Annotated in this window: 39 protein-coding genes, 1 tRNA gene, 1 other RNA gene and 4 pseudogenes; 27 read left to right on the top strand and 18 right to left on the bottom strand. The window is 63.7% G+C overall.

What is annotated here, in order from left to right; all coding sequences use genetic code 11:
* The coding region (sucB, locus tag JF66_RS01945; RefSeq protein WP_035874474.1) for a 2-oxoglutarate dehydrogenase, E2 component, dihydrolipoamide succinyltransferase at positions 1–1,020 on the top strand (1,020 nt) is incomplete at its 5' end.
* 26 nt (positions 1,021–1,046) lie between these two features.
* Here the strand turns inward: sucB and JF66_RS22815 are convergent.
* Positions 1,047–2,258, bottom strand: a complete 1,212-nt coding sequence (locus JF66_RS22815; protein WP_197059290.1) for a hypothetical protein — start codon at positions 2,256–2,258, stop codon at positions 1,047–1,049.
* Between the two features lie 3 nt (positions 2,259–2,261).
* Here JF66_RS22815 and JF66_RS23460 point away from each other — a divergent pair, with 3 nt between their 5' ends.
* The 4 genes and pseudogenes from JF66_RS23460 (at position 2,262) to JF66_RS01970 (ending at position 5,330) form a co-directional block, all read left to right on the top strand.
* On the top strand, positions 2,262–2,486 hold the full coding sequence (locus JF66_RS23460; RefSeq protein WP_197059291.1) for a hypothetical protein: 225 nt from the start codon (positions 2,262–2,264) through the stop codon (positions 2,484–2,486).
* A gap of 408 nt (positions 2,487–2,894) precedes the next feature.
* A pseudogene (lipB, locus tag JF66_RS01960) lies at positions 2,895–3,589 on the top strand (lipoyl(octanoyl) transferase LipB).
* Positions 3,586–4,575 (top strand): lipoyl synthase, encoded by a 990-nt coding sequence (lipA, locus tag JF66_RS01965; RefSeq protein ID WP_035874397.1) that lies wholly within the window; start codon positions 3,586–3,588, stop codon positions 4,573–4,575. The pseudogene lipB and the gene lipA overlap by 4 nt, the downstream one beginning before the upstream one ends.
* A 47-nt stretch (positions 4,576–4,622) precedes the next feature.
* Positions 4,623–5,330, top strand: coding sequence for a DUF4191 domain-containing protein (locus JF66_RS01970; RefSeq protein WP_035874476.1), 708 nt, complete (start codon positions 4,623–4,625; stop codon positions 5,328–5,330).
* 87 nt (positions 5,331–5,417) lie between these two features.
* On the opposite strand, the gene JF66_RS01975 is transcribed toward JF66_RS01970, so the two are convergent.
* Positions 5,418–5,846: an RDD family protein gene (locus JF66_RS01975; RefSeq protein ID WP_035874400.1), complete on the bottom strand. Its 429-nt coding sequence runs from the start codon at positions 5,844–5,846 to the stop codon at positions 5,418–5,420.
* Positions 5,847–5,989: 143 nt separating this feature from the next.
* On the opposite strand from JF66_RS01975, the gene glnA reads away from it, so the two are divergent.
* The gene (gene glnA, locus JF66_RS01980; RefSeq protein WP_035874403.1) at positions 5,990–7,414 is read left to right on the top strand and encodes a type I glutamate--ammonia ligase; all 1,425 of its coding nucleotides are present in this window, start codon (positions 5,990–5,992) and stop codon (positions 7,412–7,414) included.
* A gap of 74 nt (positions 7,415–7,488) precedes the next feature.
* On the opposite strand, the gene JF66_RS01985 is transcribed toward glnA, so the two are convergent.
* The 3 genes and pseudogenes from JF66_RS01985 to JF66_RS24930 all read right to left on the bottom strand — a co-directional run bounded on the left by JF66_RS01985 (position 7,489) and on the right by JF66_RS24930 (position 11,898).
* A complete protein-coding gene (locus JF66_RS01985) occupies positions 7,489–10,539 on the bottom strand; it encodes a bifunctional [glutamine synthetase] adenylyltransferase/[glutamine synthetase]-adenylyl-L-tyrosine phosphorylase (RefSeq protein ID WP_035874406.1) in 3,051 nt (1,016 codons plus the stop codon).
* A 21-nt stretch (positions 10,540–10,560) separates the two neighbouring features.
* A pseudogene (locus JF66_RS24925) lies at positions 10,561–11,627 on the bottom strand (glutamine synthetase family protein).
* Positions 11,602–11,898, bottom strand: coding sequence for a glutamine synthetase beta-grasp domain-containing protein (locus JF66_RS24930; protein WP_255351499.1), 297 nt, complete (start codon positions 11,896–11,898; stop codon positions 11,602–11,604). The pseudogene JF66_RS24925 and the gene JF66_RS24930 overlap by 26 nt, the downstream one beginning before the upstream one ends.
* A gap of 71 nt (positions 11,899–11,969) precedes the next feature.
* On the opposite strand from JF66_RS24930, the gene panB reads away from it, so the two are divergent.
* Complete coding sequence (panB, locus tag JF66_RS01995; protein ID WP_035874409.1) at positions 11,970–12,857, top strand: 3-methyl-2-oxobutanoate hydroxymethyltransferase; 888 nt, start codon at positions 11,970–11,972, stop codon at positions 12,855–12,857.
* Between the two features lie 18 nt (positions 12,858–12,875).
* On the opposite strand, the gene JF66_RS02000 is transcribed toward panB, so the two are convergent.
* Positions 12,876–13,064, bottom strand: coding sequence for a hypothetical protein (locus JF66_RS02000; RefSeq protein ID WP_051973018.1), 189 nt, complete (start codon positions 13,062–13,064; stop codon positions 12,876–12,878).
* Between the two features lie 12 nt (positions 13,065–13,076).
* Between JF66_RS02000 and map the strand changes: the two genes are divergently transcribed.
* From map to JF66_RS02020, 4 genes are all read left to right on the top strand, one after another.
* On the top strand, positions 13,077–13,943 hold the full coding sequence (gene map, locus JF66_RS02005; protein WP_035874415.1) for a type I methionyl aminopeptidase: 867 nt from the start codon (positions 13,077–13,079) through the stop codon (positions 13,941–13,943).
* A 15-nt stretch (positions 13,944–13,958) separates the two neighbouring features.
* Positions 13,959–14,717 carry a polyphosphate--glucose phosphotransferase gene (gene ppgK, locus JF66_RS02010; RefSeq protein WP_035874418.1) on the top strand — a complete coding sequence of 253 codons (759 nt, stop codon included), beginning with the start codon at positions 13,959–13,961 and terminating at the stop codon, positions 14,715–14,717.
* Between the two features lie 3 nt (positions 14,718–14,720).
* Entirely contained in the window at positions 14,721–16,148 is a 1,428-nt protein-coding gene (locus tag JF66_RS02015) for a serine hydrolase (protein WP_051973015.1), read from the top strand.
* Between the two features lie 262 nt (positions 16,149–16,410).
* Positions 16,411–17,802: a reverse transcriptase family protein gene (locus JF66_RS02020; RefSeq protein ID WP_156109619.1), complete on the top strand. Its 1,392-nt coding sequence runs from the start codon at positions 16,411–16,413 to the stop codon at positions 17,800–17,802.
* Between the two features lies 1 nt (position 17,803).
* On the opposite strand, the gene rnpB is transcribed toward JF66_RS02020, so the two are convergent.
* The 8 genes from rnpB to JF66_RS02055 all read right to left on the bottom strand — a co-directional run bounded on the left by rnpB (position 17,804) and on the right by JF66_RS02055 (position 22,584).
* An RNA gene (gene rnpB, locus JF66_RS21535) (RNase P RNA component class A) lies at positions 17,804–18,193 on the bottom strand.
* Between the two features lie 34 nt (positions 18,194–18,227).
* Positions 18,228–18,965: a zinc ribbon domain-containing protein gene (locus JF66_RS02025; protein ID WP_035874421.1), complete on the bottom strand. Its 738-nt coding sequence runs from the start codon at positions 18,963–18,965 to the stop codon at positions 18,228–18,230.
* A gap of 57 nt (positions 18,966–19,022) precedes the next feature.
* A complete protein-coding gene (locus JF66_RS02030) occupies positions 19,023–19,847 on the bottom strand; it encodes a Nif3-like dinuclear metal center hexameric protein (RefSeq protein WP_035874424.1) in 825 nt (274 codons plus the stop codon).
* Positions 19,848–19,903: 56 nt separating this feature from the next.
* The gene (locus JF66_RS02035) at positions 19,904–20,239 is read right to left on the bottom strand and encodes a hypothetical protein (RefSeq protein ID WP_035874428.1); all 336 of its coding nucleotides are present in this window, start codon (positions 20,237–20,239) and stop codon (positions 19,904–19,906) included.
* A 133-nt stretch (positions 20,240–20,372) separates the two neighbouring features.
* The gene (locus JF66_RS02040) at positions 20,373–21,086 is read right to left on the bottom strand and encodes a GAF and ANTAR domain-containing protein (RefSeq protein WP_035874432.1); all 714 of its coding nucleotides are present in this window, start codon (positions 21,084–21,086) and stop codon (positions 20,373–20,375) included.
* A gap of 121 nt (positions 21,087–21,207) precedes the next feature.
* Entirely contained in the window at positions 21,208–21,798 is a 591-nt protein-coding gene (locus JF66_RS02045; protein WP_051973016.1) for a GAF domain-containing protein, read from the bottom strand.
* A 176-nt stretch (positions 21,799–21,974) separates the two neighbouring features.
* A tRNA-Val gene (locus JF66_RS02050) sits at positions 21,975–22,047 on the bottom strand.
* A gap of 69 nt (positions 22,048–22,116) precedes the next feature.
* A complete protein-coding gene (locus tag JF66_RS02055; protein ID WP_035874487.1) occupies positions 22,117–22,584 on the bottom strand; it encodes a peroxiredoxin in 468 nt (155 codons plus the stop codon).
* A gap of 234 nt (positions 22,585–22,818) precedes the next feature.
* On the opposite strand from JF66_RS02055, the gene aceE reads away from it, so the two are divergent.
* The 6 genes and pseudogenes from aceE to JF66_RS02085 all read left to right on the top strand — a co-directional run bounded on the left by aceE (position 22,819) and on the right by JF66_RS02085 (position 30,542).
* Positions 22,819–25,545 (top strand): pyruvate dehydrogenase (acetyl-transferring), homodimeric type, encoded by a 2,727-nt coding sequence (gene aceE, locus JF66_RS02060; protein ID WP_035874435.1) that lies wholly within the window; start codon positions 22,819–22,821, stop codon positions 25,543–25,545.
* Between the two features lie 6 nt (positions 25,546–25,551).
* On the top strand, positions 25,552–26,757 hold the full coding sequence (locus tag JF66_RS02065) for a CdaR family transcriptional regulator (RefSeq protein WP_035874439.1): 1,206 nt from the start codon (positions 25,552–25,554) through the stop codon (positions 26,755–26,757).
* A 93-nt stretch (positions 26,758–26,850) separates the two neighbouring features.
* Positions 26,851–27,771, top strand: a complete 921-nt coding sequence (locus JF66_RS02070) for an ACP S-malonyltransferase (protein ID WP_035874442.1) — start codon at positions 26,851–26,853, stop codon at positions 27,769–27,771.
* A 37-nt stretch (positions 27,772–27,808) separates the two neighbouring features.
* A pseudogene (locus JF66_RS02075) lies at positions 27,809–28,812 on the top strand (beta-ketoacyl-ACP synthase III).
* A gap of 99 nt (positions 28,813–28,911) precedes the next feature.
* Positions 28,912–29,160: an acyl carrier protein gene (locus JF66_RS02080; protein ID WP_035836506.1), complete on the top strand. Its 249-nt coding sequence runs from the start codon at positions 28,912–28,914 to the stop codon at positions 29,158–29,160.
* 146 nt (positions 29,161–29,306) lie between these two features.
* Positions 29,307–30,542 carry a beta-ketoacyl synthase gene (locus JF66_RS02085; protein ID WP_035874445.1) on the top strand — a complete coding sequence of 412 codons (1,236 nt, stop codon included), beginning with the start codon at positions 29,307–29,309 and terminating at the stop codon, positions 30,540–30,542.
* A 73-nt stretch (positions 30,543–30,615) separates the two neighbouring features.
* On the opposite strand, the gene JF66_RS02090 is transcribed toward JF66_RS02085, so the two are convergent.
* The 3 genes from JF66_RS02090 to JF66_RS02100 form a co-directional block, all read right to left on the bottom strand.
* On the bottom strand, positions 30,616–31,137 hold the full coding sequence (locus JF66_RS02090) for a DUF3145 domain-containing protein (RefSeq protein ID WP_051973020.1): 522 nt from the start codon (positions 31,135–31,137) through the stop codon (positions 30,616–30,618).
* Positions 31,138–31,570: 433 nt separating this feature from the next.
* On the bottom strand, positions 31,571–33,259 hold the full coding sequence (locus tag JF66_RS02095) for a bifunctional 3'-5' exonuclease/DNA polymerase (protein WP_035874450.1): 1,689 nt from the start codon (positions 33,257–33,259) through the stop codon (positions 31,571–31,573).
* A gap of 34 nt (positions 33,260–33,293) precedes the next feature.
* The gene (locus tag JF66_RS02100) at positions 33,294–33,941 is read right to left on the bottom strand and encodes a phosphoribosyltransferase (protein WP_035874489.1); all 648 of its coding nucleotides are present in this window, start codon (positions 33,939–33,941) and stop codon (positions 33,294–33,296) included.
* Positions 33,942–34,175: 234 nt separating this feature from the next.
* On the opposite strand from JF66_RS02100, the gene JF66_RS22820 reads away from it, so the two are divergent.
* The 10 genes and pseudogenes from JF66_RS22820 (at position 34,176) to JF66_RS02140 (ending at position 50,259) form a co-directional block, all read left to right on the top strand.
* Positions 34,176–34,262 (top strand): potassium-transporting ATPase subunit F, encoded by an 87-nt coding sequence (locus JF66_RS22820; RefSeq protein WP_156109620.1) that lies wholly within the window; start codon positions 34,176–34,178, stop codon positions 34,260–34,262.
* The gene (kdpA, locus tag JF66_RS02105; protein ID WP_035874452.1) at positions 34,262–35,929 is read left to right on the top strand and encodes a potassium-transporting ATPase subunit KdpA; all 1,668 of its coding nucleotides are present in this window, start codon (positions 34,262–34,264) and stop codon (positions 35,927–35,929) included. Before JF66_RS22820 ends, kdpA begins: the two co-directional genes overlap by 1 nt.
* A gap of 2 nt (positions 35,930–35,931) precedes the next feature.
* On the top strand, positions 35,932–38,115 hold the full coding sequence (gene kdpB, locus JF66_RS02110) for a potassium-transporting ATPase subunit KdpB (RefSeq protein ID WP_035874455.1): 2,184 nt from the start codon (positions 35,932–35,934) through the stop codon (positions 38,113–38,115).
* 18 nt (positions 38,116–38,133) lie between these two features.
* Complete coding sequence (gene kdpC / locus JF66_RS02115) at positions 38,134–38,736, top strand: potassium-transporting ATPase subunit KdpC (protein WP_035874457.1); 603 nt, start codon at positions 38,134–38,136, stop codon at positions 38,734–38,736.
* 2 nt (positions 38,737–38,738) lie between these two features.
* Positions 38,739–41,270: a DUF4118 domain-containing protein gene (locus tag JF66_RS02120; protein ID WP_035874460.1), complete on the top strand. Its 2,532-nt coding sequence runs from the start codon at positions 38,739–38,741 to the stop codon at positions 41,268–41,270.
* Positions 41,267–41,986: a winged helix-turn-helix domain-containing protein gene (locus JF66_RS02125; RefSeq protein WP_035874463.1), complete on the top strand. Its 720-nt coding sequence runs from the start codon at positions 41,267–41,269 to the stop codon at positions 41,984–41,986. The genes JF66_RS02120 and JF66_RS02125 overlap by 4 nt, the downstream gene beginning before the upstream one ends.
* Positions 41,987–42,092: 106 nt before the next feature.
* Positions 42,093–47,324, top strand: a complete 5,232-nt coding sequence (pulA, locus tag JF66_RS02130) for a pullulanase-type alpha-1,6-glucosidase (protein ID WP_369797937.1) — start codon at positions 42,093–42,095, stop codon at positions 47,322–47,324.
* 18 nt (positions 47,325–47,342) lie between these two features.
* Positions 47,343–48,317: pseudogene (locus JF66_RS25200) on the top strand (alpha-1,6-glucosidase domain-containing protein); the annotation flags it as partial.
* A 100-nt stretch (positions 48,318–48,417) separates the two neighbouring features.
* Positions 48,418–49,200 (top strand): SDR family oxidoreductase, encoded by a 783-nt coding sequence (locus tag JF66_RS02135; RefSeq protein ID WP_035874466.1) that lies wholly within the window; start codon positions 48,418–48,420, stop codon positions 49,198–49,200.
* Between the two features lie 183 nt (positions 49,201–49,383).
* On the top strand, positions 49,384–50,259 hold the full coding sequence (locus JF66_RS02140) for a GDSL-type esterase/lipase family protein (RefSeq protein ID WP_035874468.1): 876 nt from the start codon (positions 49,384–49,386) through the stop codon (positions 50,257–50,259).
* Between the two features lie 94 nt (positions 50,260–50,353).
* Here JF66_RS02140 and katG read toward each other — a convergent pair whose 3' ends face one another.
* The gene (katG, locus tag JF66_RS02145) at positions 50,354–52,588 is read right to left on the bottom strand and encodes a catalase/peroxidase HPI (RefSeq protein ID WP_035874471.1); all 2,235 of its coding nucleotides are present in this window, start codon (positions 52,586–52,588) and stop codon (positions 50,354–50,356) included.
* Positions 52,589–53,068: the final 480 nt, after the last annotated feature.

A 53,068-nucleotide genomic window follows, 5' to 3' on the forward strand; every position in this document is an offset into this window, starting at 1 on the left:
GCACCGGTTGCTGCGCCCGTCGCCGCACCGGCACCGGTTGCTGCGCCCGTCGCCGCACCGGCGCCGGTTGCTGCACCCGCACCGGTTGCTGCACCCGCAGCAGCAGTACCGGCCGCGCGTGGATCGCACGCCGGAACAAGCGGCTATGTGACCCCGATCGTTCGCAAGCTGGCCAACGAGGCCGGAGTCGACCTTTCCACGATCAGTGGAACGGGCGTTGGCGGCCGTATCCGCAAACAGGACATCGAAGCGGCTTCTGCGGTCGCCCCGGCGTCGGCCGCTTCCCCGGCCGTCGTGGTCTCGACCCTGCGCGGGACCACTCAGCCGATGTCCCGGCTGCGCAAGGTCATCGCCGAGCGCGCGGTCATCTCAATGCAGTCGTCAGCTCAGCTCACGACCGTTATCGAGGTGGACGTCACTCGCGTGGCCATGCTGCGAGACCGCGTGAAGGTTGCTTTCCAGGCCAAAACCGGCAACAAGCTCTCGTTCCTCCCGTTCTTCGCACTGGCTGCGGCAGAGGCGCTTCAGGCCGTCCCGATCGTCAACGCGACGATCGAGGGCGACACGATCGTCTACCCCGCCCAGGAGAACATGAGCATCGCGGTTGACACCGAGCGTGGTTTGCTCACCCCGGTCGTTCGCAACGCCGGGGACCTCGACCTCGCCGGGTTCGCCGATCAGATCGCTGACCTCGCGGCACGCACGCGCGACAACAAGCTCAAGCCTGACGAGCTGTCCGGAGGAACGTTCACGCTGACCAATACGGGTTCGCGTGGTGCGCTCTTCGACACCCCCGTGGTGTTCCTGCCGCAGAGTGCCATTCTCGGAACCGGAATCGTCTACAAGAAGCCTCTCGTTGTCACCAACGATGGCCTCGACTCGATCGCCATCCGGTCAAGCGTGTACTTGGCGCTCTCGTACGACCACAGGATCATCGACGGTGCCAACGCGGCGCTCTTCCTCACCACGATGAAGGCTCGCCTTGAAGCCGGCGCTTTCGAAGGCAATCTCGGAATCTGAGTTACATGAGCTAAATGTTCCCCTGTTCACAGGGTGAAAATCTCCCTCAACCGCCAGCCGGCCTCGCCCTTGACCACAAGGACCGAGGCCGGTTTGCTGTCGCCGGTCGGTTCGGCCGGAAGCACGGAGAGCAAGGCCATGTTTCCCGTTCGCTCCACGAGGGCGGCGTCTCCCCATCCACGCGTCTCCGCGGACTCCGTTTGTTCCCCCTGTTTGATGTGCATCAACAGGGCACGATCCGTTGCCATGGCTGGCGACCCGGCCTGATCGACGCTGTCGAGACACATCACGGACGCAGAATCGAGGCACACGGACCGCTGGATGAGCAACTCCGTGACGGCCCGCACCGGGTCATCACCCGTGACGGCTGTCGCGGCGTCGGAGAACTCTGTAAGGGGCGCCTCTGTGGCGGCGGAGCTGGTTATTTCGCTGCCGCCGTCAGCGGGGGCAGCGTCTGCTCCCTCGCCACGGCGTGCGTCACCACCGGTCGGCAGAAAGGTCAGCGCCAGGACCAGCGTCGAGCTCGCGACAAGCCCCATGATCAGAAGGGGACGTCGGCGAGTCTGTAACCCCTTCACCAGTTGTCGGCGAAGGGCGGGAAGGCGATGTTCCTCCAGCAGCGCCACCACCCACAGGTTCAGCCGACTACTCGCCGCCTGTCCACGCCGGACTGGACCGGTCGTCATTCGTTCTGGCCGGCTGAATGTCGAGGCGTCAGACTGCAGTTCACCCTGCTCGGGGTGAGGCTGGAGGTTCCAGTCCCAGGACTCATCCGTGGCTGGGTCCGAATGCAGAACCGGTTCCGGCGTCAACAGGCTATGCCGACCCGACTGGGTGGCCGAGAACGGCGCTGTCCGAGCGGGTCGAACGACCGACTCCCCCGGCCTGTCCGCTTCCACCACGGTCTCCTCTGCAGAATAGAGCCTGACCGGTTCGGCACGATGCCATTGGAACAGGGCTCTTTCGAGTTCACCGAGACAGGGCCGAAAGGGAGCCGACCGGGCCGCCAAGGTGAAATCAGCGACGAGCCGTTTCGCCCCCGACCCGGCAGCGGATGTCTCCAGGCAGTCGAGGACATCATGGACGAGGACCGCCAGGCGGCCATAGTCCTCGCGAAGCAGACTCATTCTGGCCGTCGCCAGGGCCGGGAGGTCGCGCAGCGATCCGAGGCCCGCGACGACGGGGCGACCCGAGGAGTGCAGGAGAACGGTCGCCGGACCCAGAGACGCATGTGCCAAATCATGCGCGTGCAGGTCAGCAAGGGTCGCTACGACGGGCGCAAGGATCGTGACGGCCTCTCCCGGCGCAATACACGCTCGATCCTGAAGGAAGCGTGCAAGCGATCGAGGATCGAGGCGTTCGAGCACGAGACAGACACGACCATCGGACAGCGTCGCCACATCAATCAGATGGGCGAATCGCCCGGCCGGCCCGATTCCCAAAGTATGGATCTCGCGCTCAATTGACTCAGCGTCCGTCTCAGGGCGGAAGACCTTGAGCGCAACAGGTGCCGCACCGGCAGTGGGCGAATGCCCCAGATAGACATCTGCCCGGGAACCGGACGAGAGCCGTCGCACGACACGGTATCCCGCGATCCGGACATCGTCGCGTGGCGAATCCCGTCGTGCGGCCCACGAGGCATGCATGCTCGGGTTGAACCCCTGAGGTGGCGTGGATACGGGCCCCACTACATCTGGTGACTGGCCTCTTCTCATGGTTTCCCTATCCCTCGTTGGCGGCGCTACTCACAGTGGCCCACGTCGACCAGCCCGTTCACTGCTCGCCGGGGATCTGTGGAATGCCGTCCACACCGGCTGCCGGTAGAGGAGAGCCTCGCGGCAAAACCACCCGGTGGCAGCGCGTAGACTTCACGCATGCTCGACTTTGTCGTCGCGGGGCTAAGCGCCAACTCCGTGCCGTATGTTGAGGGCCTTGAGCTCCAACGCGCAGTCCACCAATCCGTCGTCTCAGGAGAGAAAGCGGACACCGTTCTGCTCCTTGAGCACCCCGCCGTGTATACGGCGGGCAAACGCACCCTGCCCGAGGAACGCCCGCTGGATGACACCCCGGTGATCGACGTCGATCGCGGCGGCAAGATCACCTGGCACGGTCCAGGGCAGCTTGTCGGCTACCCAATCCTCCGTCTCGCCGAGCCGGTTGACGTGGTCGSTACGTGCGCCAACTGGAGGAAATCTTGATCGGCGTTCTGTCCGACTTCGACATCGTCGGCGGACGCGTTGAGGGTCGATCCGGAGTCTGGGTCGGAGTCGCCGGAAGTGAAGAGAAGATCGCCGCCATCGGCATCCGTGTCGCCAGCGGTGTAACGATGCACGGGTTCGCCCTCAACTGCAGCAACTCTCTGGAGCCGTACACCCATATCATCGCCTGCGGCATTCGGGACGCTGGGGTGACGACAATCTCCCGAGTGCTGGGTCGGTCTGTCGATCCGTCCGACGTCATCGCGTCCGTCACGTCACATTTTCTTCGATCCGGCCTGCAATCCTCCGGGCTTCCCAACGCTGTCGTTTCCCCGACAGCCCTCGCCAACACAGTGAAGGTGTCCGCATGAGTGCCGTTCCCGAAGGCCGCAAGCTGCTGCGGCTCGAGATTCGCAACGCCGAAACACCGATCGAGCGCAAGCCCGAATGGATCAAAACCGTTGCCAAAATGGGCCCGGAATATCGAAAGCTCCAGACTCTCGTCAAGAGCGAAGGCCTGCACACGGTCTGCCAGGAGGCCGGTTGCCCGAACATCTTTGAGTGCTGGGAAGACCGCGAGGCGACTTTCCTGATCGGTGGTTCTCAATGCACGCGCCGCTGTGACTTCTGCCAGATCGACACCGGGAAGCCAGCGGACTACGACACCGATGAACCCAGACGCGTGGGGGAATCGGTCGTTTCAATGAACCTCCGCTACGCCACCGTAACGGGTGTGGCACGGGATGACCTGCCGGACGAGGGTGCGTGGCTGTATGCCGAAACGATTCGGCAGATTCACCAGCAGAGCCCGGGAACGGGTGTCGAAATCCTGGTGCCGGACTTCTCGGGCAATCCCGACCACCTTGGCCAGGTTTTCGATGCCAAGCCGGAAGTCTTTGCCCACAACGTGGAGACGGTGCCGCGCATTTTCAAGCGCATTCGCCCCGCCTTCCGCTACGACCGGTCCCTTGACGTGCTCACACAGGGGCGGGCTGCCGGCATGATCACCAAGTCCAACCTGATTCTGGGCATGGGCGAGGAACGAGCCGAGGTCAGTCAGGCGCTTCAGGATCTTCACGATGCCGGTACCGACATCATCACAATCACCCAGTACCTGCGCCCGAGCGCTCGGCATCTTCCGGTCGCCCGATGGGTTCGGCCGGAGGAATTCATCGAGCTGAAGGAAGAGGCCGAGGCCATTGGTTTCATCGGAGTACTCTCGGGCCCGCTCGTCCGATCGTCCTACCGTGCCGGTCGACTGTGGGCCCAGTCGATGCAGGCCACGGGCCGCGACGTGCCCGAAGCGCTGCGCAGCCTGGCGGACTCCTCGTTGGGTTTCGCTCAGGCAGTTTCGTAACCGAAATCGGTCACGAAGCATTGGGCCGACTGGGTAGTCTTATGTTCATGGCACGCAGTAAGAATAAGTCCCCCAAAGCCCCGAAGAAGCCCGGCCGCATGAAACAAATGTGGCAGGTCTTCCAGATGACGCGGCGTTACGACTCCAACATTGTCTGGATGCTGATTCTGGGATTTCTCCTCCCGGTGCTCATCAGTGTGGCGCTGGCGCTGCTCCTGTCGTCGGGCAGCGTCCTCACGATTATTCTGTGGGCGGTCGCCGGAGTTCTGGCGGGCATCCTCGTCATGTTGATCATTCTGGGGCGGAGGGCAGAAAAGGCCGCCTACTCCCAGATTGAAGGTCAGCCCGGGGCCGTCGGAGCGGTTCTGCGCAGTTCTCTGAAGCGTGGCTGGGTCGGGAGCGAGATGCCCGTAGCAGTCAACGGAAAGACGCAGGACGCTGTTTATCGCGCCGTTGGGCGGGGCGGCGTTGTGCTCATCAGCGAGGGTCCCAAGACCCGCACGACACGGATGCTCGATGACGAACGACGCAGAGTCGCCAAGGTCGGGGGAAACGTCACGGTCACGGTCATTTCCGTTGGACCTGACGCCGACGCGGTACCACTGCACAAGCTTGCTCGACGCCTCACGCGCATCAAGCCCACCTTGACCAAGGCCGAAGTGCTGGCGGTCAATAACCGATTGTCGTCCATGACGACCAAGCTGCCTATCCCCAAGGGCGTGGACCCCATGAAGGCTCGCCCGCAGCGCGGCTAAACGACAGCGCGGCGCGGCCGCAGACACGAATCGGGCACCTGCTGGGCAGGTGCCCGATTCGTGTATCCGGGCGGTTGTCAGAACCGCTTAGGCCCGGATCAGTACCGTACCGGCGACCTTGTCATGAAAACCTCGCTGGTCGGAATCCCAGACCAGGGCCGGCAGCACGATGCCGAGAAGCACCGAACGCACAATCCCACGCCAAGGACCGATCCATCCGCCAGTGAGCGGGACGACCCTCAGGCCAACGAGCCTGTGCCCGATGCTCCCGCCGATCGTGGGGATGAAGACGAGTTGCAGGAGCACGAAAATTACCGAGGTCGCCAGCGCGTCGTATTGGAAGAAGATGATGGACACCAGCACGGCGAGTGCCCAGTCGATCGCCACCCCCGCGATTCGTCGCCCAGGGCGGGCCACCGAACCGACTCCGTAACGCGGCAGGCCCAGGCGTTCGCCTGGCCAGTCGCTCGGCGCTGGTGGTCCGGTCGGGCTGGGGGTGGGGGCGGAATCGGGCACTGAATGAGTCTATCGAGCGACCCGCCTGTAACATGTGTGAAACATAAGCGTCACGGACGGGTAATGCCGTCACACTAATCTCAAGGGAGCCGCAGTGTGCAACACTGCGAGATCCACGCCCACGTCGTTTGGAGTAAACCCGCATGTTCCGCGATTCGTCAGAAGTGCTCAAGTTCATTAAAGATACGGACGTCAAGTTCCTTGACATCCGCTTCACCGATCTGCCCGGTGTGCAGCAGCACTTCAACATCCCGGCTTCAACCGTTGATGAGGAATTCTTCACTGTCGGCCAGATGTTTGATGGTTCGTCGATCCGCGGTTTCGCGTCGATCCACGAATCAGACATGCAGCTCATCCCCGATGTGTCCACCGCCTATATCGACGCCTTCCGAGCAGAGCGCACGCTCATCATGCTGTTCGACATCTACAACCCGCGCAACGGCGAGATCTACTCCAAGGACCCTCGCCAGGTAGCGAAGAAGGCCGAGAAGTACCTCGCCTCCACCGGTATCGGTGACACGGCCTTCTTCGGCTCCGAAGCGGAGTTCTACATCTTCGATGACGTTCGCTACGAGGTGAACCAGCACACGAGCTTTTACAGTGTCGACTCGAGCGAGGGCGCATGGAATTCCGGCAAGAAGGAAGAAGGCGGAAACCTCGCCAACAAGACGCCGTTTAAGGGCGGCTACTTCCCGGTCAGCCCTGTTGACCAGCACGTCGACATGCGTGACGACATCTGCTTGAAGCTCATCGACGCCGGCCTCATCCTCGAGCGCAGCCACCACGAAGTGGGAACCGGAGGACAGGGCGAGATCAATTACAAGTTCGATACGATGGTTCACGCCGCGGACGACCTTCTCAAGTTCAAGTACATCGTCAAGAACACGGCGCACGACTGGGGCAAGACCGCCACGTTCATGCCCAAGCCATTGTTCGGTGACAACGGCTCCGGAATGCACACACACCAGTCACTCTGGGCCGATGGCAAGCCCCTGTTCTACGACGAGGCCGGCTATGGCGGGCTCTCGGATGTTGCCCGCTGGTACATCGGAGGCCTGCTCAAGCACGCTCCCGCCGTGCTTGCGTTCACGAACCCCACGGTCAACTCGTACCACCGTCTGGTCCCCGGCTTCGAAGCACCGGTCAACCTGGTCTATTCGGCCGGTAACCGCTCTGCATCCATTCGCATCCCGATCACCGGAACCAACCCGAAGGCCAAACGCCTCGAATTCCGCGCCCCCGATGCATCCGGAAACCCCTACCTGGCCTTCGCCGCCCAGCTGATGGCCGGCCTTGACGGCATCAAGAACCGTATCGAGCCGCACGAGCCCGTCGACAAGGACCTGTACGAGCTGCCTCCCGAGGAAGCCAAGAACATCCCGCAGGTTCCCGCATCCCTCGAGGAAGCCCTCCAGGCTCTGGAAGGCGACCACGACTTCCTGCTCGCGGGCAACGTGTTCACCCCCGAGCTCATCGAGACCTGGATCGAGTACAAGCGCGAGAACGAGATCAAGCCCCTCGCGCAGCGCCCGCACCCGTTCGAGTTTGAGCTCTACTACGGCGTCTAACCGGCACCGGTAACAGTGCAGGGACCGCACCTTCGGGTGCGGTCCCTGTGTGCCGTCGATGCCGGGATCAGAAGTCAGCCGACGTTCGGACCCGGCCGCTCGACGGGCCCATAGAAGAGGCGTTCAAACACGGCGCGGGCGCGCCGTGTCACCGACAGATAGTCGTCCTGAAGCTGGGTTGCGGAACCCGGCGGGTATTCGAGAACGCGGGCAATACCCTCAAGTTGTGCTCGGTCGACGGGAAGCACGTCCGACGTCTTGTTGGTCCACAGGGTGATCGCCGAGCGCGCCCGCGATGCGAAGAGCCAGGCCGCTCGCAGCGTCTCGGCGTCCTCTGCACTCACCAGCCGCGCGTCCGCGGCTGCAGTGAGCGCCGTCAGGGTCGAGGTGGTGCGGAGCGTCGGCGTCGCCGCGGCGTGCTGTAACTGCATGAGCTGCACGAACCATTCGACATCGCTCAGCGACCCGCGCCCAAGCTTGAGGTGCCGATTCGGGTCCGCACCCTGCGGAAGTCGTTCCTTTTCGACTCGAGCCTTGATGCGTTTGACTTCCCGCACCGCGCTCTCGGCAATAGCCGTCGGGTAACGCACCTCGTCCGCGAGACGCTCAAAGTCTCGCTGGAGCACCACGTCACCCGCGACGCCGCGGCCACGCAACAGTGCCTGTGCTTCCCAGGTGAGGGACCAGCGCGCGTAGTATGCGGCGTACGAGTCCAGAGACCGCACAATGGCTCCGTTGCTTCCCTCAGGACGCAACCCGATGTCCAGGTCCAGCGGGAGTCGGTCATCGTCTGTGAGGCGATTCAGCTCCCGAACAATGAAGCTTGCACGCTCGTGGGCGGCGACCCCTTCGAGGGAACCGCTTCGGAAGACATACATGACATCGGCATCAGAACCGAAACCCAGTTCTGAGCCGCCGAACCTGCCCATGGCGATCACGGCGAACTCGATGCCATCCGGAGTCTGCGGCCCTAGCGGCCTCGACACGCCCGGTTCATTGAGCTCACGTCCGCGGATGGCGGCAATCACGCCGCGGATGAAATTGGACGTCACGTCGGTGAGACCGGTGGCCAGTTCGTCAATGGAGATCCGACCCAGAATCGAGGCGAAGGCGAGCCTCAGCATCTCGCGGCGACGCGCCGTACGCAGGATCGAGGCGGCAGCATCCGCGCTCTCGTGCCGGGCCAGCACTGCCCTGGTCTCATCCAGCAGCGCCGACAGTGGTCGCGGACGCAGATCCTCCTCATTTTCCAGCCAGGCGACAGCCTCGGGGATCTTCTCCAACAACTCGCCGACATACCGCGATCCGGACAGCACCCGCGTGAGACGCTCGGCAGCACCCGAGGAATCGCGCAGCATCCGGAGGAACCAGTAGGTCGAGCCGAGGTTGTCGCTCAGCCGGCGAAAGGCCAGGAGCCCGTAGTCAGGATCGGCGCCCTGTGAAAACCACTGCAGCATCACCGGAAGCAGATGCCGCTGAATCGTGGCGCGTCGGGACACTCCCCCGGACAGCGCGGCGATGTGACCCAACGCACCCGGAGTGTTGATGAAGCCGATAGCGGCGAGGCGTGCCTCCGCTTGCGCGCTCGTCAGGTTCAGGCCGTCCGCGGGCAATGCTGCGACGGCGCTGAGGAGGGGGCGATAGAACAGCCGCTCATGCAATCCGCGCACGCGCTGCTTGGTCTCCGCCCACAGAGACGACAGACCAGCCGCGCTGGTGGCGAGCCCCGTGGCCCTGGCGAGTACTCGGAGGCTTGCTTCGTCTTGGGGGACGAGATGGGTCCTGCGCAATTTCTCAAGCTGCAGGCGATGCTCCATCAGCCGCAGCATTCGGTAGTCCTGTGCGAACTCGGCCGCCTCTGCGCGACCGACGTAACCGCCCTGCGCAAGCGCTGTCAGAGCCGGAAGTGTTCCGCTCTGTCGTACATCGGGGTCGGACTGACCGTGTACAAGTTGCAAGAGCTGAACAGTGAATTCAATATCTCTCAGACCGCCGGGCCCGAGCTTGAGCTGGAAGTCCACCTCATCGTCCGGAATGTTGTGGGTCACCCTCTCTCTCATCCGCTGCACGGATTCGACGAAATTCTCGCGGCTCGCACTGCTCCAGACCTTCGGAGCGACCGCCTCGACGTATCGCGCACCGAGTTCCCTATCGCCGGCGATCGTCCGGGCCTTGAGAAGCGCCTGGAATTCCCAGCTCTTGGCCCACCGATCGTAGTAGGCGACGTGAGATTCGATCGAGCGCACCAGGGCGCCGCTCTTTCCTTCCGGCCGGAGGTTCGGGTCGACCTCCCAGAGTTCGGGTTCCACCGACGCCTCATTCATGCCGCGCATCATCAGGACAGCCAGCCTGATACCGATTTCGACCGCTCGGGTCGAATCCAGTTCTACGTCGGGGGCGCCGTCGGCGACGAAGATCACATCGACATCGCTGACGTAGTTGAGTTCGCTGGCCCCGGCCTTTCCCATGCCGATCACGGCGAGACGAGTCGCCCGTACCTGGTCGCGAGGGAATACTCCGCGTGCGGCAACCTCGCCGCTCGTCATGCTGCGCGCCACCGCCAGGGCTGCCTCAAGCGCTGCGGTGGCCATGTCGGCCAACGTGCCTGCGATGGCGCCGACACCCGCCAAGGGGTCGGCCTGCTCCAGGTCGAAGGCGGCGACGGCCGCCAGCCGGCGACGATATCGCACACGCAACGCGACCCATGCGTCATCATCGACGAGGTTCGAGAACCCGTCGCGCGCACCGACGGAGTCGAGGAGGTCTTCCGTGAGCTCCTCGACCGTCGGCAACACGAGTGTGGGACGTTCGAGCACGTCGAGTTCCTCGGGATGCCGGAGGAAGAAATCGGCGAGTCCGCTCGACGCCCCCACAACTCGCACCAGGCGCAGTGCCGCGTCCAGGCTCGTGAGGAATGGGCGAATCTGCGCCGAGTTCTGGCGAAGCATCTCGACGAGCGCTCCCAGGGCAGCATCGGGATTAGCAGCCTTGGCCAGGAGTGGCAGCAGATCGGCCGTATCGGGTCCGTTCAACTCACTGACCTCGGCAAGGCGCAGGCGCACCTCACCGAGATCAACAAAGCCCACTCTGGCCAGCTCGGTCAGAGTCAGAGGTTCGCGCGCCATGGCCCGTCTCCCGGCTTTCTTCTACAACATTTCCAGATTCTTGCGAAGCTCGAAGGGCGTGACCTGGGACCGATAGTCCCGCCACTCTTTTCTCTTGTTGAGCAGCACGAAGTTGAAGACCTGCTCCCCCAGCGTCTCGGCCACCAGCTCGGAGTCCTCCATGTACTGAATGGCATGATCGAGGCTGGCGGGAAGCTGCGTGTAACCCAGTGCACGACGTTCCGTGTCGCTGAGACTCCAGACGTTGTCTTCTGCCTCGGCGGGCAGCTCGTACTCCTCCTCGATACCCTTCAGCCCGGCCGCGAGCATGAGGGAATAGGCGAGGTACGGATTCGCGGCAGAATCGATCGCTCGGTATTCGACACGAGCGCTCTGGCCCTTGTTGGGCTTGTAGAGCGGCACGCGCACCAGGCTGAACGGTTATTGTGGCCCCAGCACACGAAGCTTGGGGCCTCATCGCCGCCCCAGAGCCGCTTGTACGAGTTTACGAACTGGTTCGTGACGGCTGTTATTTCTGGGGCATGCTTCAGAAGACCGGCGATGAAGTGCCGACCGATCTTGGAGAGCTGATACTGCGCCCCGGCCTCGAAAAAGGCATTGACGTCGCCCTCGAACAAGGACATATGCGTGTGCATGCCCGATCCAGGGTGCTCGGACATGGGCTTGGGCATAAACGTCGCATAAACGCCCTGCTCAATCGCCACCTCTTTGACTACCGTGCGGAAGGTCATGATGTTGTCGGCGGTCGTCAGGGCGTCAGCATAGCGAAGGTCGATCTCGTTCTGGCCAGGGCCTGCTTCGTGGTGGCTGAACTCCACGGAGATTCCGAGGTCTTCAAGCATACGAACCGAGCGGCGCCGGAAGTCATGCGCCGTGCCTCCGGGTACGTTGTCGAAGTATCCGGCCGAGTCAACGGGTACGGGGCCGTTCTTGCCGAACTTCGAGGACTTGAGCAGGTAGAACTCTATTTCGGGGTGTGTGTAGAACGTGAAGCCTCGTTCAGCCGCCTTCGCCAGGGTGCGCTTGAGCACATTGCGGGGGTCGGCGACGGCGGGCTGCCCATCAGGGGTGGTGATGTCGCAGAACATGCGTGCGGTCGGATCGACTTCGCCACGCCAGGGCAGAATCTGGAAGGTTGTGGGGTCCGGGTGGTGCCAAGACGTCGGCCTCAAAGGACCGCGTCAATCCTTCGATCGCGGAGCCGTCAAAGCCGAGGCCTTCATTGAACGCACCTTCGACCTCAGCCGGCGCGATCGCGACGGACTTGAGCGTGCCCACCACATCGGTGAACCACAGTCGAACGAACTTGATTCCTCGCTCCTCGATGGTACGAAGAACGAAATCGCGCTGCTTGTCCATTCAGCCCCTTCTGGTTCATGTCTAGGGTACTGTCTTGGCGTGCGTAATGCCGGTTTGACTACACTTGTGGCATGTCAGAATCGACCGCGCCAGTCCCCACTGCGCCAGACTCTCCAGAGCCAGCGCCTGAGCAGCACCCCTACGGTCACGCCCCCGACGGCCCCAAACGGGTTCGAACTCGACACTTCCACAATGCGAAAAAGCAGGGAATCCCGATCACGGGTCTCACGAGCTACGACATGCTCACCGCGCAGATCTTCGATCAGGCCGGAATCGACTTCCTGCTCGTGGGCGATTCGGCCGGAAACAACGTCTTTGGTTACGAGACCACCTTGCCGGTCACCGTCGACGAGCTCATTCCCCTGACGCGCGCAGTCGCCCGTGCGGTGACGCGGGCGCTGGTCGTGGCAGACATGCCCTTCGGATCGTATGAGAGCGGCGCGGACCAAGCGCTCTCGACCGCCGTCCGCTTTATGAAGGAAGCACAGGCCCACGCCGTGAAACTTGAGGGCGGTGTTCGAAGTCACAAGCAGATCAGGCGCATCGTCTCGGCCGGTATCCCTGTGATGGGTCACATCGGTTTCACCCCGCAGAGTGAACACGGACTCGGCGGTCACATCATTCAGGGACGAGGCGATGCCGCCCAGAACCTGATCGATGATGCGCTGGCCGTGCAGGAGGCCGGAGCCTTTGCGGTGGTACTCGAGATGGTGCCCGGATCAGTGGCCAAGCGGGTCACCGACGCACTCGACATCCCCACGATCGGGGTGGGAGCCGGTCCGTCTGTCAATGGGCAGCTGTTGGTCTGGACGGACTTCGCTGGCATGACGGACGGCCGTGTTCCGCGTTTCGTTCGGCAGTACGCCAACGTTCGTCAGGTCCTGACAGATGCCGTGCACAACTTTCGGGACGACGTCAATTCGGGCGTTTATCCGGCCCCGGAGCACAACTACGAGTAGGTGCCCGTCACGCTCGGCTCAGCGCGCCTCACGGGCGTCGTCTTCAGACCATTTGGCGCTGTTTGAGCGCAGCTTCTCCAGCGCGTGAGTAGCTTCATCGTGGCTGGCAAACGGACCGACCCGATCGGCGGAGGGTGACTGGAACCCCTTCTCGACCGCACCGGTGCGCATGTTGTACCAGAACTGGTTTTCTTTGTCCTCGGCCATAGAGTTGATCATATGCCTAAGGATTCAGCCGGTCACCTCATCCCAGGACGCGTGTCGTCGATGCGCTCCGTTCCATCCCATATCGTTCGCCCCGAATACGTAGGCAAGAAAGGCCCGACGCCCTACAGCGGCTCGGACGTGTATTCCTCCGATCGGATTGCCCTGATTCGCGAGTCGGGGCTGATTGCCGCCCAGGCCATTGAGGCCGTGGGACAGGCCATCCGCCCGGGCATCACCACCGAGGAACTGGACGTGATCGGGCATGAGTTCATCATCGCCCATGATGCCTACCCGTCGACTCTCGGATACCGGGGGTACCCCAAGTCCCTGTGTAGCTCGGTGAACGAAGTGATCTGCCACGGCATCCCCGACGACACGGCGCTCGAGGACGGCGACATCGTGAACATCGACATCACCGCTTTCAAGAACGGTGTTCATGGCGACACGAACGTCACGTTCGTAGTCGGAGAAGCCTCCGAAGACGTCACGCTGCTCGTGGATCGCACCCGGGAAGCGCTGAACCGCGGAATCAAGGCCGTGGCTCCAGGACGGCAGGTCAACGTGATCGGCCGCGCGATCGAGTCCTATGCGAAGCGATTCAACTACGGCGTCGTCCGGGACTACACCGGCCACGGTGTCGGCGCCGCATTCCACTCAGGCCTGATCATTCCCCACTACGACGCACCGCAGTACAACACCGTGATGGAGGTGGGCATGGTGTTCACCATCGAACCCATGCTCACTCTCGGCGGCTCGGCCGATTGGGATATGTGGAACGACGATTGGACGGTTCTGACGAAGGATCGCAGCGTGACAGCGCAGTTCGAGCACACCTTGGTGGTCACGGAACGCGGCGCTGAAATTCTGACGCTCCCGTAACGGTAGGTTTTAACAATGAGCGCAACGACGGCTATCGGCATTGACATCGGCGGCACCGGAATCAAAGGAGCGGTTGTCGATCTCTCCACCGGAGCCCTCCTCTCGGATCGGGTCAAGTTGCCCACCCCCAAGGGGGGACGTCCGCAGGACATCATCGAGACGGCGCAGCAGCTGCTGGGTCAGGTGGCGGCAGGAACCGAAGACCTCGCCGTGGGAGTGTGTTTCCCCGCCGTGGTGAAACACGGCCACACGATGAGCGCCGCCAACGTCTCCGACAAGTGGATCGGCCTCGGTGCCGAAGCCCTCTTTGAGAAGGCGCTGAAGGTTCCGATTCACTTCGTGAACGACGCGGATGCCGCAGGTTACGCTGAATCCCAGTTCGGAGCCGCCAAGAACGTTCGGGGTGTCGTCATCCTGACAACGCTCGGCACGGGAATTGGAACCGCCCTGCTGAATGACGGCGTGCTTGTTCCCAACACCGAGCTCGGTCACCTGCAGATCGAGGGAAAAGACTACGAGACGAAGGCCGCGTATTCCGCGAAGGAACGCGAAGACCTCAGCTGGGAGAAGTGGGCGGGGCGCTTGCAGAAGTACTACGCCACCCTTGAGCAGCTCTTCTCCCCCGACCTCTTCATCGTGGGTGGCGGAGTGTCCAAGCACCACGAGGAGTTCCTCCCGCTGCTGAGCCTGAAAACACGAATCATTCCTGCCGTGCACCGCAACAACGCAGGCATCCTCGGCGCCGCCGCCCTCGCGGTCAAATTTCGGGACTAGGTCGTGACCGCCGTGCTGGATGGCGTCGATGACGTCTTCGCCGAGCACCACTCCCGAGGTTCTGCGCCGAGCCTCGCCTGGGGCGTGTTCGACCGGGGCGGACTCGTGCGCTTCGGATCGGCAGGCACCGGCCCGAATGATCAGAGTCCTGGGCGGGATACGGCGTATCGCATAGCGTCCTGCACCAAAAGTTTTACCGCGGCCGCAGTGTTGGTGCTGCGGGACCGGGGGGCACTCCAATTGGACGATCCGGTGACCCGGTTCGTCCCGGCTTTCGACTCTGTGTGTGTGCCCCACGCGGATGCCCCGGTACCGACCGTTCGCATGCTGCTGACTATGTCGGCCGGTTTGCCCACTGATGATCCGTGGGCCGATCGCCAGGAGTCGTTGAGCACTACCGACTTCGACGATCTGCTTCGCCGCGGCGTGACCTTCGAGTCACTGCCCGGCACTCGTTTTGCTTATTCGAACCTGGGCTTCGCGCTGCTCGGCCGCGTCATCGAGCAGGCCGGGGGCCGTCCCTACCGCGATCTCATCACGGAACTCTTCCTCCAGCCGTTAGGTCTGAGCGGAACGGGTTTTGACGCGTCGGTGCCCGCCGCCGGGGGCGTTTCTGTGGGAACCCGCTGGCTCGACGACGAATGGCAGACGCTGCCGTTCTCCACGCCCGGCACATTTTCCCCTATCGGCGGGCTCTTCAGCACCGTCACCGATCTCAGTCGCTGGGCAGGCTGGCTGGCGGAAGCTTTCGACGGGTCGACCGAGGACGACTCGATTTCGCCCCTCTCCCGGGCCAGCCGACGTGAGATGCAGCAACAGTACAGATTTGTTCCCACCCTTCCGGAGCATCCGACCGGGTACGGCTTCGGGCTCTTTGTCGAGCAGTACCCGCACGGTCCTGTCATCTCACATTCGGGCGGCTACCCCGGGTTCTCCGCCCACATGCGCTGGTCGGCCGCTGGCGGTCACGGCATTGTCGCCTTCGGCAACGCCACGCACTCACGGTTGTCGGTCGCGACAACGCGCGCCTTCGACCTACTGGACGCCGGCATGCACCACTCGCCCGTCCCGGTGCTTGACGCCACGCGCTCGGCCGCAACGATCGTGACCGGCCTCATTCACGCCTGGGACGATGAAACCGCCCGTCACCTCTTCGCCGGCAACGTCCCCCTCGACGAGAGCTTCGAGCGCCGACGGGCGGCCCTGTCTCGGGCCATTGACTCCATAGGCGGCCTTGCGCCGAGGGAAACACCCATGGCGGAAACGCGCGCGATGGTCGCCGGGGAGGAACGGTCACACAGTCCGGCGCATCTCCTGTGGCACGTTCCCGGAAATGCGGGTCGCCTCCGGGTGGAGATCCGTCTGACTCCCGAGTACCCGGCGCGAGTGCAAACGTTTACGGTGTCCACCGATCTCGTCCAGCCACGCTAGCCCGACACCGGACCCGTCCAGGCACCTGACCGATCACCACCACGAGCAGGTCCGGCGCTTGGTACAGTGAGCCCGTGCAATGGATTTCGGGCGAGGTGGATGGTGCATGCGTTGTACCGTCCTCTCCGGGGATACCCCGGGGCACGAAGATCGACTGTGAACGACCGCCGCAGGCGCATTTCTGCGCTCCGCGCAGCCCCGCGCCTGCACTGAGAGACGAGTCGTCCGGAATCCATTGCACCACGAGGCCAGTGTTCGTTCCGTGAGTGACAGCCCGGGGGCGACAGGGGCCGGCCGCGCGGCCCTGGTGCTCGGCCGCGAACCCCATCCCTCGTCGGCGGGTGTCGCGACTGCACTGGCATTCGCCTTCCTAGCGGCAGATGTCTGGTCCCCGAGCGGACTCTCAACTGCGGGGACCGCCGTTCTCGGAGTCCGTCGGCGCTGGCTGGGCCCGCTCATTCGAGACGTGCTCGAAGCCTACCGACAGCCGCCGCACGATGCCTCACTCGAGCTCAGCAGGGTCATCGGCGCGACGGAGAGCTTTCGAGCAGCCGTGAGGCTGGCGGATTCGCGAGGAGCGCCGCTACGCGTGCTGCACCACAAGGTGGCCGAGAGCAGGGCCAGGGAGATGCCGGGGCTCGTCCCCCACATCGATACGCCGGCCGACCTCGCTCGACTACTGGAGTTGTCCGTCGGGGACCTCGATTGGTTCGCCGATGCCAAGCAGTGGAACCGCCGTTCGGCCGTGGCCGCCCTCCACCACTATCGCTACGAGTGGCGCCTCCGTCCGGGGCGCACTCCGCGGCTGCTGGAAATTCCGGAGACTCGCGTCCGTGCTGCGCAAAAAAGACTGTTGGTCGAGGTGCTGGGGCTGATCCCCACCCACGACGCCGCGCACGGTTTCGTACCGGGCCGGAGCGCCGTGACGGGGGCGTCTCGTCATACGGGTTCCGACGTGGTGGTCTCCCTCGACCTGACCACGTTCTTCGCGCGCGTCACAGGAGCGGCCGTCTATGGGACGCTCCGCCGCGCGGGCCTGCCCGAGGCCGTTGCGTACGCGATCACGGGCCTGTGCACGACGGCCGCGCCGCCTCGCGTGCTCTCCGCAATGCCTCCGGGCGGCGATCCGGACGAGCGGTTTGCCCTCCGAAAGGCACTCGCTTCCACTCATCTGCCTCAGGGCGCACCGTCGTCGCCCATGCTGGCCAACCTCGCCATTCGCCGTCTCGACGCGCGCTTGCAGGGCTGGGCGGCAGCAGCCGGGGGTACATACACGCGCTACGCCGATGACCTGGCCTTCAGCGGCGGCGGGCAGCTTGCCCGCCGACCGGATGCCTTCGTTCGTGGAGTGCAACACATTGTCATCGCCGAGGGACACACGGCGAACCCCCGCAAAACTCGCGTGCGCAGGGCGAGTGTAAAACAGACCGTGACCGGCGTGGTCGTGAACGCGCGCACGAACATGTCCCGCCGTGATGTCGACCGTCTGAAGGCAATCATCCACAATTGCGTGCTCCACGGGCCGGAATCCCAGAACACGGCCGCCCACGCGGATTTCCGAGCGCACCTGTTGGGACGCCTCTCCTGGCTCGAGTCGCTCAATCCCGAGCGCGCACGCACGCTCCGCACGGAATTCCGGCGTATTGAGTGGTGAGGGAATGGGCCGGCTGGTACGCCGGGTTCTGTCCCGGCACCGAAGTGCCATGGACGGCCATCTATCTTGGGACTACGTTGCCGCAGCCCTCTAGCGGTCTACCCGAAAGCTCGGCGAGCAGCCTTAGCGCTTTCTGTCTGACCTTGCTCCGGACGAGGTTTACCTAGCCGACCAGGTCGCCCTGGCCTCTGGTGGTCTCTTACACCACCGTTTCACCCTTACCCCCGGCCGAGGCCGAGGGCGGTCTACTTTCTGTGGCACTGTCTCGCGGGTTACCCCGGGTGGGTGTTACCCACCGTCCTGCTCTCTGGAGCCCGGACGTTCCTCGGCATCCTGCGCCCCGGAAACGAATTCCCCAGGCACAGAATGACGCGACCGTCTTGCCGACCCATTCCGGAGATCAAGCCTACCGTCCCAAAGGACCGCTAGATGCCGGATTCGTCCGTGCGAACCAGGATCGCCCCACAATCAGGACAGAACAAGACCTCGTCGGCCGCAGCCTGGCGCACCTCGGCGAGGTCATTCCCGGTAAGTGTCATCGTGCACCCACTGCAGGTTCGCGCCCGCAGCAGGGCCGCCGCGTTTCCACGACCGGTGACCCGTCGCTTTTCGTAGAGAGCGACCAGCTCCTCCTCGATGCTCGTCGCGACCGTCACTCGGTCGCGTTTCAGCTCACCGAGCTGGCGGTTGAGGTCCTCGAGGGACTCGTCCCGCACCTTCTCCGTAGCCGACACGCGCTCCGCGAGGGCTTCTCGTTCCGCAACCACGACCGCGACGGATGCCTCATGTTGCTCGAGCCGCTCCATAACGGCGATTTCTATCTCTTCGAGATCGAAGAGGCGCTTACGCAGGGCCGTGAGTTCAGCCTCGTAGGCCTGCACCTCCTTGATCGACGACGTGTGCTGGGCACGTTCGGTGTCGCGCGCAATACGTTTTTCCACGACGGATACATCGGATTCAATCCGACCCAACTCGGTGCGCACATCGTCGAGGGCCCCGCCCTCCGTCGTCATCTTGGCCCGGATCGAATCTGCTTCTCGCTGGAGAAGCGTCAGCTCGGAATGCTGAGGCAGCGCCGTCATCTGGTGGGTGACCTGTACGACCTTAATGTCGAGGGCCTGGAGCCGCAGGAGCTCCTTCTGCTGGTGTGGAGATGCCTTCACGATGTCCTGACTTTTGCGTGTGTGGAATTAGTGGACTGAAAAAAATAGGGGTCATGCTCAGGGCATGACGACGAAGTCCCAGGGATCCGTGTTGAGCTCACTGACGGTGACCTCAACCCCCGGCAGAAGCGCGCGGAGCTGGGCGGCTGCCCCCTCGAGCCACAGCCATTCACTCGCCCAGTGAGACACGTCGATGAGCGCGGGAGTTCGACCGGCGGAGAGTCCGGCCTGCTCACGTGCTTCTGACACGGGGTGGTGGCGAAGATCGGAGGTGATGTAGACGTCTGAATCCACGACTCGCGCTTCACGCAGCAGGGAGTCCCCCGCGCCGCCGCACAGGGACACCGTCTGAACCGTGGCGCGATAGTCCCCGGCGACGCGCACGCCCGACGCCGTCGCGGGCAGCAATCGACTGAGAAGATGCGCGAGATGACCGAGCGTCACGGGCTCAGGAAGGCGACCAACGCGACCCAAACCCACCTCCGGCGTTGCGCCGGCGACGAGGGGCCGCACGTCCGTCAGCCCGAGCCGCGAGGCAAAAACGTCAGACACTCCATCGGCGACGATGTCGGCATTCGTGTGCGCAGCCAGGAGGGCGCACTGTGCGCGAATCAAACGACTCAACAGAGCGCCTTTGTACTGATCCTCTGCCACGGATGTGATCGGGCGCAGGAGCAGCGGATGGTGCACGAGAAGCAGGTCGGCACCGGCAGAGATGGCCTCATCCACCGTGTCTGCGACGGCGTCCACGGCCAGGTGGATCGAAGTCACGGACCCGTCGAGTGCCCCGGACACGAGCCCTGGCGCGTCCCAGGCTTCCGCGCCCGACAGCGGCCACAGGTCGTGTGCGACACGGGAGACGTCGGCAAGCGTAAAAGACACACTGTCATCTTACCGGTGGCCTTGAGCCCGGGCTTGTGCCACCCCGCAGTGTCGTCTTAGTAGTCGAACTCGTCGAACTGTGCCGCGGCACATTCTTCGCGCGTCCAGGCGGCGGGAATCATGGCACCGGCCTGAGCCTTCCGATTCAGGAAGTCAAGGGTTTCGGGCTCCACCAATTCGGGCATGACCGACTCGGCGGTAACACTGACGAGCTGGCTCGCGGATCCGATCAGGAACTGTGCCCGCAACAACTGACCTTCGGTGCCCACGACCGGGATGTCGACGACATCAACCTGTCGGCGGTTGCACAACGCCTCAGCGTAAACGAGAATAGCATCCGCCAATTCGCTCCCCGTCAGGACGAACCCGCCTGGATAGTACAAGTGCTTCATCACTACCCCTTGAAAGCTCACGAAAATGCGTGCTACCGGGGTCTGGGGTGGCTACTCACATTATACGCCGCAACCCGTGACGGATTGGGGATTCTTTGCTAAAGGTGAGAAATCATCGGGGAAACTCAATGCCTCAGAGAACGAGCTGACGGCCGACGATCTGCTCCGCAACGTCGGAGAGGGCCATGCCGTGTTTTCGTGCATACTCCCTGATCAGATCGAATGCTTCACCCATGTGAATCTCGTGAGTGTAGGCGAGAACGCCCTTCGCCTGCTCGATGAGCACCCGGCTGTTCAGGGCATGCTGAAGTTGTCGGCGCACAACGTCGCTCTCGCGGATGGCACGTTCCTGCAAGATTCCGATGGTGGCAACGTCCGCTAAGGCTTGAACGGTCTTGATGTCCGCTTGGCTCAGGCCGCCCGTGCGTTCCCAGAAAAGATTGAGGGACCCGATGGTCGTCGCCCGTAGCCGGAGCGGTACGGCATGCATTGAGGCAAAGCCCTGCTCGAGAGCGCCCGCGCGGAACCGAGACCACTTCTCGTCGACCGCGTCGATGTCCGGCACCGCAACGGCCTTACCCGTCAGGAAACTCTCGACGCACGGTCCGCTTCCGGCCCGGAGCTGAAGAATCTCCACGAGACGGCTGCGCTCGCTGGTTGACGCAACAACCTCGAGTTCCCCGTCCCCGGCCGAGAGGATGATGCCGGCCGCCGCCGCCTCGAGCAATGCCGCGCATTTATCAACGAGCGTGCACAGCAGGTCGACGACGTCATAATCTGCAACCAGTGTGTCGGCGAGGGTAACAAAGGTCTCTAACAGCTGACCTTCACGTGACTGGGGCACCATAATCCACTCCTACGAATCCAGCAGCGACGAGAGATTCAGTCGTCGTGCCACTACATCGGCCGCGACTTCACGAACGGTACGTCCGTTCGAAAAAGCGTGACCGTGAATAATCAGCAACGCATCAGCGGCCGACAGATTGAGCTGAGCGCCAAAACCATGCCGGTCGCCTGGTGCACCACGCGTCGCGAATATGACTCATTATCCCTTCGGGGGGCAGAACTGTCTGCGCGTCGAGCGCGCGGCGCAAGACCTGTTTGGCCACGACGCTGGCAAGCATTCCGGCGTCAAGCTGTTCCGGTGTCGTCAGGGTTCCCGGCTCCCAGGAATAGAGGCCCACGGCACCGATCATCAGGGATCCCATCATCAGAGGGAATGCATTGACGCCGCGTATTCCGATACCCCCGACAGCGTTCAGGAGAGCCGGCCAAGGCAAGCCAGCACCCGAACGAATGTCGTGGACGGCGACGGGCGCACCGGTTCTCATGGCGTCCCAGCCAGGGCCTTCCCCCAGATCAAACTGCAGCTCGTCGAATCGAGCCGCCTTCGGGTCGCTTGCACACAGGGTTTCAGCGCCGAATGGTGCACCGAAGGTGGAAACGACGGCACCGTCGACCGGGACCACGGCGAGAAATGGGTTGCAGAGGCTGTCGTGGTGTTCATGGGCGAGTGACAACTGCTCAATGGCTACGCTGAACGCGCGGCGCCCCGTCATACTCGCCGCCCGAACCGTGCCGTTGCTGTGATGACGGCAACCTTCAGCGGGAACACCCTCACCGCTCCACCCCGCAACCGACAGATTGATCTGTTTTTCCGACAAGCCTACCCACGCGCTTCGCTGAATACGTTCGGCCGCCTCAGGAATATCTGGCCGACCGGCTATTTATCGTGTGGGCCCTACCGGGCTCGAACCGATGACATCCACGGTGTAAACGTGGCGCTCTACCAACTGAGCTAAAGGCCCCTGCAACTCGTGGATTATCACGGTGAGGATGTGATTACTCTACCGTCTCCCTGACACCACTCTGTGCCGTCAGGCGGGCTGGAGTTCGTCCAGGGCCGCTTTGTAGGCCTCGAGAGACCTCGCCTCGCCCGGTGCCGTGATGAAGCTGGCGCGGATGATGCCACTCTGGTCGATCAGGAATGTTGCACGATTGGCGAAACCCTTGTCTTCCAGAAAGACGCCGTATTCCTTGGCGACGCCGCCGTGCGGCCAAAAATCCGCCAGCAGGTTGAACGTGTAGCCCTCTTGCTCGCCCCAGACGCGCAGCGCGTGCTTGGAATCAACGGAAACGCCGATCACTTCAACCTGGCTGTCGGCGAACATCGACAGATTGTCGCGAAGTTCGCACAGCTCACCGCTGCAAATCCCGGAGAACGCCAGGGGGAAAAAGACCAGTGCGACGGATTTGCTGCCGCGAAACTGGCTCAGCTGGATACTTTCGCCGAACTGATTCACGAGCTCGAAATCAGGTGCCTGTGTGTCGTTCTCCAGAGCCATGGTGCGCTTCCCTTCCGCCGCGAGCAATCGCGGGTGTGCCAATTCTTCAGCCTAACCCCGCGTGTGTCTCGCGCGCATACTCCACGGAGAATCTGTAGGCTTGCGGGGTGCCGATGGTCGCAATCCGACCCGTCCTCTGCTGGCACACCGATCAGATACGAGCGGCCTACTGCGCCGTCTCGAACAACGGCGCTGTGACCAACAGGGCTGTGAGAACAACAGAGAGAGGTCGACGTGACCGTCAACGACCAGGACCCGTACTCGACGACCAACGCCGATACCGACCCGGATGAAACCGCCGAGTGGTCTCAATCACTCGACTCGCTCGTTGCCGCCAACGGCCACGAGCGTGGGCGCGAGATTATGCTCAGCCTTCTGAAGCGCTCCAAGGAATTGCACCTCGGCGTGCCCATGGTGCCCACCACGGACTACATCAACACCATCGCCACGGAGAACGAGCCTGATTTTCCTGGCGATGAAGACATCGAGCGCCGTTACCGCGCCTGGATTCGCTGGAATGCAGCTGTGCTCGTGCACCGCGCCCAGCGCCCCGGTATCGCGGTCGGCGGCCACATCGCGACGTACGCTTCGTCCGCCGCGCTGTACGAGGTCGGATTCAACCACTTCTTCCGCGGCCAGGATCACCCCGGTGGCGGAGATCAGATCTTCATCCAGGGGCACGCCTCCCCCGGAACCTATGCCCGTGCCTTCCTCGAAGGACGTTTGACCACAGACCAGCTCGACGGATTCCGTCAGGAAAAGTCGCACGGTCCTAACGGAATTTCGTCCTACCCGCACCCCCGCCTGATGCCGGACTTCTGGCAGTTCCCCACCGTTTCCATGGGCCTCGGCCCGATCAACGCGATCTACCAGGCGCAGCTGAACCGGTACCTGACCAACCGAGGCATCAAAGATGCCAGTGATCAGCAGGTTTGGGCGTTCCTGGGTGACGGCGAGATGGACGAGGTGGAAAGCCGCGGCCAGCTGCAGGTCGCAGCCAATGAGGGCCTCGACAACCTCAACTTTGTGATCAACTGCAACCTTCAGCGCCTCGACGGCCCTGTGCGCGGTAACGGAAAGATTATTCAGGAGCTTGAGAGCTTCTTCCGCGGTGCGGGCTGGAATGTCATCAAGGTTGTCTGGGGTCGCGAGTGGGACACGCTGCTCAAGAACGACGTTGATGGCGCGCTCATCAACCTGATGAACGTCACTCCCGACGGCGATTACCAGACCTACAAGGCCGAGAGCGGCGCCTACGTGCGCGAAAACTTCTTCGGCCGCGACCCACGCGCCCTGAAGCTCGTCGAACACCTGAGCGACGATGAGGTCTGGAACCTCAAGCGCGGTGGGCACGACTACCGCAAGGTGTACGCAGCTTTCAAAGCCGCGTCCGAGCACAAGGGCCAGCCAACCGTCATTCTGGCGAAGACCATCAAGGGCTATGGCCTCGGTCCAAGCTTCGAGGGCCGCAACGCGACCCATCAGATGAAGAAGATGACCCTCGAAAACCTCAAATCCTTCCGCGACAGCATGCACGTGCCGATCACGGACGCTCAGCTGGAAGAAAACCCGTACCTTCCGCCCTACTACACCCCCGGGGCCAAGGACGAGGCTATCGAGTACATGCATGAGCGCCGTCGTGCGCTCGGCGGCTACCTCCCCGAACGTCGCACGAAGCACACCAAGCTCAACCTGCCAGACGACAAGACCTATGCGGTGGCCAAGAAGGGCTCCGGAACCCAGGAGATCGCCACGACGATGTCCTTCGTTCGGCTTCTCAAGGAGCTCGTGCGGGCCAAAGACTTCGGCAACCGCATCGTTCCCATCATTCCCGACGAGGCCCGCACCTTCGGAATCGATGCGTTCTTCCCCACCGCCAAGATCTACAACCCGAACGGTCAGCACTACACCTCTGTTGACCATGCCCAGCTGCTCTCCTACAAAGAGAGCCCCCAGGGCCAGATCCTGCACGTCGGCATCAACGAGGCAGGCGCTGCGGCAGCGTTCACCAACGTCGGAACCTCGTACTCAACGCAGGGCGAACCGCTCATTCCGGTGTACGTCTTCTACTCGATGTTCGGTTTTCAGCGCACGGGTGACGCTCTCTGGGCCGCTGGTGACATGATGACCCGCGGTTTCATCATCGGTGCCACGGCGGGTCGCACGACCCTCACGGGAGAAGGGCTGCAGCACGCTGACGGCCACTCCCCACTTCTGGCATCGACGAACCCCGCGGTCGTGTCGTATGACCCCGCGTACGGCTACGAGATCGGGCACATCGTTCGCGCCGGTCTCGAGCGGATGTACGGCGGCACGCACACCGACCCGAACGTCATGTACTACATCACGGTGTACAACGAGCCGGCCGTGCAGCCCGTCGAGCCTGCTGATGTCGACGTCGATGGCATCCGTCGTGGAATCCACCGCGTCAGCGAATCGACAACGGTCGGCCCCAAGGCCCAGCTGCTCGCCTCCGGTGTGGCCGTGCCGTGGGCTCTGGAAGCTCAGGCGCTCCTCGCTTCTGACTGGGGCGTCTCGGCCGACGTCTGGTCTGTCACGTCCTGGAACGAGCTGCGACGCGACGGTCTCGCCGCCGAAGAGCACAACTTCCTCTACCCGGACGAGGAGCCACGCACCGCGTATGTCACGGACAAGCTCGCCGGGGCTGCAGGCCCGTTCGTGGCTGTCTCAGACTTCATGCACGCGGTCCCGGACCAGATTCGCCAGTTCGTTCCCGGTGACTTCGCGACGCTCGGAGCCGACAGCTTCGGCTTCTCGGACACGCGGCCCGCGGCACGGCGTTTCTTCAAGATCGACAGCCCATCCATGGTGGTGCGCACCCTCGAGCTGTTGGCTCGCCGCGGCGAGATCGACCGCAGCCTCGTCGGCCAGGCCATCACGAAGTACCAGCTTCACGATGTTCGCGCCGGGACCACCGGTTCTGCCGGGGGCGAGAGCTAAGAAACCGTGGCACCGGCGCCCAAAACGAAAGAACAGACGCTCAACTGGCTGCGAACGATCTCCGGTGAGCTGTCCACCGCGACGCTCAAACGTCTCGAGGACACGCTGCCCTGGTATGGCGATATGCCACCCGGGCGGCGGTCCGCCGTGGGCCTGGTTGCCCAGGCGGGCATCACGTCGTTCATTTCGTGGTTCGAAGATCCTCGGTCCACGCCCTGGATCGCTGCGGACGTTTTCGGCGCCGCCCCGCGGGAGCTCCTCAGGTCGGTCAGTCTGCAGCAGACGCTGCAGCTGATTCGCGTCACCGTCGAGGTCGTTGAAGAACGAGTGAAAGATGGCGGCGAGCTGCTTCGTGAGGCCATTCTGCTCTACTCCCGGGAGATCGCGTTCGGTGCGGCGGATGTCTACGCCCGCGCCGCCGAGGCCCGCGGGCTGTGGGATGCGCGTCTGGAAGCCCTGGTTGTCGACTCCATCCTGAGCGGGGAATACGACGACGAGCTTCCCAGCAGAATAGCGGCGCTGGGATGGCACGGGCATGGCGAGGTCTGCGTTCTCGTTGGCACCACACCGAAAATGCTCGACGTCGATCAGCTGAGGCGCTCCGCGCGCCACATGGCGGCGGATGTGCTGATCGGAGTGCAGGGCAACCGTCTTGTGCTTGTGATCGGACGGGCCCGACCGACCCCCGTCGACGCTGACGAGACGGTGGGTACGGCGGCGGCCCTGACATTTATGGAGATCGCCGTGCAGCTCGAGCCGAGTTTCGGCGCCGGGCATTTGGTCCTGGGCCACGAAGTTCCCAACCTCGTCGACGCGTCCAAGAGCGCCAAGGCGGCTTTAGCGGGGTTTGCCGTCGCCCGGTCCTGGCGCAACGCTCCCCGACCGGTTCAGGCCGATGACCTGCTGCCCGAACGGTCTCTCGCCGGTGATCCGCTGGCCCGCGCCACCCTCATCCACCGCATTTACCGTCCCTTACAGGCGCACTCCACGGAGCTCCTCACGACGCTCTGGTGCTACCTCGACAACGGTCGGTCCCTCGAAGCCACGGCTCGTGAGCTGTTCGTGCACCCGAACACGGTGCGCTACCGACTCAAGCGCGTCTCGGAGGTCATCGGATACGATGCGACGGGGGCGCGTGAGGCCCTGATCCTGCAGTCGGCGTTGATTCTCGGATCAATCAGCGACCATGACGGTTCCTCACGACGTCGTTGAGTCGTCAGTATGTGCTGAATCCCACAAAGGTTCCTTCAATACTTCATGGGATATCCAAGCTCCTTGAGAAACTCTGATTGGAAGACTAATTAGGTGATTGTTGTCGTCTGCCCTGGACAGGGCTCCCAAACCCCCGGATTCCTCGAACCCTGGCTGGCCATCCCCGGATTCGAAGCCGATCTTCGGGACATGTCTGCCGCAGTGGGCATCGACTTGCTGGCCCACGGAACCACGAGCGACTCGGACACGATTCGCGACACCGCGATCGCCCAGCCTCTTATCGTCGCGGCCGGACTCCTCACCCTCAAGGTGCTCCTCGCACAGGGCCGCCGGGATCGCGTGGCCGGAATCGCCGGGCACTCCGTGGGGGAGATCACGGCTGCGGCCGGGGCCGGCATCCTCAGCTCAACGGATGCCCTGCGCTTCGTGCGTGAACGCGGTCTCGCCATGCAGAGTGCCGCGGGGCTCGAACCCACCGGAATGAGTGCCGTCGTCGGCGCCGATGAGGCCGCACTGCTGGAGCAGCTTGCCGAGCTCGACCTCGAAGCCGCAAACTTCAATGGCGCGGGCCAGATCGTCGTCGCCGGCGCGCTGGATGCACTCGCAGCACTCGCAGCCAACCCTCCGGCGCGAGCGCGTGTCATCCCCCTGCAGGTAGCCGGGGCGTTTCACACCCGATACATGCGCCCGGCAGTCCCTCATCTCACCGCGGTCGCCGCCTCGCTCCAATCACACGCCCCCACGATGCAGATCTGGTCGAACTCTTCGGGATCCACCGTTTCCGATGGAGCGCACTTCGTTGACCTGCTCGTGGGCCAGGTCTCCTCGCCAGTACGGTGGGACATGTGCATGCATTCCTTTGCCGAGGCCGGCGTGACAGGGATCATCGAAGTCGCGCCCGCGGGCGCCCTCGTCGGCCTTGCAAAACGCGGGCTCAAAGGAGTGCCGAGCGTCGCCATCAAGACGCCCGATGACCTGCCGGCAGCGTTCGAGATGATCGACCAGCAGCCATGAATCACACTGCACGCAGTTACGAGTTAGAGAGAGATGAATGAGTAAGCCAACGCTCCAGCAGTCCCAGGGACCGCAGTACACCCGTATCCTCTCCGTCGGCGCCGCGCGCGGCGACCGGGTGGTTACCAACGACGAGCTCGTTGAGGCCATTGATTCCTCCGACGAGTGGATTCAGCAACGCACCGGGATCATCAGTCGTACCCGAGCAAGCCAGGAGATCGACGCCGTCGACCTGGCCACGGATGCGGCCCGAGAGGCCATCGAGAGAAGCGGCATTGACCCCGCCCTCATCGATGCCGTCATCGTGGCGACAATCAGCAATTCACGGCAAACGCCGTCGATTTCAGCCGTCGTGGCGGATCGGGTCGGGGCCAATCCGGCAGCGGCCTACGACGTGAACGCCGCCTGTGCCGGCTACGCGTACGCAATCGCCCAGGCCGACGCCTGATTCGTGCCGGAGCGGCTCACTACGCGCTCGTCATCGGTGCTGAGAAGCTGTCCGACCTGGTTGACCCCACCGATCGGAGCATTTCGTTCCTGCTCGGTGACGGGGCCGGGGCCGTCGTCATCGGCCCGAGCGACTTCCCGGGAATCTCCCCAACCGTCTGGGGCTCCGACGGTTCGAAGGCCGACGCCATTTCTACCAATCACTCCCTTCAGGAGTACCGGCGTGGAGAATCCGAATGGCCCACGCTTCGTCAGGAAGGTCAGACGGTCTTCCGTTGGGCCGTCTGGGACATGGCAAAGGTTGCGAAGAAGGCGCTCGTCGAGGCTGGGATCACGAGCGACCAACTCGATGCTTTCATCCCTCACCAGGCCAACATGCGCATCATCGACGAATTCGCGAAGCAACTCAAGCTTCCGGAATCCGTCATCATCGCCCGTGACGTGGCCACAACCGGCAACACCTCGTCCGCTTCCATCCCCCTGGCAACCCACCGTCTACTCGAGGAGCACCCGGAGCTCAGCGGAGGCCTAGCCCTCCAGATCGGCTTCGGAGCAGGACTGGTGTTCGGCGCCCAAGTGGTCGTGCTGCCGTAGGACGAGCGGCGGCCTCGGCCCCGACTGTCCGCTTCATACCCCCATTCCCTCTAAACTAGGTCTCGGTCAACCGAGTCAACCCCCCAAGGAGAAAATATAATGGCATTGTCTACCGAAGAAGTTCTTGCCGGCCTGGCCGAGCTCATCAACGACGAGACCGGAATCGCAACCGACACGGTTGAACTCGGCAAGTCGTTCACCGATGACCTTGACATCGATTCCATCTCGATGATGACCATCGTTGTCAACGCCGAAGAAAAATTCGACGTGAAGATCCCCGACGAAGAGGTCAAGAACCTCAAGTCCGTCGGCGACGCTGTCGACTTCATTGTGAAGGCCCAGGCCTAGAACACCTGCCTGAGACCAGGCCGGCCGACACCCGTCGACCGGCCTGCTCAGAGGTTGCGCCATTGTGCCAGCACCGCCGCGTTCGCGACTAGCGTGACGCGAGCTCGTGAGGGCCTCAGGTTTGTCGTTCCATGGAGAGTTGACTTATGACCAAGAAAATTGTTATCACCGGTATCGGTGCGACTACGCCGCTCGGCGGAACAGCAACCGACACCTGGACGGCCTTGCTGGCCGGAGAATCGGGCGCCACCACGCTCGAACAGGCCTGGGTTGCCGAAACGCAGATCCCGGTGACCTTTGCGGCGCAGGCGAGAGTGCGCACCAACACTGTGCTGGAGCGTTTCGAGGTGAAGCGTCTGGACCCCTCGAGCCAGTTTGCACTGATCGCCGGACGTGAAGCGTGGGCGGATGCCGGATTGCCGGAGGTTGAGCCGGAACGCGTCGCCGTGGATTGGGCCACCGGCATCGGCGGAGTGTGGACCCTCCTCGATGCCTGGGATACCCTGCGCGAGCGTGGACCGCGTCGTGTTCTGCCCATGACCGTGCCCATGCTCATGCCGAATGGGCCTGGAGCCGCTGTCGGAATGGACCTGCACGCTCGAGCGGGAATCACCACTGTGGTGTCGGCGTGTGCATCCAGCACCGAGGCGCTGGTCAACGCTTACAACCGCCTTCAGGCCGGACTCGCGGATGTCGTGATCGCCGGCGGGTCCGAGGCGGCCATCCATCCGCTACCCATCGCCTCCTTTGCGGCGATGCACGCGCTGTCGACCCGCAACGACGACCCGGCCGCTGCGAGCCGACCCTACGACGTGACACGCGACGGCTTCGTTCTCGGCGAGGGTGCAGCTGCCCTGGTGATCGAGACCGAGGAACACGCCAAGGCTCGCGGAGCACGAATCTATGCGGAGCTTGTCGGTGGCGCCGTGAACAGCGACGCGTACCACATCACCGCGCCGGATCCCGAGGGTTCCGCCGCGGCACGCGCCATGATCACCACCGTCAAGAACGCGGGGGCCGAGCTGTCTGATGTGTCCCACATCAACGCCCACGCCACAAGCACGCCGGTCGGCGACATCGCAGAATACAACGCACTGCGTCGCGTTTTCGGTGACCTGCTCGACGGGATCCCAGTTTCGGCCACCAAGGCGTCAACCGGCCACCTCCTCGGCGGTGCCGGTGCGCTCGAAGCCTTCTTCACGGTGAAGGCGTTGGCGGAGAGAACGGCTCCCCCCACGATCAACCTGAACGATCAGGACCCGACGATTCCCCTGGATGTGGTGACGAAGCCGCGTGCCCTGCCGGCCGGAGACCTGCTGGCTCTCAGCAACTCCTTCGGATTCGGTGGGCACAACGCCGTCGTCGCGTTCCGCTCGGTGTAGTCCGCCCGCTCCACACACAACAATGCCCCGATCGTAAACCGGTCGGGGCATTGTTGTGTCTGAGCGCGGACGCTCATCCCACCTCGTGCAGCCACACGACAGCGTTGAAATCACCGGCATGGCGGAACGGCTCGAGTTCGTCATCCCACGCCTGACCGAGCGCGAGGCGCAGTTCCCGGTGAAGCTCCACGGCATTCGCGCCCGCCACGTCCATGGCGTACCGGATGCGATCCTCGGCGATGACAATGTTTCCCGCTGTGTCGGTCTGCGCGTAGAAAATGCCGAGGTCAGGAGTGTTCAACCACCGACCACCGTCAGTGCCCAGTCCGGCATCTTCGGTCACCTCGAACCGCAAGTGCTCCCAACCGCGGAGGGCAGACGCAAGCGCTGCTCCAGTTCCTCGCTCACCCTCCCAGTAGTATTCGGCGCGCTGGGAGCCTTTGAGTACGGGCTGGTCGGCCCAGTCAAAGTTCACAGCCTCTCCGAGGGCACGTCCAGCGGCCCACTCAATGTGTGGACACAGCGCACGGGGTGAGGAGTGCACATAGAGCACACCCCGTGCGGTCGGTGCCCGACGGGTTTGTCTTGCAACCATCATTTCTCTCCGTTCCTGTGAGGCGCGTCTTCCCCAACGACCTCGGAACGAATCAACGACACTGCTGCCGCTACGTGCATTATGCCCCACCTGCCTGCCAATCCACAACGGCGAAAGTGAAGTGTGTGGTCATGAACGGCGGCATCCCCCGGAGGACCCACGGTTCTCGCTGTGGGACCTCCGGCGTGCGGGAGTCAGCCCTTCTGAGGCGCGCACGTTCGAGACGTGCTGGGTTGAGCGGCAGTAGGGGCCGCGAAATGTAACTAGATTGTTGCGGACCCATCTTGTGAAGCCACCGAAACGGCGTATTTCGCGCACGGGTTGCGGAACCGCTGTAGTTTCGCTTCTTGACAGGGGATTTCGTCTGTCAGGAAGCCGCACTGATCACAAATCCGTGCGCTGTTCCCTGGGCATCGACACGCACCAGCCCGGTCTATTTGGCTGCGGCGTAGTTGTCCACGGTTGCCGTAGTCAACATGAAGTCCACGGGAAAGTCCCCGAACAACAACCGTCCGGCGGTCGCGGCCGCCTCCACGATAATGGACTCGACCCGGTCGGCGAGACCCTCCGGCGTGTGCACGATCACCTCGTCGTGCAGAAAGAAGACCAGATGTGGGGCGGTGGCGAATCCGTCCCGGACGGCGTGGAGCGTTTGGAGTTCCCGGCGTATTTCGGCCATCCAACACAAGGCCCACTCGGCGGCACTCCCCTGAACGACGAAGTTGCGAGTGAAACGACCCCAGTCTCTGGCCTGACTGCGGGCTCGGCTTTCATCACCGGCCGTAGCCCCGGAATCATAAGCCTTCGCCTGAGTGGCGTGCCACGCAGCGCTGGGCGGAGGCGAAGAGCGGCCCAGCCTCGTTGTGACGCTCTCACCCCGCTCACCGGCCCGCGCAGCCGTCTCCGTCAGCGCGATCGCGCGAGGGTATGCGGCGGCCAATCGCGGTAAGAGCCGACCGCTTTCTCCCGTCGTCGCACCATACATGGCTCCAAGCATGGCGACCTTGGCGTGGTCCCGAGTCTCGACCACACCGCTCGCCACGATCCCGGCGTAGAGATCGGTGCCCCTCCCCGCTGCCGCCATGCTGAGGTCGGCCGAGAGCGCCGCCAGTATGCGAGGTTCGAGCTGGGCGGCATCCGCCACAACGAGTTTCCACCCGGGGTCCGCAACAACGGCGCCACGAATCTGCTTGGGGAGCTGCAGTGCGCCACCTCCACGGGCCGCCCACCTTCCCGTCACGACCCCGCCCGGGAGATATTCCGGGCGAAAACGGCCCGCGCTCGTCCAGGCTTCCATCCAGGTCCAGCCGTTGGCGGTGAGCAGTCGAGACAACTTCTTATAGAGCAAGAGCGGCTCGATCACCGGATGAGACAGGTCCTTGAGTGCCCAGGCTCGGGTGGACGTCACAGCAAGTCCGGCGCGCTGAAGCGCCCGGAGCAGTTCGGTCGAAGAATCCGGGTTCAACAGGGCATCACCCAACTCGAGCCGCACCCGGGAGGCCAGTCCCTCCAGGCGCTCCGGTCGAGTTCCCGGTGCGACTCTCGCCCCGAGTTCTCGGGTCAACAAGTCATGGTGAATGTCTGATCTCCACGGGAGTCCGGCGTGGGTCATCTCGGCCGCGATCAGCGCTCCCGCCGATTCAGCGGCCAACAAGAGCCGAATTCGGCCCGGTTGCTCGGAACCGGACACGGCGCGCAGTTGAAGCAGGAATTCGTCGAGAAGGCCCGTGGATGCAGCGGCATCGGAGGTGCCGACGTCCATCAGTTCGAAGAGGGCGGGACCCGTTCCCTCGGGCCGGTCCAGCGAGAGGACTTCATCGAACGGTCCGGGGGCGCCACGACCGATGTCGCTGTGAGCCGTCAGCGCCGAGTTCCGCAGGATGACATGGCAGAGTCGAAGGTCATGGCATCGCTGCACTCGGATTTCGTGGCGAAGAAGTTTCGGGTAGATCCGCGCCGTGTCTTCCCATACCCACCGGGGGCCCGCTGGTTCGCTGTCGACGACGAAGATACGGAATTCACGCAGCGTGAGTGTGCGTGGGAGCCCGAGAGGAGAGCCAGCGGCGTCCAACCCGGTCACTGCGACGGTGTCGGGGCCGACCTCGGAGACAAGTTGATACACCAGTCAATTGTGCCTCGCCCCGTCATTGCCTGTGTCACCTGGTGTCCCAGGTATGACGCAGCGCGTCGGACGTCTCTTCATCGCTGAGCTGGTGGAAGTCAGAGTAGAACTGTCCGACGGCCCAGAAATCGTCCGGGGCGTGCAAGACCACGACGATGTCGGCCACGTCCTGAAGGTCAAGAGCGGCAGACGCGGCGGCCACAGGAGCCGCCAACACCGTTGTGCCGGCGCCCTGCGCGCGGAGTCCGGCCAGAGCCTTGCGAGCAGTGGCTCCCGTGGCCACACCGTCGTCAATGACAACGGCGACGTGGCCGGCAGGGTCAAGCGCGGGGCGGGGCCCCATGAAGAGCCGGTGCCGGCGTTCTGCCTCAGCCACCTGCAGCTCCTTCGCGCGCTCCAGGGCGACCTCATCACCGCCCGTCACAGCGAAGGTATCCGAGTTGAGCACCAGGGCGGGGCGCTCTCCGTTCACCACGGCAGCGACCGTGACCTCGGGGTTTCTTGGCGCGCCGATCGTGCGAACGATCAACACATCAAGTGGCGCGGCGAGCGTTCGCGCTACTTCCACGGCTACCGGCACCCCGCCTCGTGGCAGCGCGTAGATTATGGGCTCAAAGAGTTCCAGCTCGGCCAAGCGCTCGGACAGCAATCTGCCGGCCTCGCGTCGATTCTTAAATATCACGGCCACCGCCTCCAAACGTCGATTCAGAGCGCGCTGACAATGTAGCCCGTGCTCGGCAGGTTGCCTATGGCGACGGGAGGAATTTCGCGAAAGCCGTGAAGAATTCGTGAGAACTCCTGCGGATTCGCGATGACCGGTATCTAATCAATGCGTGATGGATTTCATTTGCGTCGTCGGCGTGATCGCCGTCTTTGTCATGCTCTTCCTCGCCGTTCGGGGAGCCGCAAAGCTGTGATGATCTTGTCCGCCGCAGCCGCAGTCCTGGCCATCGGTGCCGTGGTCTATCTCGTCGTGGCCCTCGTGAAACCAGAGTGGTTTTGATGGTTCTGGCCCTCGCACAGATCGTGACCCTCATCGCCGTCCTCACGATCCTGCATCGTCCGCTCGGTGAATACATGGCCGTCATCTACGGTTCTGTCCGCGACCTCGCGATCGAGCGCGGCTTCTATCGGGTGATCGGAGTGGATTCCCGTTCGGAGCAGACGTGGCCGTCGTACGCGCGAAGTGTCCTGGCATTTTCTCTCGTCGGGGTCCTGTTCGTGTACGCGATTCAGCGTCTTCAGGCCGTTCTTCCTTATTCCCTGGGGTTTTCCGCTATTCCGGAAGGTCTGTCCTTCACCACAGCCATTTCCTTCGTGACAAACACGAACTGGCAGTCGTACTCCCCCGACGTCACGATGGGCTACACCGTTCAACTCGTCGGGCTTGCCGTTCAAAATTTCGTGTCCTCGGCCGTCGGCATCGCCGTAGCAATCGCGCTCATCCGAGGTTTCGCCCGCCGCCGCACGGGCACGATCGGAAACTTCTGGGTAGACCTTACGCGAGGCATTCTGCGGCTTCTGTTGCCTGTGGCCGGTGTCGCTGCGATCGTGCTCATCACGGGCGGCGTGATTCAGAACCTCGTCGGCTTCACCGACGTCACCACGGCGAGCGGAGCCACGCAGTCCATCCCCGGTGGACCAGTCGCCTCTCAGGAGGCCATCAAACTCCTGGGCACGAACGGCGGCGGATTCTTCAACGCCAACTCCGCACATCCATTTGAGAATCCCACGCCCTGGACGAACCTCTTCGAGCTTGTGCTGATGCTCGCCATCCCCGTGAGCCTGCCCCGCACCTTCGGCACAATGATCGGTGACCGCCGACAGGGATATGCGATTCTCGCAACCATGGCCACGATCTTCGTCGTCTCGCTGACCGCGCTCACCCTGCTGGAGTCGGCCGGCGCCGGCAGCGCGCCCGCAGCCGCGGGGGGCGCCCTCGAAGGCAAAGAGATGCGGTTCGGGGTCGCCGGGTCGGCGCTGTACGCCACCGCGACCACCCTGACCTCCGCGGGCGCGGTCAATTCCATGCACGATTCGTACACCGCGCTCGGGGGGATGTTCACGATGCTGAACATGATGCTCGGCGAGATCGCCCCTGGCGGCACCGGTTCTGGCCTGTATGGCATGCTCATTCTCGCGGTCATCGCGGTCTTCGTGGCCGGCCTGCTTGTGGGCAGGACGCCCGAATATCTGGGCAAGAAGATCGGGCCTCGGGAAATCAAAATCGCGAGTCTGTACATACTGGTGACGCCGACGCTGGTTCTGGTCGGTACCGCCCTGAGCTTCGCGATCCCGAGCGTGCGAGTGGATGTCGAGGCCCGGTCGATTCTCAATCCGGGTTTGCATGGGCTCTCGGAAGTCTTGTACGCCTTCACCTCCGCAGCAAACAACAACGGATCGGCATTTGCCGGTCTCAACGCCGACACCCCGTGGTTCAACGCCACTCTCGGTGTGGCAATGCTGGTCGGCCGCTTCCTTCCGATTGTGCTCGTCCTGGCACTCGCCGGCGCTCTTGCCGCCCAGGAGACCGTGCCCCGCACCGCGGGAACGCTGCCGACGAGCGGTCCCCAATTTGTGGGACTGCTTCTGGGTGTCACCATCATCGTCACGGCACTGACCTACTTTCCCGCACTCGCACTGGGTCCTCTGGCGGAAGGACTGAACTAGTCATGAAGACACTCGTCTCGTTCGGACGATCCGCCCCCGCTCCGAGCACTCACGCAGCATCGTCGCCCTCCGCGGGCCGTCCAGGAACTCTGGGACCGCGGCAATTCGTGCGTGCGCTCCCGGGGGCGCTGCGCAAGCTCGACCCCCGCCAAATGTGGCGAAATCCCGTCATGTTCATCGTCGAGGTCGGCGCGGCGTTCACCCTGATACTGGCCGTCGTCGAACCGTTGCTGGGCGGATCGGCACCTTCCGGCGGCACGCCTGTGCCCCCATCCTTCACCTGGGCGATCACGATCTGGCTCTGGCTGACGGTGGTCTTCGCCAACCTCGCCGAGTCCGTGGCCGAGGGGCGGGGAAAGGCGCAGGCTGACAGCCTGCGGCAGACTCGAACGAGTACCCTGACCCGTCGCCTCCTGGCCTATGACGCGGAGACCGATCCCGCCGCGGACGTGGTGGGCTCCCCGAGCGGGGTCACAGAGGTCATCTCATCGGCTGAACTCCGACTCGGAGACGTGGTTGTGGTGGTGGCCGGGGATCTCGTTCCCGGCGACGGCGACATCGTCTGGGGTATCGCTTCGGTCGACGAATCCGCCATCACCGGAGAATCCGCTCCCGTGGTTCGAGAATCCGGCGGTGACCGGAGCGCCGTCACGGGCGGCACACGGGTGCTGTCGGACCGAATCCTGGTGCAGATCACCAGTAAGCCAGGCGAGACGTTCGTGGATCGCATGATCGCGCTCGTCGAAGGGGCCGTCCGGCAGAAGACACCCAACGAGCTCGCCCTCAATATCCTCCTGGCCAGCCTGTCCATCATCTTCCTGGTGGTGACGATCACCCTCAACCCGCTGGCCGGGTATTCTGCCGCCGCCGTCAGTCTTCCGGTGCTGATCGCTCTGCTCGTCTGCCTCATTCCCACCACGATCGGGGCGCTGCTGTCGGCCATCGGGATCGCTGGGATGGATCGGCTGGTGCAACGCAATGTGCTGGCCCTGTCCGGTCGCGCCGTGGAGGCGGCGGGGGACGTGACGACACTCCTCCTCGACAAGACGGGTACCATCACCTACGGCAATCGCCGTGCCGCCGAGTTCGTCCCACTGAGCGGCGTGACGGCGAACAGGCTCATCGAAGCGGCCATTCTCGCGTCGCTCGGCGACCCCACTCCCGAAGGGAAATCCATCCTCGACCTGGCGTCGCAGCTCGGACACATCGACCCTGCCATAGACGGAATAACGGTTCCGTTCACGGCTCAGACACGCATGAGCGGCGTTGACGCGTCAGACGGTTCCGCTGTTCGCAAGGGTGCTGGATCGGCGGTGCAGGCGTGGATCGAAGAGACCAGCCGGGTCGACCCCGAAAGTGCGGCCGACCTTGCGGAGCATGTACATCGCATCTCCACGCAGGGGGGCACTCCACTTGTCGTGGCGACCGCGACGGTCCAGGGAACCCGTCACCTGCTCGGTGTCATCTACCTCAAGGACATCGTGAAGGAGGGCATCGCCGAACGCTTTGCCGAGCTTCGAGCGATGGGGATCCGCACGATCATGGTCACCGGCGATAACCCGCTGACCGCGAAGACGATCGCGGCCGAGGCCGGCGTCGATGACTTTCTCGCGGAAGCAACGCCCGAGCAGAAACTCGCCCTGATCCGCCGTGAGCAGGCAGGGGGCAGCCTCGTGGCGATGACCGGAGACGGCACCAACGACGCGCCGGCTCTGGCCCAGGCTGATGTGGGCGTGGCCATGAACACAGGCACGTCTGCCGCCAAGGAAGCCGGCAACATGGTCGACCTGGACTCAGACCCCACGAAGCTCATAGACATCGTGCGGATCGGCAAACAGCTGCTCATCACGCGCGGGGCCCTGACCACGTTCTCGATCGCCAACGACCTCGCCAAGTACTTCGCCATCATCCCGGCGATGTTCGCCGGTGTATTTCCCGGACTTTCCGTTCTCAACATCATGGGACTGCACTCCCCCGCCTCCGCGATCCTGTCCGCCGTCATCTTCAACGCGCTCATCATTGTGGCCTTGATACCTCTCGCCCTTCGTGGCGTGTCCTACCGCCCCGCCTCGGCGTCCAGCGTTCTCGGCCGCAACCTGCTGGTCTATGGACTCGGTGGCATGATTGTGCCGTTTCTCGGCATCAAGATGCTTGACCTCCTCATCATGCTGATCCCCGGCTTCTAGTCAGAATCGACGCGCACTATGACCGCACTTCGAACCTCCGCACGTCAGTACTGGGTTGCCGTCCGGGCCGTGCTTGTTCTGACCGCCATACTCGGTATTGTTTACCCGCTCACCATCATGGTGCTCGGCCAGATCGCTCTGCCCGCACAAGCCAACGGGTCACTCATTGTCGTTGAGGGCTCAACCCGGGGATCGAGCCTCCTCGGGCAATCTTTCACCGATGCCCGGGGTGTCCCCCGGCCCGAGTGGTTCCAGCCGCGCCCCTCTGCAGGCGGCTACGATGGCGCGGCATCGGGCGGCAGTAACCTCGGCCCGGAGAACGCCGACCTCGTGTCCACGATCAACTCCCGCCGCCAGCAGATCGCGGAGCTCAACGGCGTACCGCCGGAATCGGTCCCGGTGGATGCGCTCACCGCATCCGCTTCGGGGCTCGACCCGCACATCAGTCCGGCCTACGCACGACTGCAAGCCAACAGGGTCGCAGCGGCGCGCGGCCTGTCCCTGACACAGGTCGAGCAACTCGTCGAGTCGAGAATCCAGGGACCGGACCTCGGATTCCTCGGCGAACCGACGGTTAATGTCCTGGAGCTCAACCTGGCACTCTCGGCGTTGGAGAGGTAGCAATGAAACGCGGACGGTTACGGGTGCTCCTCGGCGCTGCCCCGGGGGTCGGAAAGACATACACGATGCTCGAGGAAGGCAAACGACTGCGCGATGAGGGCCGCGACGTTGTCGTGGCGCTCTTGGAAACCCACGATCGCGCAGCCACGGCAGCCATGCTGGACGAACTCGAGGTCGTGCCCCGCAAGACGATGTCCCATCGATCCGTCACCCTCGGTGAGATGGATACCCAGGCCGTACTCGCCAGGAATCCCGAAATCGCCCTCGTCGATGAGCTGGCTCATACGAATGCACCGGGTTCTGCCCATGCTAAGCGGTGGCAGGACATCCAGGACCTGCTGGAAGCGGGCATAGACGTGATATCCACGGTCAACATCCAACACATCGAGTCGCTCAATGACGTCGTGCAGCAGATAACTGGCGTGACGCAACGCGAAACCGTGCCCGATACCGTACTGCGCACCGCCGACCAGATCGAGGTCATCGATCTGGCGCCGGAATCTCTTCAGCAACGCGTAGCAGAAGGCCTCGTCTATGCAGCCGATCGAGTCGACGCTGCGCTGTCGAACTACTTTCGACTCGGTAATCTCACGGCGTTGCGGGAACTCGCCCTGCTGTGGCTGGCCGACGAAGTGGACACCGCGCTGCAGGCCTACCGCGCCGAGCACGGCATCAGCAGCAAATGGGAGGCTCGGGAGCGGGTCGTCGTGGGCCTGACGGGCGGCGGCGAAGGGGTCACCCTGCTCCGCCGCGGGGCTCGGATTGCGACGCGAACGGCCGGCAGCGAACTCCTGGCCGTGCACGTGACCAGCCAGGACGGCCTGCGCCATGGTCGTCCGGGTGACCTGGCCACTCAACGCGCTCTCGTCGAACGACTCGGAGGCACCTTTCATCAGGTGGTCGGTGACGATGTGGCGCGCGCACTCGTTGATTTCGCCCAGGCCGCAAATGCCACGCAGCTTGTGATCGGCGAGAGCCGTCGTAGTTGGCTCCTCAGCGCGCTGACCGGGCCCGGCATCGGGGCCAGCGTCATCCGAGATTCCGGCGACATTGACGTCAATGTCGTCAATCACGCTGCGGCGGGCAGCCGTTTCGTCCTTCCCCGATTGAGCGGTACGCTTTCCCCCGCTCGACGCTTGGCGGGCTTTGCCGTGGCACTTATCGGTGGCCCGCTGCTGACCTGGCTCCTCGTTGCCGTGCGGTCGGACAATTCCCTCACGAGTGATGTGCTGGCGTTTCAGCTTCTCGTGGTCGTCGTGGCTCTCGTCGGCGGCATGGGGCCGGCCCTGTTCGCGGCGCTACTGTCCGGTCTGACCCTGAACTTCTTCTTTGTCGCCCCGCTGTACACGATTACTGTTGCTGATCCCCGGCAACTGCTGGCCCTCGCGTTGTACATCGTCATTGCCGCCCTCGTGAGTTTTGTTGTGGACCAGGCAGCGCGCCGTTCGCGCGCTGCGCGGCGCGCGGCCGCGGAATCGGAGCTGGTCGCCACCATCTCCGGGAGTGTGCTGCGCGGTGAAGATGCCCTGCAGGCGCTCGTCGCGCGCACGAGAGAGGCCTTCCATCTGAGCGGTGTTCGTTTGCGGACTCAGGCCGGGGTCATCCTTCATACTGACGGAGAGCCCACTGGGGCCGACCAGATGACGAGCATGGCCGTCGGCTCTCGGGCAGTGCTTGAACTGTACGGTGCGGACCTCGCCGCGTCGGAACGACGGCTCCTCACTGTCATCGTGGCCCAGATCGATGCGGCGCTCGAGCACAACCTGCTTGCGCAGACGGCGCGGGACGTCGAACCCCTGGCCGAGGCCGATCGGCTGCGCAGCACGCTGCTCACGGCAGTAGGGCATGATCTCCGCCGCCCACTCGCGGCCGCGACCGCCGCAGTGACCGGGCTTCGCGCGACAGATGTCATCCTCTCAGAGGGCGACCGTGAGGAACTTCTGGCCACCGCAGCGGAGAGCCTGGACTCACTGGCCGCGCTCGTGACGAACCTGCTCGATATCGGCCGACTGGAGGGGGGCGCCCTCACCGTGTCACTCGGGCCCGTAGATGTGGTGGACGTTGTTCTGGCGGCCCTCGACGACCTCGACCTCGGCCCCCTGAACATGGATCTCGCCCTTCCCGTGAATCTGCCCCGGGTCACGGCCGATGAGGGACTCTTGCAGCGCGTGGTCGTAAACATCATGTCCAACGCCATCCTCTATGCACCGGTCGATACTCGCGTGCGTGTCTCGGCGAGCACGTCCGCCGGAAACGTGAGAATCAGCATCAGTGATGCGGGGCCGGGAATCACCGTGCAGCGGGGCCATGAGTTTTTCATCCCCTTTCAGCGCGGCGGAGACACCGAGAACGGAGCGGGCGTAGGACTCGGCCCTGGACTCGGCCTGGCGGTGTCGCAGGGATTCGTGGAGGGCATGGGTGGCACTCTGGACGCAGAAGAGACTCCGGGCGGCGGAGTCACCGTGGTCATCACCCTGCCGGAAGTCCCTGACGCGAATTCCGGGGCCGCGAGATCAGGCGAGGAGACACGGTGAAAATCCTGATTGTCGAGAATGACCCCCAGCTGTTCCGTGCACTGCGCATCACACTGGGCGCACGCGGGTACGATCTCATCACGGCGCACGACGGGGCCTCGGCCCTCGACGCGGCAATTGCGGAGAATCCCGATCTCATCATGCTTGATCTGGGCACGCCCCAGCTCAGCGGGATGGAGGTGATCGTCGCGCTCCGTGGCTGGACCCAGATACCCATTCTTGTGCTCTCCGGGCGCGCGGGGGCGGCCGACAAGATCCTGGCGCTGAAGAGCGGCGCCGATGACTATGTCTCGAAGCCCTTTTCCATCGACGATCTTCTGGCACGGATCCGGGCTCTCACCAGGCGGGTCCCTTCAGAAGCGGATGGGCCCATTGTGATGATCGGGAATTTAGCGGTTGACCTGTCGGCCCGGCGGATAGCGTGTGCCGGTCAGGATCCTGATGAGGTCATCCGGCTCACGCCAACGGAGTGGCGGATCCTTTCTCTTCTACTCCGCAATCCCGGGCGGCTGGTGACCCGAGAACGTCTCCTGACCGATGTCTGGGGCCCCCATGACACCTCGGACTCCGGTTTTCTGCGCATCTACGTGGCGCAACTACGCAAGAAGCTCGAGCCGGAGCCGACACGGCCCCGCTACCTGCTGACCGAAGCCGGCGTGGGTTATCGATTCCGCCCCGACCCTTTCGTGCCGCCCACCTTGGAAACGCTTGCATAGTCAAAATTGATCGAGCACACAGGGATGTAAGCGCTTGCACGATCATTGGTCCCGCTGCTAGCTTGTGGTGAGGTTCGCCCACCGCACAACCAGCCAGGAGTCAAAGATGACCGTCAGCGCTCGACTGTCCCGCGTGCTCGCCACGCTCACGATCGCGGCATTCGTCGGCTCCGCGCTGGCGGGGCTGCCGTCGGTTGCTGCGCTGGCCGCCGACCGCACCGCGACTCTTGTCGGCGATTTGCAGACCGAAATCGGCTGCACCGACGACTGGATGGCGCAGTGTAGCGATACCGTCTTGGCCCCCACTGGCGTGGCCGGCGTCTACGCCGCCGAGTTCACGCTTCCGGCCGGTACCTACGAGTACAAGGTCGTGATCGACGGATCGTTCGACGAGGCGTACGGTCTCAACGGCGGCGGGGACAACATCCCGCTGACACTCGCCGGGGACCAGACCCTGCGCGTCACCTACGACGACACCCTCCAACGAGTCGCCCTTGAACCACTCGGCCTGCGTGCCAGCTATAGCGAGCAGGACGATTCGCTCGTCGCCGCACCGGTACGCCAGGCGGGGAGCGATGAGCAGTTCTATTTTGTGATGACCGACCGCTTCGCAGACGGCAACACCGCCAACAACACGGCTGGGCTCGGCACCGACCCGCTGAAGAGTGGATTCGATCCACGGAATGAGGGCTTCTACAACGGCGGTGACATCGCTGGCCTGAGGTCGCAGCTGGACTACATCGACGGCCTCGGCACGTCTGCACTCTGGCTCACGCCGAGCTTCACCAACAAGCCGGTCCAAGGTTCAGGCGCCACCGCCTCCGCCGGTTACCACGGGTATTGGGTGACGGACTTCACGCAGATTGACCCTCACCTCGGCACGAACGCCGAGCTCGAAGCCCTCATCGAGGAGTCCCACGCTCGTGGCATCAAGGTCTACTTCGACATCATCACCAACCATACGGCCGATGTGATCGACTACGCCGAGGGCGAGTACGGCTACATCGACCAGGCTTCATCCCCCTATCGTGACGCCGCAGGCAACACCTTCTCGCCGGGCGATTTTGCCGCTGCTGACACGGCCGCGGGCTTTCCAGATCTCGATCCGACGAGTTCTTTCGCCTACACGCCGACCGTAGCGGCTGCCGAAACGGATGCGAAGGTACCGGCCTGGCTCAATGACCCCACGCTCTACCACAATCGGGGTAACTCAACGTGGTCGGGGGAATCCGTGACCGAGGGCGACTTCGACGGGCTCGACGACCTTATGACGGAGCACCCGCGCGTCGTCAACGGATTCGTCGACGTCTACAAGGATTGGGTCGACCTGGGCATCGACGGTTTCCGGATCGACACGGTCAAACACGTTAATTTCGACTTCTGGGAGCAGTGGACCACGGCGGTGCTCGACTACGCACATTCGGTCGGCAAGCCCGACTTCTTCATGTTCGCCGAGGTCTATGACGCAGACCCGGCACAGCTGTCACCGTACGTGCGCAAAACCGACATGAACTCCGTGCTGGACTTCACCTTTCAATCCGCCGCGTCCGGATTCGCAGCGGGCAACTCCGCCGCCACGCTGAAAAATCTGTATGCCGGTGACGACATGTACACGACACCGAACAGCTCGGCCGCTGCCCTTCCGACATTCCTCGGTAACCATGACATGGGTCGGATCGGCTATGCCCTGCAAGGCACCGACGCGCCCCTCGCACGCGATCAACTCGCCCATGACCTCATGTACCTGACCCGCGGGCAGCCCGTCGTCTATTACGGAGATGAGCAGGGCTTCGCTGGGGCCGGTGATGGTAAAGACAAGAACGCCCGTCAATCACTATTCGCCACCGAGGTGGACGCCTACGCCAACCAGAAGCTCGTGACCGGCGAAGTCGCCGGTTCGGTCGACAGATTCGACACCTCGGCTCCGATGTACACGCACATCGCCGAGCTCGCGGAACTCCGCCGAACCACCCCGGCCCTCAATCAGGGTGCTCAGATCGAGCGCTTCGTTGATGACGGCCCCGGTATCTACGCCGTGTCCCGCATCGATCGAACAGAGCTGATTGAGCACCTCGTGGCCTTCAACAACTCCACCGAAGCCAGGACGGTCGATATCACGACGCTGACCCCCCGTGCCGAGTACAAGCCCCTGCTCGGGGGAACGGCAACGACGAGTGACGCCTCTGGCCTCGCATCCGTCACTGTTCCGGCTCTCAGCACGGTGGTCTTGCGCGCGAATATTCCCGTTGCGGCCCCCGACGCCGCCGCCGCAATCACCGTGAACGCGCCGGTTCCCGGGGCCGGTATATCGGGTGTCAGTCCGGTCAGTGCGGTCGTCGACGCGAATGTCTGGCAGGAAACCAGCTTCGCCTGGCGCATCGCCGGCGCCCCGGACTTCACCCCGCTCGGCACCGCTGAAGACGGATCTCCGCGCGTCTTCCACGACACCCAGGACCTAGCCCCCGGCACCCTGATTGAATATCGCGCCATCTCCACGGACGCCGCCGGCCAGCGAGCGGGGGCATCCACGTTCGCCTCCGTCGGGAATGCGGTCGTCCTCACAGAGAGCTCACCTTCGGTGCCGGCCATCGACCTCGTGACCGTGCCGGGCACCCACAACGCGGCCATGGGCTGCGCCGGAGACTGGGCCCCGGGATGCGAGGCCGCCGCGCTCTCAAAGCGCGCAGACGGCGTCTACTCCGGCACCGTCGATATCCCCGCCGGCACCTACGAGTACAAAGTCGCGTACAACGGCAATTGGGACGTGAACTATGGCGCATCCGGCATTTACGGCGGCGCAAACCTCACGTACACGACCGCCGGCGGCCCCATAACCTTCTACTACGACCCGATCACGCACTACGCCACGACATCGGCGAACGGACCGATTCTCACGCTCCCCGGTTCTTTTCAGGATCAGGTCGGGTGCCCCGGTGCCTGGGCACCCGATTGCCTGGCAGCGTGGCTTCAAGATGTCGACGGCGATGGCATTTTCACGTGGAGCACGGATTCCCTCGCCGACGGTTCGTACGAATTCAAGGTCGCTCACAATCTGAGTTGGGCGGAGAACTACGGCCAGGACGGTATAGCGGACGGCGGGAATTTCGCGTTCAGCACCGCCGACGGCAGCACTGTGGTTTTCCGCTATGACCCGGCAACACACCTGACCACCGTGGACGCCGCCGATGCTCCCCTGCCCGGCACCGGAGAGGCGCGGGCGCACTGGATCGACGAAAGCACCATTGCCTGGCCGACGGCGCTGCTACCGGCGGGATCGACGACGACGAACACTCGCTGGGCGTTGCACGCGGCTCCGTCGGGTGGCATTGGACGTGACGAGGATTCCGTCACGCCGGGTCCGGCGGCGAACCTCGAGTTCGACCCCGCGGGGTTGACGGCCGAACAGCTGACACTTTTCCCCGCTCTGAAGGGTTTCCTTGCCCTGCATCCGGCAGACCTCACTCGAGCCGAGACGAAAAACCTCCTGACGGGTCAGCTCATGGTTTCCCAATCCGCGGCCTCGGATTCCGCGGTGACCGCACTCACCGGAATTCAGCTGCCGGGCGTTCTTGACGATCTTTATGCAGCGGATGCGGCGGCGCGAGACCTCGGGATCAGTTGGCGTGACGATCGACCCACTCTGGCTCTCTGGGCGCCGACCGCGCAGAACGTCGATGTTCTGCTCTACGACGCCGACACGATGGAACGTGTGTCCGCAGATCTGCAGACCGATGGCTCCTGGACCGTCACCGGAGGTGCCGACTGGCAGGACCGGGAATACCTCTACGAGGTCACGGTCTACGTTCCCTCCACCGACAGGGTAGAGACCAATCTCGTCACCGACCCCTATTCCACCGCGCTGACGGTGAATTCCACTCGCTCGGTCGTCGTGGATCTCGATGATCCGGACCTTCGGCCCGGCCTCTGGGAAGACACCCCCGCACCCGTGATCGAATCTGCGGTTGACCGTGCCATTTACGAACTCCACGTGCGGGACTTCTCGATCACCGATGAAACGGTACCGGAGAACATTCGCGGAACCTATGCCGCCTTCGGTGTCGACAGCGACGGAACCCGCCATCTGCGAGACCTCGCGGCAGCCGGGCTCAACACGGTGCATCTGCTCCCCAGCTTCGACATCGCGACCATCGAGGAGGACCGATCCCAGCAGGGCCAGCCCGCGTGTGAACTTGCATCCTTCGGGCCGGCGAGCAGCGAGCAGCAGGCATGCATCGCCGCGGTCGCCGACACAGACGCGTTCAATTGGGGATACGACCCGTACCACTTCATGGTCCCGGAAGGGTCTTATGCGGTGAACCCGCACGGCGGTGCTCGCGTGGCGGAGTTCCGCGGGATGGTGGGCGCCCTGCACGCGAGCGGTCTTCAGGTGGTGCTGGATGAGGTTTACAACCACACCTCAGCGAGCGGGCAGGGGGCAACGTCAGTTCTCGACAAGGTCGTGCCTGGCTATTACCACCGGCTGAATGACCGCGGAGTGGTCGAGACATCGACTTGCTGTCAAAACGTGGCGACAGAACATGCCCTGGCCGAGAAGCTGATGGTCGACTCCGTTGCCGTGCTTGCCGAACAGTACCGGGTGGACGGCTTCCGTTTCGACCTGATGGGTCACCATTCCAAGCAGAATCTGCTGGCGGTGCGCACGGCCCTTAACGAGCTCACCGTCGCCGAGAATGGGATCGACGGCTCCGCCATCTATCTCTACGGGGAAGGGTGGAACTTCGGCGAGGTCGCGGCGAATGCGCTCTTCGAGCAGGCAAGCCAGGGTCAACTCGGTGGAACCGGTATCGGCACGTTCAATGACCGTCTGCGCGACGCGGTGCACGGCGGCAGCCCCGTCGACGGATCGTCGACGTTCCAACAGGGTTTCGGTACCGGTCTTGGCACCGACCCGAACGGCGACCCGATCAACGGCACGACAGAGACAGCGCTGGCCGACCTCGGACACCAGACAGACCTGGTGAAACTCGGTCTGGCCGGCAATCTGCGTGATTTCAGCTTCGTGGCAGCGGATGGTGCGCTCACCAGAGGCGACCAGCTGGATTACCGCGGTTCCCCGGCGGGGTATGCCGACGAACCTGATGAGGTCGTCAACTACGTGGACGCGCACGACAATGAAACGCTCTTCGATATTCTCGCGTTCAAGCTTCCCGTCGATACATCGATGGCCGACCGGGTTCGCATGAATTCCCTGTCCCTCGCCACCGTCGCACTGGCACAGACCCCCTCGTTCTGGCATGCCGGCACCGACCTGCTTCGGTCGAAATCACTCGACCGTGACAGCTACAACTCGGGTGACTGGTTCAATGCCATAGATTGAAGCGGCCAGACCAACGGTTTTGGAGTGGGCCTTCCATCGGCTGCGTCGAACAAAGAGAAGTGGCCGCTCATGGCCCCACTGCTGGAGAATCCGGCCCTCAAACCGTCTGCCGCTGACATCGCAATGGCATCGGACCAGTCCCTCCAGCTGCTGCGGCTCAAGCACGCCAACTCGCTGCTCCGGCTGGGGTCGGCCGACCTCATCCGACAGAAGGTCTCGTTCCCGGGCAGCGGCGCGGACGCCGCACCCGGACTGATCCTGATGAGCGTCGACGATCTCATTGGCACAGACGTGGACCCGGCGCTGGATGGCCTGCTGGCAGTTTTCAATGCCAGCCCCGACGCGATTAGCCAGAAGGTCAACACGTTGCTCGGCCGGGACTACGAGTTGTCCGCGATTCAGGCGAACGGTCACGATGACGTGGTGAAGGCGACCCAATGGGATTCCGCCACGGGAACCGTTACGATCCCGGCCCGGAGCGTTGCGGTACTCGTGAGCCCCACGGACGGGGCGGACCAGACTCCTTCCGACCCGGTGCATCCCGCCGACCCGGCGGATCCCGACGCCTCCCCGGACGCTGATGGGGCCGCTCATGCGGACGTCGACCTCTCGCTCATCCTCTCGCGGGACCGCGTGCAGGCGGGCGATGAGATCACCGCTTCCGGCACCGGATTCCGGCCGGGTGAGACCGTGCAGGCGTGGCTGCACTCCACGCCCACGCTCCTCGTGGCCGGCACGGCGGATGCCCGGGGAATGATTGTGCTCCGCGTCACGGTTCCTGGAACCGCCGAAGTTGGCGAACACACCCTGCGGTTCACCGATCTTGAGTCGACGCGGCAGGTGAGTGCCCCTCTCACGGTGCTCTCGCCCCAGCTGGGCCTGACCGGCACAATCGGTGTACGTCTGATGCTCGGCGCGGCGCTCGTTTTCGCGCTGGGTGCGGCGCTGGTGCTGCGCCGACGCTACGAAAACTTCGCCCGGCCGCGCCGGTAGTGGTGCTGTCCCGCCGGCGCGGGCGGCATTCGCACTTCGCGACGGTTCAGACTAACGGGGGTATTCTCATCGTCACCCACAATCGGAGAGGTTGAGCACAATGTCTCGAACTTACGTCGTAACCGGTGCCGCCAGCGGCATCGGTAAGGCCACCAAAGAACTCCTCGAGGAACGTGGCGAGAAGGTCATCGGTGTTGATATCCACGATGCGGATATCGCCGTCGATCTGTCTACGGAGGCCGGCCGTCGCGAACTCGTGGAGCAGGTGTCCGCGCACAGTGGCGGCAGAATCGATGCCATTCTCGCCGTAGCCGGACTGGCCACGCCCACGGCGACCACCGCCGCGGTGAACTTCTTCGGCACGATCGCTACCCTTGAGGGGCTTCGCCCGCTGCTCGCGGGATCGGCTGCCCCCCGCGCCCTGGCCGTCACCTCGATGGCTTCGCTGTTTCCGCCGGACGACGAGCTGCTCGCTGAGTTTGCCGCCGACAACGAGGAGGCTGCGCTCGCCCGCGCCGCCGTGCTTGAGGCGGGCGGTGCCGAGACAGGCGGGTTGATCTACGGCACGACGAAACGCGCCCTCGCGCTCTGGATCCGCCGGAACGCGGCGACGGCGAATTGGGCCGGTGCCGGAATTCCGCTCAATGGTGTGGCTCCCGGCATCGTCGTGACGCCCATGACGGCAGACCTGATCCAAACCACGGAGGCGCGCGAAGCCATTCTGCAGATGGTTCCCATGCCGCTGAACGGGATCTTCGAGCCACGGTCGGCCGCCTACCTGTTGGCATGGCTCTCAAGCGAAGAGAATGCGCATCTGTGCGGACAGATCGTGTTCATCGACGGCGGCTCCGACGTGGTGATCCGCGGCGACAGCACCTGGTGACTCGTCCTTGTCCGAGAAACTGCCGCATCGCCTCACCTTGTCCAGTTTCGGTCGCGGCCATTGACGCAGCGACCTGATGCGTGGATGATCTGACCCACCAGCCTCTGGTGTGCCTGCACTCGCATGCACGTGGGGACCACCGGCACGACGGGTCGTCCTTCCGGGGCTCAAACGGAGGTTCAGATGCGACGATTCTCGAGTGTTCGTCTTGCGGCGATTGGTACTGCACTGGCATGCGTGCTGGCGCTCGTTCCCCTGGTTCCGGCCTCAGCGCACAGTGACGATGATTCCCCGTCGCACAAAAGCTACCTCGCCCTGGGCGATTCGGTGCCGTTCGGGTACAACCCACTGCTGGTCACACCCGGTGTTGCGCCCAGCGCTTTCGTGGGTTACCCGGAGCTGCTGGTCGACTATGCGCGGCCAAAATTGAGGGTGGCCAACGCCAGCTGCCCCGGTGAAACCAGCACCAGTATGATCACCGGGACCCGGCCCGACCACGGATGTCAGAACTACCGTCAGTACGTGGGTGCCCTGCACGAATCGTACACAGGCAGCCAGTTGGATTACGCGACGAACTTCCTGGCGACGAACCCGCGAACTAAGCTCGTCTCGGTCATGATCGGCGCGAACGATGCGCTGATGCTGCAAGACGAGTGCGTTGGCCTGGGCGGTGACGTCAACAGCTGCATCACTAACGGACTGGGGCCCGTCCTGTACACGCTGCGAGCCAATCTCACGACCATTTACTCGGCACTGCGGGCACAGGGCTACCGCGGCGAGTTCGTCGCCGTGACCTACTACTCAACTGACTACCGCGATCCCACCGTGACCGGATCGATCTCCGCCATCGACGCCGTCCTCGTTGATGTCACGAAGTCGTTTGGCGGCACGGCCGCCGACGGCTTCGCTGCCTTTGAAAGGGCGGCGAAACCCTACGGCGGCGACACCTGCGCCGCGGGGCTCCTGATCCGGCTTACGCCGTCGACGTGCAACATCCACCCGTCGCCGGCTGGTGCAGCCCTGTTGGCGGCCGCTGTCCAGAAGACCCACAAGCACTAGCGGGTGCCCCGTGACGACGGGGCCTTGTGCCGTCCAACGTCGATGACGGCCCGACAGGCGGAACCCGGGCGTCATGCCCGGGTTCCGCCATTGGTCAGCGAATGTCGAAACGGTCCAGGTTCATCACCTTGGCCCAGGCCGCCGCGAAGTCGTCGACCAGCTTCTTCTTGGCGTCATCACTGGCATAGACTTCCGCGACGGCTCGCAGCTCGGAGTTCGATCCGAACAGAAGGTCTACCCGGGTGCCGACCCACTTCGCTGCGTCGCTGCCATGGTCAGCGCCGCGGTAGGCGTTCTGTCCCGGGTCGAGAGCGCTCCACTTCGTGCCCATGTCGAGCAGGTTGGCGAAGAAGTCGTTCGTGAGAACGCCCGGAGTCTTCGTGAACGCGCCTTGGGATGAGCCGTCGTAGTTTGCCCCGAGCACCCGTAGCCCACCGACCAGAACCGTCATCTCCGGCGCACTCAACGTGAGCAGGTTGGACTTGTCGATGAGGTGGGTCTCGGCCGGGAGGATGGCGAGTGGCCCCATGTAGTTGCGGAACCCATCGGCGGCAGGTTCCAGATACGTGAACGCATCGGCATCCGTATCCTCCTCCAACGCGTCAACACGACCGGGCGTGAACGGCACAACCACCGGGAAACCGGCGTCGTGCGCCGACTTCTCCACTCCGACACCGCCGGCGAGAACGATGAGGTCGGCCAGGGACACCTGCCGCGTCGAGGAACCGTTGAAGTCCGCTTTGATGCCCTCGAGCGCGGCCAGCACGATCGACAGCTGGGCGGGGTTGTTGACCTCCCAGCTCCTCTGCGGTTCGAAACGGATGCGCGCGCCGTTCGCTCCGCCACGTTTGTCGCTCCCGCGGAAGGTCGAGGCAGATGCCCACGCGGTGGAGACCAGTTGCGAGACCGTGAGTCCGGAAGCGAGCACGCGCTCCTTCAGGGTGGCGATCTCGGTTACGCCGATGACGTCCCCCACTGCCTCGGGCAGCGGGTCCTGCCAGATGAGCTTCTCCGAGGGAACCTCCGGTCCGAGGTAGCGGGCCTTGGGGCCCATGTCACGATGGGTCAGTTTGAACCACGCGCGGGCGAAGGCATCCGCGAATGCGTCCTGATCCTCGGCGAAATGGCGGCTGATGGCCTCATACGCGGGATCCGCGCGCAGGGCGATGTCCGTCGTGAGCATGCGCGGCTCACGGTGCTGCGAGGAGTCGTGAGCAAGCGGAACCATATCCGAGCCTGCGCCGTCCTTCGGCCGCCACTGCTTCGCGCCGGCCGGGGATTCCATCAACTCCCACTCATAGGCGAAGAGAATGTGGAAGTACTCGTTGTCCCACCGCGCCGGGTGATAGGTCCAGGTCACTTCGAGACCCGAGGTGATCGTGTCGTCACCCGTTCCGGTACCGAAATCATTCTTCCAGCCCAGCCCCTGGCCTTCGAGCGGGGAGGCCTCGGGACTGGGGGCAAGATGGCTGTCGGGAGCAGCGCCATGGGTTTTACCGAAGGTGTGCCCGCCGGCGATCAGCGCCACGGTCTCCTCATCGTTCATGGCCATCCGCTTGAACGTCTCGCGGATGTCGCGCGCCGAAGCCAACGGGTCGGGCTCGCCGTTGGGTCCCTCCGGATTGACATAGATGAGGCCCATCTGCACGGCGGCCAACGGCTTTTCCAGTTCGCGGTCGCCGGAGTAGCGCTCGTCGCCGAGCCAGGTGGTCTCCGGGCCCCAGTACACGTCGTCGTCGGGCTCCCAAACGTCGACACGACCGCCGGCGTAACCGAAGGTCTTGAAGCCCATCGTTTCGAGAGCAACGTTTCCCGCCAGGATCATCAGATCGCCCCAGGAGAGGCTCTGGCCATACTGCTTCTTGATCGGCCACAGCAGGCGACGCGCCTTGTCCAGGTTGACGTTGTCCGGCCAACTGTTCAGTGGCGCGAAGCGTTGCTGGCCCGTTCCCGAGCCACCCCGTCCGTCATGGACTCGGTAGGTACCGGCGCTGTGCCAGGCCATCCGGATGATCAACGGACCGTAATGGCCGAAGTCGGCGGGCCACCAATCCTGCGACGTCGTCAGGACTGTCGCGATGTCCGCCTTCACGGTGGCAAGATCGAGCGCTGCGAACGCCGCCGCATAGTCGAACTCCGCGCCGAGCGGATTGGCCACAGCGGGATTCTTGGCGAGGAGCTTCACGTTCAGCCGTTCAGGCCACCAGGCTCGGTTCCCGCCGCTCTGACTCGGCGTCGGGGTGCGCTGTCCGTGCGGCACGGGGCATTCGCCGGCAATCGGTTCGGTCGTCTCATCATCGGTTACGACGACGCCATGGTTCTCAGGCATCAAGATCCTTCCATACTGGGTCGGTTGTTGTCAGGGTCAGTGACCCCGACAGAAGAACACGTGGAGCTCGTACCCCTTCAGGTTACCGCGGCCGCCTCGGTGCCAGCCTTGGATTGGCCCCTGTCGCCGCGAGCCGAATGGCTGTTGCAGCAGGATTCCTGCCGACGGGAGGGGTCTATGCGCGACATCACTCCTCCGTCGGTATCGCATGCGCCCAGACATGACGGACGTGGACGAAGCGCATTCACTCATCAGTCGCAAAGAATCTGACCGGTTCACACCACCAGCTTCGTGTGGACGGCTATCCTCAAGCATCGCGGCCACGTCGTGAGCCGCCTCACATCGACCGATGGGAACACTCAACATGGACGACTACGTCTTCGGTGGGGCATCCGATATTGATCGCGCTATCGGGTATCTGATCGCACTCGACAACAGCCAATCGAACGCGTTGGCCGTGCTCCAGATCGACGACATCAT

This window comes from Cryobacterium sp. MLB-32, from assembly GCF_000738085.1.
In the GTDB taxonomy this organism is placed as follows: Bacteria; Actinomycetota; Actinomycetes; order Actinomycetales; family Microbacteriaceae; genus Cryobacterium.

What these genes read in the sequence shown, in the direction of transcription:
- JF66_RS23460 (WP_197059291.1), top strand. Translation starts at nt 2,262, where the DNA reads ATGCGCGTGCAGGTCAGCAAGGGTCGCTACGACGGGCGCAAGGATCGT.
- lipA (WP_035874397.1), top strand. Translation starts at nt 3,586, where the DNA reads ATGAGTGCCGTTCCCGAAGGCCGCAAGCTGCTGCGGCTCGAGATTCGC.
- JF66_RS01970 (WP_035874476.1), top strand. Translation starts at nt 4,623, where the DNA reads ATGGCACGCAGTAAGAATAAGTCCCCCAAAGCCCCGAAGAAGCCCGGC.
- glnA (WP_035874403.1), top strand. Translation starts at nt 5,990, where the DNA reads ATGTTCCGCGATTCGTCAGAAGTGCTCAAGTTCATTAAAGATACGGAC.
- JF66_RS01985 (WP_035874406.1), bottom strand. Translation starts at nt 10,539, where the DNA reads ATGGCGCGCGAACCTCTGACTCTGACCGAGCTGGCCAGAGTGGGCTTT.
- JF66_RS24930 (WP_255351499.1), bottom strand. Translation starts at nt 11,898, where the DNA reads ATGGACAAGCAGCGCGATTTCGTTCTTCGTACCATCGAGGAGCGAGGA.
- panB (WP_035874409.1), top strand. Translation starts at nt 11,970, where the DNA reads ATGTCAGAATCGACCGCGCCAGTCCCCACTGCGCCAGACTCTCCAGAG.
- JF66_RS02000 (WP_051973018.1), bottom strand. Translation starts at nt 13,064, where the DNA reads ATGGCCGAGGACAAAGAAAACCAGTTCTGGTACAACATGCGCACCGGT.
- map (WP_035874415.1), top strand. Translation starts at nt 13,077, where the DNA reads ATGCCTAAGGATTCAGCCGGTCACCTCATCCCAGGACGCGTGTCGTCG.
- ppgK (WP_035874418.1), top strand. Translation starts at nt 13,959, where the DNA reads ATGAGCGCAACGACGGCTATCGGCATTGACATCGGCGGCACCGGAATC.
- JF66_RS02035 (WP_035874428.1), bottom strand. Translation starts at nt 20,239, where the DNA reads ATGAAGCACTTGTACTATCCAGGCGGGTTCGTCCTGACGGGGAGCGAA.
- JF66_RS02040 (WP_035874432.1), bottom strand. Translation starts at nt 21,086, where the DNA reads ATGGTGCCCCAGTCACGTGAAGGTCAGCTGTTAGAGACCTTTGTTACC.
- JF66_RS02045 (WP_051973016.1), bottom strand. Translation starts at nt 21,798, where the DNA reads ATGACGGGGCGCCGCGCGTTCAGCGTAGCCATTGAGCAGTTGTCACTC.
- JF66_RS02055 (WP_035874487.1), bottom strand. Translation starts at nt 22,584, where the DNA reads ATGGCTCTGGAGAACGACACACAGGCACCTGATTTCGAGCTCGTGAAT.
- JF66_RS02080 (WP_035836506.1), top strand. Translation starts at nt 28,912, where the DNA reads ATGGCATTGTCTACCGAAGAAGTTCTTGCCGGCCTGGCCGAGCTCATC.
- JF66_RS02085 (WP_035874445.1), top strand. Translation starts at nt 29,307, where the DNA reads ATGACCAAGAAAATTGTTATCACCGGTATCGGTGCGACTACGCCGCTC.
- JF66_RS02090 (WP_051973020.1), bottom strand. Translation starts at nt 31,137, where the DNA reads ATGGTTGCAAGACAAACCCGTCGGGCACCGACCGCACGGGGTGTGCTC.
- JF66_RS22820 (WP_156109620.1), top strand. Translation starts at nt 34,176, where the DNA reads ATGATCTTGTCCGCCGCAGCCGCAGTCCTGGCCATCGGTGCCGTGGTC.
- kdpA (WP_035874452.1), top strand. Translation starts at nt 34,262, where the DNA reads ATGGTTCTGGCCCTCGCACAGATCGTGACCCTCATCGCCGTCCTCACG.
- kdpB (WP_035874455.1), top strand. Translation starts at nt 35,932, where the DNA reads ATGAAGACACTCGTCTCGTTCGGACGATCCGCCCCCGCTCCGAGCACT.
- kdpC (WP_035874457.1), top strand. Translation starts at nt 38,134, where the DNA reads ATGACCGCACTTCGAACCTCCGCACGTCAGTACTGGGTTGCCGTCCGG.
- JF66_RS02120 (WP_035874460.1), top strand. Translation starts at nt 38,739, where the DNA reads ATGAAACGCGGACGGTTACGGGTGCTCCTCGGCGCTGCCCCGGGGGTC.
- pulA (WP_369797937.1), top strand. Translation starts at nt 42,093, where the DNA reads ATGACCGTCAGCGCTCGACTGTCCCGCGTGCTCGCCACGCTCACGATC.
- JF66_RS02135 (WP_035874466.1), top strand. Translation starts at nt 48,418, where the DNA reads ATGTCTCGAACTTACGTCGTAACCGGTGCCGCCAGCGGCATCGGTAAG.
- JF66_RS02140 (WP_035874468.1), top strand. Translation starts at nt 49,384, where the DNA reads ATGCGACGATTCTCGAGTGTTCGTCTTGCGGCGATTGGTACTGCACTG.
- katG (WP_035874471.1), bottom strand. Translation starts at nt 52,588, where the DNA reads ATGCCTGAGAACCATGGCGTCGTCGTAACCGATGATGAGACGACCGAA.